At 61.3% G+C, this 57,510-nt stretch carries 52 protein-coding genes and 1 pseudogene (2 of these 53 running past the window's edge); 8 read left to right on the top strand and 45 right to left on the bottom strand.

What is annotated here, in order from left to right; genetic code table 11:
- The 3 genes in view from J8I82_RS28145 to J8I82_RS28135 are tightly spaced (at most 37 nt apart) and all read right to left on the bottom strand, a layout consistent with a single transcriptional unit that may run on beyond the window.
- Window positions 1–2,260, bottom strand: partial view of a 3-hydroxyacyl-CoA dehydrogenase/enoyl-CoA hydratase family protein gene (locus J8I82_RS28145; protein ID WP_209762166.1) — the 5' portion only. It extends 62 nt beyond the left edge of the window; only the first 2,260 of its 2,322 coding nucleotides appear in the window; its start codon is at window positions 2,258–2,260; its stop codon lies off the left edge, out of view.
- A 7-nt stretch (window positions 2,261–2,267) separates the two neighbouring features.
- Window positions 2,268–3,449: a beta-ketothiolase BktB gene (gene bktB / locus J8I82_RS28140; RefSeq protein WP_209762164.1), complete on the bottom strand. Its 1,182-nt coding sequence runs from the start codon at window positions 3,447–3,449 to the stop codon at window positions 2,268–2,270.
- Window positions 3,450–3,486: 37 nt separating this feature from the next.
- Window positions 3,487–5,328, bottom strand: a complete 1,842-nt coding sequence (locus J8I82_RS28135; RefSeq protein ID WP_209762162.1) for an AMP-binding protein — start codon at window positions 5,326–5,328, stop codon at window positions 3,487–3,489.
- A gap of 188 nt (window positions 5,329–5,516) precedes the next feature.
- Here J8I82_RS28135 and J8I82_RS28130 point away from each other — a divergent pair, with 188 nt between their 5' ends.
- Complete coding sequence (locus tag J8I82_RS28130; RefSeq protein ID WP_209762160.1) at window positions 5,517–5,849, top strand: hypothetical protein; 333 nt, start codon at window positions 5,517–5,519, stop codon at window positions 5,847–5,849.
- Between the two features lie 112 nt (window positions 5,850–5,961).
- Here the strand turns inward: J8I82_RS28130 and J8I82_RS39695 are convergent, their stop codons facing one another.
- The 27 genes from J8I82_RS39695 to J8I82_RS27995 form a co-directional block, all read right to left on the bottom strand.
- Entirely contained in the window at window positions 5,962–6,477 is a 516-nt protein-coding gene (locus tag J8I82_RS39695; protein WP_431831589.1) for a chorismate--pyruvate lyase family protein, read from the bottom strand.
- A gap of 66 nt (window positions 6,478–6,543) precedes the next feature.
- Window positions 6,544–7,068 carry a gamma carbonic anhydrase family protein gene (locus J8I82_RS28120; protein WP_209762156.1) on the bottom strand — a complete coding sequence of 175 codons (525 nt, stop codon included), beginning with the start codon at window positions 7,066–7,068 and terminating at the stop codon, window positions 6,544–6,546.
- Between the two features lie 81 nt (window positions 7,069–7,149).
- Complete coding sequence (gene gabD / locus J8I82_RS28115; protein WP_245180185.1) at window positions 7,150–8,631, bottom strand: NADP-dependent succinate-semialdehyde dehydrogenase; 1,482 nt, start codon at window positions 8,629–8,631, stop codon at window positions 7,150–7,152.
- 59 nt (window positions 8,632–8,690) lie between these two features.
- Entirely contained in the window at window positions 8,691–10,247 is a 1,557-nt protein-coding gene (locus J8I82_RS28110) for a class I adenylate-forming enzyme family protein (RefSeq protein ID WP_209762154.1), read from the bottom strand.
- 63 nt (window positions 10,248–10,310) lie between these two features.
- Window positions 10,311–11,063 (bottom strand): SDR family NAD(P)-dependent oxidoreductase, encoded by a 753-nt coding sequence (locus tag J8I82_RS28105; protein ID WP_209762152.1) that lies wholly within the window; start codon window positions 11,061–11,063, stop codon window positions 10,311–10,313.
- Window positions 11,047–13,491: a xanthine dehydrogenase family protein molybdopterin-binding subunit gene (locus J8I82_RS28100; protein WP_209762150.1), complete on the bottom strand. Its 2,445-nt coding sequence runs from the start codon at window positions 13,489–13,491 to the stop codon at window positions 11,047–11,049. Before J8I82_RS28100 ends, J8I82_RS28105 begins: the two co-directional genes overlap by 17 nt.
- A complete protein-coding gene (locus J8I82_RS28095) occupies window positions 13,484–14,245 on the bottom strand; it encodes an N-acyl homoserine lactonase family protein (protein WP_209762148.1) in 762 nt (253 codons plus the stop codon). The genes J8I82_RS28100 and J8I82_RS28095 overlap by 8 nt, the downstream gene beginning before the upstream one ends.
- Before the next feature lie 14 nt (window positions 14,246–14,259).
- The gene (locus tag J8I82_RS28090) at window positions 14,260–14,781 is read right to left on the bottom strand and encodes a (2Fe-2S)-binding protein (protein ID WP_209762146.1); all 522 of its coding nucleotides are present in this window, start codon (window positions 14,779–14,781) and stop codon (window positions 14,260–14,262) included.
- On the bottom strand, window positions 14,778–15,656 hold the full coding sequence (locus J8I82_RS28085) for an FAD binding domain-containing protein (RefSeq protein ID WP_209762144.1): 879 nt from the start codon (window positions 15,654–15,656) through the stop codon (window positions 14,778–14,780). The genes J8I82_RS28090 and J8I82_RS28085 overlap by 4 nt, the downstream gene beginning before the upstream one ends.
- A gap of 11 nt (window positions 15,657–15,667) precedes the next feature.
- A complete protein-coding gene (locus J8I82_RS28080; RefSeq protein WP_209762142.1) occupies window positions 15,668–17,212 on the bottom strand; it encodes an enoyl-CoA hydratase-related protein in 1,545 nt (514 codons plus the stop codon).
- Window positions 17,213–17,249: 37 nt separating this feature from the next.
- Window positions 17,250–17,687: an acyl-CoA thioesterase gene (locus tag J8I82_RS28075; protein WP_284183195.1), complete on the bottom strand. Its 438-nt coding sequence runs from the start codon at window positions 17,685–17,687 to the stop codon at window positions 17,250–17,252.
- Complete coding sequence (locus J8I82_RS28070) at window positions 17,684–18,835, bottom strand: iron-containing alcohol dehydrogenase (protein WP_209762140.1); 1,152 nt, start codon at window positions 18,833–18,835, stop codon at window positions 17,684–17,686. Before J8I82_RS28070 ends, J8I82_RS28075 begins: the two co-directional genes overlap by 4 nt.
- A gap of 374 nt (window positions 18,836–19,209) precedes the next feature.
- On the bottom strand, window positions 19,210–20,259 hold the full coding sequence (locus tag J8I82_RS28065) for a branched-chain amino acid ABC transporter permease (protein WP_209762138.1): 1,050 nt from the start codon (window positions 20,257–20,259) through the stop codon (window positions 19,210–19,212).
- Complete coding sequence (locus J8I82_RS28060) at window positions 20,259–21,146, bottom strand: branched-chain amino acid ABC transporter permease (protein ID WP_284183193.1); 888 nt, start codon at window positions 21,144–21,146, stop codon at window positions 20,259–20,261. Before J8I82_RS28060 ends, J8I82_RS28065 begins: the two co-directional genes overlap by 1 nt.
- Window positions 21,147–21,155: 9 nt before the next feature.
- Window positions 21,156–21,899, bottom strand: coding sequence for an ABC transporter ATP-binding protein (locus J8I82_RS28055; RefSeq protein WP_209762136.1), 744 nt, complete (start codon window positions 21,897–21,899; stop codon window positions 21,156–21,158).
- A gap of 2 nt (window positions 21,900–21,901) precedes the next feature.
- Window positions 21,902–22,678, bottom strand: coding sequence for an ABC transporter ATP-binding protein (locus tag J8I82_RS28050; RefSeq protein ID WP_284183199.1), 777 nt, complete (start codon window positions 22,676–22,678; stop codon window positions 21,902–21,904).
- Between the two features lie 107 nt (window positions 22,679–22,785).
- Window positions 22,786–24,000 (bottom strand): ABC transporter substrate-binding protein, encoded by a 1,215-nt coding sequence (locus tag J8I82_RS28045; RefSeq protein ID WP_209762132.1) that lies wholly within the window; start codon window positions 23,998–24,000, stop codon window positions 22,786–22,788.
- 626 nt (window positions 24,001–24,626) lie between these two features.
- Complete coding sequence (locus J8I82_RS28040) at window positions 24,627–26,213, bottom strand: AMP-binding protein (protein ID WP_209762130.1); 1,587 nt, start codon at window positions 26,211–26,213, stop codon at window positions 24,627–24,629.
- A gap of 66 nt (window positions 26,214–26,279) precedes the next feature.
- Window positions 26,280–27,863, bottom strand: a complete 1,584-nt coding sequence (locus J8I82_RS28035) for a class I adenylate-forming enzyme family protein (protein ID WP_209762128.1) — start codon at window positions 27,861–27,863, stop codon at window positions 26,280–26,282.
- A 42-nt stretch (window positions 27,864–27,905) separates the two neighbouring features.
- The gene (locus J8I82_RS28030) at window positions 27,906–28,727 is read right to left on the bottom strand and encodes an SDR family oxidoreductase (protein WP_209762126.1); all 822 of its coding nucleotides are present in this window, start codon (window positions 28,725–28,727) and stop codon (window positions 27,906–27,908) included.
- A 36-nt stretch (window positions 28,728–28,763) separates the two neighbouring features.
- Entirely contained in the window at window positions 28,764–29,951 is a 1,188-nt protein-coding gene (locus J8I82_RS39395; RefSeq protein ID WP_209762124.1) for an acyl-CoA dehydrogenase family protein, read from the bottom strand.
- 31 nt (window positions 29,952–29,982) lie between these two features.
- A complete protein-coding gene (locus J8I82_RS28020) occupies window positions 29,983–31,584 on the bottom strand; it encodes an acyl-CoA carboxylase subunit beta (RefSeq protein WP_209762122.1) in 1,602 nt (533 codons plus the stop codon).
- 2 nt (window positions 31,585–31,586) lie between these two features.
- Entirely contained in the window at window positions 31,587–32,084 is a 498-nt protein-coding gene (locus J8I82_RS28015) for an acyl-CoA carboxylase biotin carboxyl carrier protein subunit (RefSeq protein ID WP_209762120.1), read from the bottom strand.
- Window positions 32,081–33,571, bottom strand: a complete 1,491-nt coding sequence (locus J8I82_RS28010) for an acetyl-CoA carboxylase biotin carboxylase subunit (RefSeq protein WP_209762118.1) — start codon at window positions 33,569–33,571, stop codon at window positions 32,081–32,083. Before J8I82_RS28010 ends, J8I82_RS28015 begins: the two co-directional genes overlap by 4 nt.
- A complete protein-coding gene (locus tag J8I82_RS28005) occupies window positions 33,568–35,430 on the bottom strand; it encodes an acyclic terpene utilization AtuA family protein (RefSeq protein ID WP_209762116.1) in 1,863 nt (620 codons plus the stop codon). The genes J8I82_RS28010 and J8I82_RS28005 overlap by 4 nt, the downstream gene beginning before the upstream one ends.
- Window positions 35,423–36,214 carry an enoyl-CoA hydratase-related protein gene (locus J8I82_RS28000; RefSeq protein ID WP_209762115.1) on the bottom strand — a complete coding sequence of 264 codons (792 nt, stop codon included), beginning with the start codon at window positions 36,212–36,214 and terminating at the stop codon, window positions 35,423–35,425. The genes J8I82_RS28005 and J8I82_RS28000 overlap by 8 nt, the downstream gene beginning before the upstream one ends.
- A gap of 15 nt (window positions 36,215–36,229) precedes the next feature.
- A complete protein-coding gene (locus tag J8I82_RS27995) occupies window positions 36,230–37,006 on the bottom strand; it encodes an enoyl-CoA hydratase/isomerase family protein (RefSeq protein ID WP_209762112.1) in 777 nt (258 codons plus the stop codon).
- Window positions 37,007–37,215: 209 nt separating this feature from the next.
- Here J8I82_RS27995 and J8I82_RS27990 point away from each other — a divergent pair, with 209 nt between their 5' ends.
- Window positions 37,216–37,815, top strand: a complete 600-nt coding sequence (locus tag J8I82_RS27990) for a TetR/AcrR family transcriptional regulator (protein WP_209762110.1) — start codon at window positions 37,216–37,218, stop codon at window positions 37,813–37,815.
- Window positions 37,816–37,925: 110 nt separating this feature from the next.
- Here J8I82_RS27990 and J8I82_RS39150 read toward each other — a convergent pair whose 3' ends face one another.
- The 10 genes from J8I82_RS39150 to J8I82_RS27945 form a co-directional block, all read right to left on the bottom strand.
- Entirely contained in the window at window positions 37,926–38,051 is a 126-nt protein-coding gene (locus J8I82_RS39150) for a hypothetical protein (RefSeq protein ID WP_280908348.1), read from the bottom strand.
- 591 nt (window positions 38,052–38,642) lie between these two features.
- A complete protein-coding gene (locus tag J8I82_RS27985) occupies window positions 38,643–39,512 on the bottom strand; it encodes an alpha/beta fold hydrolase (RefSeq protein ID WP_209762108.1) in 870 nt (289 codons plus the stop codon).
- A 17-nt stretch (window positions 39,513–39,529) separates the two neighbouring features.
- Window positions 39,530–40,564, bottom strand: coding sequence for a 4-hydroxy-2-oxovalerate aldolase (gene dmpG, locus J8I82_RS27980; RefSeq protein WP_209762106.1), 1,035 nt, complete (start codon window positions 40,562–40,564; stop codon window positions 39,530–39,532).
- Window positions 40,561–41,529, bottom strand: coding sequence for an acetaldehyde dehydrogenase (acetylating) (locus J8I82_RS27975; RefSeq protein ID WP_209762104.1), 969 nt, complete (start codon window positions 41,527–41,529; stop codon window positions 40,561–40,563). The genes dmpG and J8I82_RS27975 overlap by 4 nt, the downstream gene beginning before the upstream one ends.
- 13 nt (window positions 41,530–41,542) lie before the next feature.
- Window positions 41,543–42,334, bottom strand: coding sequence for a 2-keto-4-pentenoate hydratase (gene mhpD, locus J8I82_RS27970; RefSeq protein WP_209762102.1), 792 nt, complete (start codon window positions 42,332–42,334; stop codon window positions 41,543–41,545).
- Between the two features lie 29 nt (window positions 42,335–42,363).
- A complete protein-coding gene (locus J8I82_RS27965; RefSeq protein ID WP_209762100.1) occupies window positions 42,364–43,305 on the bottom strand; it encodes a 3-carboxyethylcatechol 2,3-dioxygenase in 942 nt (313 codons plus the stop codon).
- 2 nt (window positions 43,306–43,307) lie between these two features.
- Window positions 43,308–43,814, bottom strand: coding sequence for a bacteriohemerythrin (locus J8I82_RS27960; RefSeq protein WP_209762098.1), 507 nt, complete (start codon window positions 43,812–43,814; stop codon window positions 43,308–43,310).
- Between the two features lie 62 nt (window positions 43,815–43,876).
- Window positions 43,877–44,407 carry a cupin domain-containing protein gene (locus J8I82_RS27955; RefSeq protein WP_209762096.1) on the bottom strand — a complete coding sequence of 177 codons (531 nt, stop codon included), beginning with the start codon at window positions 44,405–44,407 and terminating at the stop codon, window positions 43,877–43,879.
- Between the two features lie 37 nt (window positions 44,408–44,444).
- Window positions 44,445–45,566 (bottom strand): alcohol dehydrogenase catalytic domain-containing protein, encoded by a 1,122-nt coding sequence (locus J8I82_RS27950; protein WP_209762095.1) that lies wholly within the window; start codon window positions 45,564–45,566, stop codon window positions 44,445–44,447.
- An 86-nt stretch (window positions 45,567–45,652) separates the two neighbouring features.
- Window positions 45,653–46,726, bottom strand: a complete 1,074-nt coding sequence (locus J8I82_RS27945) for a porin (RefSeq protein WP_209762093.1) — start codon at window positions 46,724–46,726, stop codon at window positions 45,653–45,655.
- A 254-nt stretch (window positions 46,727–46,980) separates the two neighbouring features.
- Between J8I82_RS27945 and J8I82_RS27940 the strand changes: the two genes are divergently transcribed.
- The 4 genes from J8I82_RS27940 to J8I82_RS27925 are packed head-to-tail and all read left to right on the top strand — an operon-like array spanning window position 46,981 to window position 52,187.
- Window positions 46,981–48,330, top strand: a complete 1,350-nt coding sequence (locus tag J8I82_RS27940) for an aromatic ring-hydroxylating dioxygenase subunit alpha (protein ID WP_209762090.1) — start codon at window positions 46,981–46,983, stop codon at window positions 48,328–48,330.
- 25 nt (window positions 48,331–48,355) lie between these two features.
- Window positions 48,356–49,378, top strand: coding sequence for a ring-hydroxylating dioxygenase ferredoxin reductase family protein (locus J8I82_RS27935; RefSeq protein WP_209762088.1), 1,023 nt, complete (start codon window positions 48,356–48,358; stop codon window positions 49,376–49,378).
- A 37-nt stretch (window positions 49,379–49,415) separates the two neighbouring features.
- Entirely contained in the window at window positions 49,416–50,744 is a 1,329-nt protein-coding gene (locus J8I82_RS27930; protein ID WP_209762086.1) for a zinc-binding metallopeptidase family protein, read from the top strand.
- Window positions 50,745–50,777: 33 nt separating this feature from the next.
- Window positions 50,778–52,187, top strand: coding sequence for an amidase (locus tag J8I82_RS27925; protein WP_209762084.1), 1,410 nt, complete (start codon window positions 50,778–50,780; stop codon window positions 52,185–52,187).
- Window positions 52,188–52,229: 42 nt separating this feature from the next.
- Here the strand turns inward: J8I82_RS27925 and J8I82_RS27920 are convergent, their stop codons facing one another.
- Window positions 52,230–52,775, bottom strand: a complete 546-nt coding sequence (locus J8I82_RS27920) for a winged helix DNA-binding protein (protein ID WP_022539927.1) — start codon at window positions 52,773–52,775, stop codon at window positions 52,230–52,232.
- A gap of 466 nt (window positions 52,776–53,241) precedes the next feature.
- On the opposite strand from J8I82_RS27920, the gene J8I82_RS38560 reads away from it, so the two are divergent.
- Window positions 53,242–53,856, top strand: coding sequence for a hypothetical protein (locus tag J8I82_RS38560; protein WP_245180184.1), 615 nt, complete (start codon window positions 53,242–53,244; stop codon window positions 53,854–53,856).
- A gap of 414 nt (window positions 53,857–54,270) precedes the next feature.
- On the opposite strand, the gene J8I82_RS27905 is transcribed toward J8I82_RS38560, so the two are convergent.
- From J8I82_RS27905 to hpaC, 3 genes and pseudogenes are all read right to left on the bottom strand, one after another.
- Window positions 54,271–55,188: a Bug family tripartite tricarboxylate transporter substrate binding protein gene (locus tag J8I82_RS27905; protein WP_245180196.1), complete on the bottom strand. Its 918-nt coding sequence runs from the start codon at window positions 55,186–55,188 to the stop codon at window positions 54,271–54,273.
- A 271-nt stretch (window positions 55,189–55,459) separates the two neighbouring features.
- Window positions 55,460–55,657: pseudogene (locus J8I82_RS27900) on the bottom strand (tautomerase family protein); the annotation flags it as partial.
- 209 nt (window positions 55,658–55,866) lie between these two features.
- Window positions 55,867–56,364 (bottom strand): 4-hydroxyphenylacetate 3-monooxygenase, reductase component, encoded by a 498-nt coding sequence (hpaC, locus tag J8I82_RS27895; RefSeq protein WP_209762080.1) that lies wholly within the window; start codon window positions 56,362–56,364, stop codon window positions 55,867–55,869.
- Window positions 56,365–56,607: 243 nt separating this feature from the next.
- Between hpaC and J8I82_RS27890 the strand changes: the two genes are divergently transcribed.
- Window positions 56,608–57,243, top strand: a complete 636-nt coding sequence (locus tag J8I82_RS27890; protein WP_209762078.1) for a response regulator transcription factor — start codon at window positions 56,608–56,610, stop codon at window positions 57,241–57,243.
- Here the strand turns inward: J8I82_RS27890 and J8I82_RS27885 are convergent.
- On the bottom strand, window positions 57,240–57,510 hold the 3' portion of the coding sequence (locus tag J8I82_RS27885) for a sensor histidine kinase (RefSeq protein WP_209762076.1). 1,250 nt of this gene lie beyond the right edge of the window; only the last 271 of its 1,521 coding nucleotides appear in the window; the start codon falls outside the window, past its right edge; it ends in the stop codon at window positions 57,240–57,242. The genes J8I82_RS27890 and J8I82_RS27885 overlap by 4 nt on opposite strands.

The following is a 57,510-nucleotide window of genomic DNA, read 5'->3' as shown; positions in this document are numbered from 1 at the left end:
CTTCACCCAGAGCGAGAATGGCCTCTCGCTCAAGCACCAGGATGTCCAGGTCCGACAGGAGCGTCCCATGGGTGACATCCCCGCCGGTGACGATGCGAACCAGCTCTCGCGCTACGCGTGCGTCATGTTCGGATTGCTGACCAGCCTCAACCGCCTCGTCAATGGCCGAGAGCAAACTGCCTGCCGCTTCCCTTCCAGCGACTGGTATGCGTGCATTCGCCGCGGGGATGTATTCTCCGGAGGCAACGACTGCTCTTTCCTTTGCTTCCATCATTAGCCGATCACGGTTCATGCAGATTGCGTCCTGCTTACATAAGAGCCCCATGGAAGCTGCGTCCAATGCAGACGTCGACGGCACTGCTGCCAAAATGGCTTCCAATGTCCGCTTTGCAGCCCGGACTGAGTCCGCGGTGTACTCTTCTGTGAAGCGCTCCAACAGTCGCGTGCATCCACCCCATCCGGGGACAATCCCGACGCGTAGTTCAGGCAAACCGGCATTCAGCTCGGCATGCGCCACAACGTAGTTCGCATGCAGTTGCATCTCACAGCCGCCTCCCAGCGCTAAGCCAAATGGCGCTGCCACGACAGGAAATGGCCCATGCAGCACGGCCCGAAGCGCATTCTGGCCTCGTACGACGAACTCCTCGAGCCCCGCCCAGTTTCGGCGCCGAATCAAGTCTACAAAATGACCGATGTCCGCACCGGCAGAGAAAGCTCGTGGATGGTCGTTACCGATGACAAGCGAGCGGAATCCAGACTGCACCACGCTCGGCACTGCCTCAAGCACATCAAGCACATCAAGGTTGCCGGCATTCATCTTGGTATGCACCTCAATGGCCAGCACGCCGTCACCGATGTCCCACAGGGACGCTGCCTTGTTGCCGTACACTGGTGAGGCCGACGTCTTGAGGTCCGCCAGTGTCCCGATACCTTCGGCACGGGTGGGAGCGATGAGTGTCCCTTTAGTATTGAGCAACTTACCGCTCTGGTAGAAGCCTCCACGGTCGGTTGCCATTGCGAGCAAGCGAGGAACTGCCCTGCCTTCCGCTACGAGACGCTTTGTTAACCATGACAACCCCACGCGGTCAGCCAGCTCGAATGGTCCGTATCGCCAGTTGTAGCCAAGCCGCATCGCGGTATCGATTGCGCCGACGTCAGCGGCGATTTCTGGACCAACTTCGCTTGCATAGCAAACCAGTTCCGACAATACCCGCCATGCGTAGTTGGCGGCTGTATCCGACCCTTCGCATAATTTTCGCAGGTCGCCCTTTGCCTCTCTTAGGCTAACGAAGTCGATGTTTCTCAACCCTCTGTAGCTTCCAATGACGAAGTCAATCACTTGGCGCGATCGCACGCCATCAACCAGGTGTGTGCGGTAGAACCCTTGGCCCGCAATGCGGCCGGTTTGCCCACGCTCCAGCATTCGATGGATAAACGCGTCAGCAGTGAGGTCATAGCGACGGTGCGCGTCGTGGGCATCAAGCGTACGCATGAAGCTTCCCCACACCAACGGCACAAGGTTCACTCCTACGTAGTCAAACAATCCGAAGATGCCGGTGCGAGGGATGCCGAACGGCGCACTCATAACCGCATCGGCCTCCTCGACACCCAGCCCGCACCGCATCGCTTCAAGCGTCGCAACCGACATCCAGAAGTTTCCGATGCGGTTGGCAATGAAGCCAGGGGTATCGCGACACTCAATCACCGTCTTTCCAAGCAGCCGATCACAGATGTCGGCGATATCGGCAGTCAGTCCCTCCCTGGCATCGCTGCTCGCGACGAGTTCCATCAGCTTCATTGCCCGAGGCGGGTTGAAGAAATGGGTGATTGCAAAGTCGGAGGCAAAGCTGGCTGGCAGCGATTCCGTTAGCTGTGCAAGAGGGATGGTGGACGTGTTCGAGGAAACGACTGAGCCCGGCTTACGTACCTCGTCAATGCGACGGTAGAGGTCTCGCTTGACCTCAGGGTCCTCCACGACGGCTTCCACAATCCAGTCCGCGTCACCGATATTCTTCAGGTGGTCTTCGATATTGCCTACCGTGACGAGGTCCGCAAGCTCTTTCCGCATGAAGCCACCGCCGGCCAACTGGCGCTGCAATGCGCGTTCGGCTACTGCATTTCTGGCGTTAGGGTCTGTCACGATATCGAGAAGAAGTACCGGAACGCCGGCATTTGCCAGATGGGCTGCGATGCCCGCACCCATATTGCCTGCCCCGATGACCGCGGCCTTCAAGAGCTTGGTTCGTGTTTTTGTTAGCATGGTCGTATCAGTTCAAACGTTCGACGATCAGCGCGATACCCTGGCCGCCGCCAATGCACATGGTGATAAGGCCATAGCGCCCTTCGATACGCTTGAGTTCGTACAGTGTCTTCACAGTCAGGATCGTGCCGGTCGCACCCAACGGATGGCCCAAAGCAATCGCTCCGCCGTTTGGATTGACCTTGGCCGTATCAAGCCCCAACCCATCGATAACCGAGATTGCCTGAGCAGCGAATGCCTCGTTAGACTCAATGACATCGATGTCGGCGATCGTCAGATTGGCACGCTTCAGCGCGACGGGAACAGCGTGTACGGGGCCGACGCCCATAATCTCCGGAGGCACGCCGGCGAGTCCCCACGAAACAATCCGCCCGATGGGTGTCAACTTCTTTCGATCGACCTCGTCGCCGCTTGCCAGCAGCACTGCCGCAGCGCCGTCATTGATGCCGGAAGCGTTTCCTGCGGTTACCGTGCCGCCTTCCCGGAACGCGGGTCGCAGCTTGGCAAGGCCATCCAAGCTCGTGTCCGCTCGCACGTGCTCATCGGTGGCGAACAGTTCCACGCCTTTGCGCGTCTTCAGAGTGACTGGAACGATTTGCTCGGCAAAGCGTCCGGCTTCGATAGCGCGCGCAGCACGGCTATGGCTCTCTAGCGCATAGGTGTCCTGGCGCTCGCGGCTGATGCCAAACTTTTCGGCGACGTTTTCGGCTGTGCAGCCCATGTGACCGTGGCCGAAGGGGTCGGACAACGTATTGGTCAGCCAGTCATACAGCCTGCCATCGCCCATACGCTGCCCGTAGCGCATTCCCTCGACGGCGTACGGAGCGCGGCTCATAGACTCCGCACCGCCGGCAACTGCGATACCGGACTCGCCTAGCTGGATTTGCTGTGCGGCTGTCACGATAGCTTGGGCGCCAGACCCGCACAACCGATTGAGCGTCAGCCCAAGCGTAGTGTCCGGAGCACCCGCCTCGATGGCAACGGTTCTACCGAGGAACAGGTCGGCTGCCTCGGTGGGAATGACGGTGCCGAAGACGGAATGGTCGATCTCACAGAGCTCGACGCCAGCACGCCGTGCCGCTTCGCGGACGACGATTGCGCCGAGTTTCGTAGGTGACAAGCCCTTGAGGCTGCCGCCGAACGTGCCGATGGCGGTGCGGGCGCCGCTTACAATGAATACGTCCTTCATAGTCTTGTTCCTCTTATGCTGTTTTAGATAACTGGGCCTATTTGCGCTCCGCGGCTTGCCGCGCACTGCCAACGATGACGTGGGAGGGGCGCGGATTTGTGTACAGCGCCTCTACCTCATTAGCGCGACGCTTAAGCGCAGCCCGCTGGTTGAGGTATCCCTTATCCGTCATCTCGCCGGCCTCGATCGAAGGCGAGCAGTCGAGCACAATGGCTCGCGTCACTCTCGTGGAGGCGCCTGCATTGGCACAGAGCGTGTCTATTGCACGCGTTACTGCAGCATGCAGAACGTCATGTCCAACCAAATCCCGCAAGGTTGCTTGCTCCATTCCCGTTGCATCTCGGCAAGCTGCCAGGTTTGGGAACAAAAGGACACCGAGCTCATCACGGTCATGACCAGTCACCACGCACTCGTCGAACAGAGGCGCAGTGCTTGCAAGGACGGCCAGACGCAGCTGCGCAGCATTGACCCACGTACCGTTGGACAGCTTGAAGTTCTCGGCGACGCGGCCGTCGAACCGGATGCCATCGCGTCTCCATGACTCCGGGTCGAGATAGCCAGCATCTCCAATGATGTAAAAGCCGTCAGAGTCGAATGCCTTGCCGGTCGCCTCCGGCATACGCCAGTATCCGGGCATGACCATCGGTCCTCGGACACGCAACTCTTGCTTATCCTGGTTCGGAACGAGCAGGATTTCTGCGCCAGGCAGAGGCAGACCGATAGAGTCCTGACAGTTGCAATCCACCCGCGTAATGCTGACAACCGGCGCCGTCTCGGTCGCCCCCCATCCAATGAACAAGGGAAGTTCTTGTCCCGTGGCGCGTAGGCACGCCGCACGAAGAGCATGCCAAGTTGGCTCGGAGAGCGCTGCGCCAGCTGAGAACATCGCCTTCATCCGGCTGAAGAAGACTTTCTCAAACGACGGGTCACGCTCGAACTCGCGTACCAGCTCGTTCAATGCCTTGGGGACACCCAGATAGAAGTGCGGCGGATGGCTTCGCAGTGCTTCAACTGACCGTTGCATCTGACCTGGCAAAGGCCTGCCATCATCAATGACAAGGGTCCCGCCATTGCGAAGTACGCAGTTGAAAACCAGCGAGCCACCAAAAATGTGGTTCCACGGTAGCCAGTCGACAATGACTGGTGGCTCGTCCTCGAGCAACGGCCACACTTGCGCCATCGCATCCTGGTTTGAGCACATCATTTCCTGGGTTACTGCAACGCCCTTCGGACTTCCTGTTGAACCCGACGTAAATAGAATCTTTGCGATCGTCTGCGGCCCGACTTCCTGCCGGATCGCGGTCGCCACTCCAGACTGTCCTTTCGACATGAGAGCGTCGAGCGTCAATTCCCCTGCCGCTGCACCAGTGGACACAAAGGTCGAGTAGCCGAACTGCGCAGCGACATCAAGCGCTCGCCGGTAGGCGTGTCCGTCGTCCGCATACACCAACCCCGGCGTCACCGTCTCCAGAATCGTACTCAGCCGCGAGAGATCATCGAACTGGGAGTAAGCCATAGAGATTGGCGCGGCGGGAGCGCCAATCGACATTGCCGCAAGGGACAGTAATGCGTGATTGATGCTGTTGCCGGAGAGGATGACAAGAGGACGCTCCGCCGAAAGCCCAAGCAATGCTAACGCGTGACCCAATGTGGTCACGATTGCCGCCGCCTCTCCGTAGCGCACTTCGCGCCAGCCATCGAGACTTCTCTCCTTCAGGAAGACCGCGTCGGGTCGCACTCCTACTTGGTACGACAGCATTTCCCTCAACGTCATAAACCGGCGACGTTCGGGCGTGGTGGCGCGCAAGACGATTGCCCCGTCCGCCCCCTCATGCACCAACTCAACCTCCACCGGCGGAAAATTGTTCTTTTCAAGCATGTCCGTCTCCTGTTCATTTTTTAGTAGCTTGCATAGATGTACTAAAAACAATAGGTAATGCTATTACCTTTGTCAAGGAGGGTTGCTCCCAGCCGCTAACCGACATGCGATCGAGTAGAGTTCTTCTAGTAGTTGATGATTGCCTTCGGCCGTCACGCCCCCATTCCTGTTACGAAGGGAGTTGGACTGTGAAGATTGTTCTGAACGCAGGTGATGGCGATTTCTCGCTAAGTGCGCAGGCGTTTGAGCTGTACTCCGCACTTCGGATGCAACAACAACTTCCCACGCAATGGGCGGAGAAATTGTTTGAAGGAGGGGTACGAAGCTTTCGGCCTCACTGCCTACGAGAACTTGACAGGGCCGATTCAGACCTCGTTACGGTGGTCGAGAAGCTTGGTCTGGACGCCGGGGGGCCGGGCGTACAGTTTCATGTGTTGGACGTCCCGGATGGAGCAGCTTGGAACATTCGGGACGTCTGCGGCATTGAGTACGCCGAAATCAACGGAAAGCCAATGATGTAAGCCGTCGCTGAAGCAGCCTCGCCCCTCACAGCGGTGGCATCTGCTTAGCCAAGACCGGGCAGCGCCGAGAAAGTCCAGAATCTTAGGATGTGGCCACTGAGGCCTGGTAAGGCTATGGCTTGTACAGCCACGGTAGGAAGCACTCGGCCACTGCAAGGCGCGCGCCACGACGTTCGAACACCGATCGTCGCGCCCACAACCGCTGGTGCCCGTTGATTGGTTCAATGCGGCGTGCTAGGCGATATAGCCGGTGTTCCGAGCCCAACAGACAATACTCGAATGGCGACCGACGCACCGCTGAGTCGTCGTATAGGATCGTTGCCAATGGCTTGTCCTGGAGACCTTTGATAGCTCGCCATGCTGCTTCACTATCTGCAGCTTCCACCAAGGTTCTCGCCACAATTGCAGGTCGTCCTTCAACGCGCAACGTGACATCGCGAGTCCACATTGCAGTTGAACGTCGGCGGGCAATGGCACTTGCGTTTGCTCCGACAACTATGAGATGTTCGTACAGAACATCGACTTGGACGTCACCCAGCTGGCGCAGGTGTGCGGTCAATGAACCGGACTTGCGCAGCCATTCCCAAGGCGCTCGCCGCCTGGACCATTCTCGCTCTTCGCGCCACACATTCGGACGCTCCCTACGGACCTCCAGCACTCTGACGTCTCCTCACTACTCAGATACCATGAACCGTCACACAACACTCCGCAGTGAGTGGTGACAATCCACCGCCAATTCTTGATAACGCCCCGTCGCCGCGAGCTTCTGCGCGATCTCCGCATCTGTCAGTTCGCGAACCACTGCCGCAGGTAGCCCCGCCACCAATGACCTAGGCGGCACCACGAGACCCGCCTTCAAGAACGCCGAAGCAGCAACTATCGACTTCTCACCGATACGCACGTCGTCCATGACGACAGCATTCATGCCAATCAGGCAATCTGGTTCAAGATATGCACCATGAACTATTGCACCATGGCCGACATGGGAGTTCCGGCCAAGTTCGCACACTTCCCCATGCTTGACATGTAGCGTACAGGAATCCTGGATATTGCTCCCCTCACCTACCTTGATGAGGCCGAAATCGCCTCTCAGCGAGGCAAATGGTGCAATGAAGCAGTACGCCTCGACGACAACCTGGCCGATGAGGCAAGCGAGTGGATGAATGAATGCGGTCGGGTGGACTTGAGGCGCCACACCGTTGAACTCATAAATTGCCATACCAAGCCCTCCATAGCAGCCCATGCCACGGCCCCAAGTACCAGACGCGGACAGGTAAAAACCTGCCCGCATGCTGGCCACTCAGACGATTCCGCCCATGCAAACGTACTTCACCTCGAGGTAATCCTCAATCCCGTACTTGGAGCCTTCACGCCCAAGCCCGCTCTCCTTGACACCACCGAACGGCGCAACCTCTGTCGAGATGAGCCCTTCGTTCACGCCGACAATCCCATACTCCAGCGCTTCGGCAACACGCCAGACTCGACCGATATCCCGACCATAGAAATAGGAGGCGAGGCCAAACGGCGTGTCATTCGCCATCTCGATAGCCTCCTCCTCAGTCTTGAAGCGAAACACCGGCGCTACCGGACCAAACGTCTCTTCCGAGAAGATGCGCATCTCCCGTTTGGCGTTCGCCAGAACAGTCGGCGTGAAAAAGTTAGCGCCAGCGGGGTCACGCCTTCCGCCCACTATCAACTCTGCTCCGCGCTCAACGGCATCCGCGACATGCTCTGCCGCCTTTGCCACTGCAGCCGCGTCGATCAGAGGGCCAATAACTGTTCCCGCCCGTCGTCCGTCGCCAACCTCCATGCGGCTCACCTCCTCGGCCAGACGCGCTACAAAGCGGTCATAGATGCCATCTTGAACGAGCAGGCGGTTTGCACAAACACAGGTCTGACCAGCGTTTCGGAACTTGGATGTCAAAGCCCCCTTCACTGCCGCCTCAATGTCCGCATCGTCGAAAACAATGAAGGGGGCGTTGCCGCCAAGTTCCATCGAAGCCTTTTTCACCGTCGCCGCACACTGCGTCAGGAGTACCTTGCCGATCTCGGTCGAACCGGTAAAAGACAGCTTTCGGACAATCGGATTTGCGGTGAGCTCTCCCCCGATGGCAGTCGCTGAACCGGTCACGCACGAGAACACCCCAGCCGGCACGCCCGCCCGCTCGGCAAGCACACAGAGTGCGAGCGCCGAATACGGTGTCTGACTGGCGGGCTTTAGCACCATGGTGCAACCCGCTGCCAGGGCGGGACCAACCTTGCGTGTAATCATTGCGGCCGGGAAATTCCAGGGCGTGATTGCCGCGCAGACCCCGATGGGCTGCTTGATGACAACAATGCGCTTGTCGGGTTGGTGTCCAGGGATGGTATCGCCATATACCCGCTTCGCCTCCTCGGCAAACCACTCCAGGAAGCTGGCTGCATATGCAATCTCGCCACGACTTTCCACCAACGGCTTCCCCTGCTCGAGGGTCATCAGGAGTGCGAGGTCCTCCTGATGAACGAGCATGAGCTCATACCAACGTCGCAGAATCTGCGACCGGGCCTTGGCTGTCATCGCAGACCACTGTTTCAGCGCCAGCCTGGCACCTTCAATGGCTCGCCGCGTTTCGGCCTTCCCCATCCGCGGCACCGTACCGATAGTCTCATTGGTGGCCGGATTGTCCACGGAAAGCACCGCACCATCATCGGCGTCCACCCATTCGCCATTGACAAAGCTTTGCTGTCGGAAGAGTTCCGCATCCTTCAAGCCCAGCGATGTGCCCAAGGCAGTCTGTTGCATTCATGACTCCAATCAGTAGCCGCCGGAAAGCTCGGTGGCGGACGAAAAATGTACGGACCTTAAGCGCCGGATTTGCTGAACAGTTCGGCCAGCTTGAAGCGCATAATCTTGCCGGACCCGGTACGCGGAATGTCTTCCGTAATCCTGACGGTATGCGGCACCTTGTATGCCGACAGCCGATTGGCGCAGTGTTTCAGCAAGTCCTCGATATCGACACATTCACCAGCCCGTACAACCACAAATGCGACGGGCACCTCTCCGAGTGAGGCGTGCGGTACGCCGACGACAGCGCAATCCGCTATACCAGGGAACGTCATCACCGACTCTTCGACCTCCGCGGGCGCAATATTCTGGCCACCCCGGATGATGACCTCCTTAAGCCGCCCGGTGATGGTTAGATAGCCAGCCGAATCCTGCTTCGCCAAATCTCCAGTGTGATACCAGCCATTCTTCAAGGCGGACGCTGTCTCCTCAGGCTTGTTCAGGTAGCCCTTCATGACATTCGGGCCCCGTACGATGAGTTCACCCTCCTTTCCGGGATCCACATCGTAGCCCTCGATAGGATCAACGATTCGAGTCTCCACACCCGGTATGGGAAGTCCACAGGAGCCCATTACTCGGGTCCCTGAGTTCCAGTTCATGGTGACCATCGTCGATGTTTCGGTGATACCGTATCCGTCAAGCAACGGAACACCGAAGCGAGTTTCGAACTGCTCATTCACTGCCGCGGGCATGATGGCGCCTGCGGACAAACACACTCGCAAGCCAGGGAATCGCAGCGACTGCATGTCCCGCGTTGCGTCCAGAACGTAATGGAACATCGTAGGCACGCCCGGGAATACTGTGTACTCACCTGTCTGCAGTAGACGCAACACCTCCGCGGTCGAGTATTTCTCTCCGATATATTCGGTCGCACCGACAGCAAGGACGGCCAGAACGCTTAAGTTCAGCGCGTAGGAATGGAAGAGCGGCAGGAAGGACAGAAGCCTGTCATTCTCATTGAGGCCCGCAATCGGAACCCAGCAAGCCCCAACTACCCAGAGCATGCTCCGGGTGGATAGAAGCACCCCCTTTGCCTTGCCAGTAGTTCCCGACGTGTAGATCACGAATGTCGGCCGGTCAATATCGAGCGGGTCACGCGGCCTGCTTCCGGTTCCTTCCTCTGTCAGTTTCTCGAAGGAATGCCCTGTCGGCAGTGCATCATTACCTTGAACAATCAACATAGGCACGCGGCCGGAGAGGTCTCGGTGCACCCGCTCTAGCTGTTCAAGCTTAGATGACGTCGTGATAGTCAATACACACTGTGCATCGGCAAGACGGTAGGAAATTTCGGCATCAGTGGCCTCAATGCTAATGGGCACCGCTACCGCTCCGGCTCGGCAGACGGCGAGCACGCTAATCACCCAATTGACGGAGTTTGGCAGAAGAATGGCAACGCGGTCCCCTTCCACTACGCCAAGCTGTTCGAGATGACCAGCAAGATTCGCGGTGTTCGCGTTCAACTCTGCATACGTCACCGATTTCACAGCATCCTGAAATGCGACCTTTTGCGCGCGTTGCTTGGCGTGCCGCTCCAATAGTTCCGACACCGGAACAATCAAATCCGTGTGAATCATGGTTGTCTCCTTATATCAGCGGCAGCCGCTCTGTCTCGTGGTCAGAGGGCTGCGACCCTGCGCTTAGACCATGCTGAAGCCGCCGCTCACACTGATTACTTGGCCCGTCACCCAACTACCGCGCGCGGATGCGAGCAGTACCACCATCGGCGCTACATCCTCAGGTTGGCCGAGACGACGCAGCGGATAGAGCCGCGTAAGCTTTTCTCGGCTTGCCTCGATGAACTCGGGGTCGTGGGCGGTCTCGATAAGGCCTAGCGCAATCGAGTTTGCCGTGGTGCCCGACCGAGTCTCGCGTGCCACGGACTTCATCAGCGCGATGTTCGCCGCACGTGCCGCCGCGCCAATCGCCAGGCCGGACTCGCCCACACGCGAGGAATCGCCCATGATACTAATAATGCGCCCGGTACCCTTTTGGGCTTCCAGATGGGGAAGGGCTGCATGCGTGCAATTCAGAGTCCCATACAGGCAAACGTCGATTTGCTTACGCCATTCTTCTGGGGTGGTCTCGACAAAGCGCTTCCGGATAACGAGTCCCGCGTTGTTGACGAGAATATTGAGACCCCCATAGGTCTCCACCGTCTGAGCGACCATGGCGTCCACTTGCGCACGATCGGAAATATCGCACCGGATCGCCAGTGCTCGGCCACCGCGCCCCTCAATCTCTGCAACTACTGCTTCAGCGCCTGCCTTCGATCCGTGATAGTTCACGACGACACTTGCACCCTCAGCGGCCAGTCCCAAGGCAATCTCGCGGCCGACATCCCGTGCGCCGCCCGTGACCAGCGCAACCTTCCCTTCAAGTGCGAATTCCATTCCCAAACTCCTCCATAGATTCAAGCTTAGATTGGCGGACCAGCTGAAACAGCCGCTCCGGTGTAGCGGGTAGTTCTACAATTTCGATACCAAGCGGTGACAGGGCGTCAGCGATCGCGTTCGCAATGGCCGCCGGCGACCCGATGGTTCCGCCCTCCCCCATGCCACGGAAGCCACCCAGCGTGTTCGGAGCCTCGGTATTCAGGTGGACCATCTCGAGCTCTGGCACCTCAGGCGCAGAAGGTAAGAGGTAATCAACGAAACTTGCGGTTAAGAGCTGGCCGTCGCTGTCGTAGACGACTTCCTCAAGGAGTGCCGCACCTACTCCCTGTGCAAGCGCTCCACGGGTCTGTCCGGTGACAATCAATGGGTTGATGATGCGTCCGCAGTCCTCCGCAATGACATATCGCTGAATGTGAACCGCGTAGGTTTGAGGGTCGACTTCGACTTGCACTATGTGAGTCGCTGAGCTGGTCGTACCTACTACGGGGTCATAGGCGCGGCTGACGCACATTTCCTCGCGCACCTCTGGTGGCACACGGCCCATCTGCGAATACAGCGCTCGCGCCAGGTCCACAAATGTCAATTTGCCCTCGCCCAATCGGACGCGGATAACGCTGTCGACAATCTCGAGCTCTTCAGCGGTAGCATTCAGCAGATGCGCGGCGACGCGCAACATGCGCTGACGCAGTTCCCTTGCCGCCAGCATGCCCGCGCCACCGCTAATCACTGCTGTTCGACTTGCGTAGCTTCCTGTGCTGTGTGGGACGGCAGCACTGTTTCCTGTCACAACGCGAAGGTCCTCTAGCCTAGCCCCCAACTCATCAGCAAGCACCTGCGCCAATGTTGTCTCATGTCCTTGCCCATGAGATGCGCAGCCGAAGGAGGCGGTAATGGCGCCGGTTGAGTCGAGCTGAATGACACAGGTGTCCGTCCCTGTGTTAATCGGCATGCCCGGTGAAGCCGAAATTCGAGAGCCAATGCCAGAGAGTTCGGCGTAGCACGCCACCCCAATGCCAACCCAACGACCTTCCTCACGCGCTTCGGCCTGTTCCAACCTGGCCTTTGAGTACTCAAACCGCTCCTTCGCGGCTTCCAGGCCCTCGGTGAACGCCGATTGGTCCCATACGATGCCGACGGCAGTCTTGTAAGGAAACTGGTCCGGCTGCACCAGATTGCGGCGCCTCAGCTCGGTCGGGTCCATACCCAGCCGCTTGGCGGCCATGTCCATCAGCCGTTCCATGGCAAACGTAGAAGTCGGTCGGCCAACGCCACGGTACGGCCCAGTGGGCGATTTCGGTGTTGCCACGCCACGGACGTGTCCGTGGTAGCAAGGCACGCGATAGGGCCCTGGAAGGAAGCTGATAACCTGGACCGGTTCAATGCCAGCGGTCCAAGGGTAAATCGAGTACGCGCCTACATCTCCGATGACATTTGCGCGCAAACCGAGGACTTCTCCGTCCGCCGAAAGGGCCAGCTCCGCTTCAACACGCTCATCGAAAGCCTGGCTTGTCGAAAGCAGGTCCTCAAGCCGGTCACCTGTCCACTTGACCGTGCGACCGACTTTCCGCGCCAACGTGCAAACCAGCATCTCTTCCTGATAAAGCGAGGTCTTCCCACCAAATCCGCCACCAACGTCCGGTGCGATGACAGTCAGGCGATTCCCTGGCATATCGAGCAAGTCGGCGATTGCGTCTCGTACGATGCCTGGTACCTGACTTGACGTATATAACGTCAACGAATCTCGGCCTGAATCGACCTCTGCCATGTAGCAACGAGGCTCCATCGCTGCGGAGGTCTTGCGATGAAAGCGGAACTTTCCCGAGACGACCAAAGGAGCGTCAGCGAATGCCTTGTCGACTTCGCCGCGCACAAAGGCACGTTCTACGAGGACATTGCTTTCAAAGCCTTCATGGAGAATCGGAGCTTCTGGTTGTGCAGCCGTTTCGGCGTCTGTTGCAATCGGAAGCGCTTCATAGATGACCTCAACGCCATCCATGGCATCTTCCGCTTCATAACGAGACCGCGCGAGGATTGCCACGACGGGTTCGCCAACAAAATGCACGACGCCATTAGCCAATGCATGAATTGGCGTCGGCTGGTAGCCGCTCATTCGCGAAGTGGCGATCGCAGGCTTAATCAGACCTGCGATATCGGACCACGTGTAGACGCCAAACACTCCAGGCATGGCGCGAGCAGCATCTGCGCGAACGTCGACGACACGCGCGTGCGGCTGGTCGCTGCGCACAATGGCCATATGAAGAGCGTGTCCGGCGGGGCGATCATCGACATACCGTCCCAAGCCCGTCAGCAGTCTGGCATCTTCGACGCGACGTACAGGTTGTCCGACCAGCTTTCGCCCGACCTGCGCGTCGACATCGACATCAGGTGCATCCGACTGGTCCACGCGGCTGCCTCGGTTACTCATACGCATCAAGTCCTTTTCGGACTTCCTCCCATTGACGGGCGTCATGGCCAAACAAAACCTTCGTCCCGGCACGTGCGAGTCGCTGGATTTCGCGAAGGGAACCCATCGCCTTATCCGGGTCCCACGTATTGCGCGGCATGATTTCGCGCTCGAGGTTTTCACGCAGAGCAACTGCGTCAGCCGCCATCAGGAAGCTGCCATCGCGCGCCAGGTTGACTACCGCACCAAGTGTGCCGGGTGTATGACCCGGGAGAGGCAGTAGCGTGAGCTTGCCATCGCCAAAGAAGTCGCGCTCACTATCGATTGCAACGACAGGCATTGGATGCTGCCAGTCGGCGGGGATATATCCCTTTTGGACAGCGTCGCTACTCTGCGCTGCACGTAGCTCTTCCTGATGACAGAAGATCGTTGCACGCTTGAAGAACTCGTTGCAGCCGCAATGGTCCGAATGAAAATGCGAGTTGACCACAACGTCGATATCTTCTGGAACCAGTCCGACATTGGCGAGTTCCGAAACAACGTTCTCCTGCGGCCCTCCGATGGGCGTCATGGCCTTTGCCATCGTGCCCCAGCGACCAACACTGTCCTGGACCGTGCTGGGGTGACAGCCGGTGTCAAAAAGGACATTTCCTTGACTATGCCGCAGCAGAACGCAGGAAACGGGAAGATCAATAGTTTCGCTCCGATCTGCCTCGGGCAGATAAACGCTCTTGCGCATGCGCAACCGGCCGCCACTCAAAATATGCATCTTCATGGGAGTAGATTCCTTCACACCTTCTTGGAGTCGGCTGCCGCGTCACGCAGAGCATCTCGGCTCGCCACGCATACGCGAACCGCGTTCACGATTCCCTGGTAGCCGGTACAGCGGCACAGATTTCCCGACAGGACATCGCGAATCTCCTCGTCGGTTACCAGTGGGTACTTTTGAAGAGCGTCCGAGCAGGTCGCGAGCATTCCTGGAGTACAGAAGCCACACTGCAGACCGTGCTGCTCCCGGAAAGCTTCCTGAAGCGGGCTAAGTGCGTCGATGCTCCCCATGCTTTCAACCGTCTTGACGTCGCAGCCGTTTGCCCGCACGGCCAGCATCAGACAGGACCGCACACTGTCACCATCGACGATTACAGTGCAGGCTCCGCAAACGCCGTGCTCACACCCAACATGGGTACCTGTCAGTCCTAGGGTGTGACGCAAAAAGTCCGACAACAGCAGCCGTGGTTCAACCTCCCGCTCGCAAACCTCGCCATTGACCACCATCCAGACAGGCTTCAGGGGAATTTTTGATTCGCTCATGCTTTCACTCCTGCAGAACGCTGCCACGCCTTTCGCAGTACACGCTCCATCAGCACGCCAGCCAGATGACGGCGAAATTCGGGCGAAGCATGTAGGTCAACATTCGGCTCAAGGGAGACACACGCTGCCTGTACCGCCTCGGCAACGACAGCGTCGGATAGCGCACTCCCCGTAAGCACGGCCTCAGACTCCGGGCGCCGCAAGGGCGTATCCCCCACCCCCATCATCGCCACCCTGGCTTCGTGGATGATCCCGTCGCGAACATCGAGTAACACTCCGACGGCAGCGAGCGCAAAATCACCGGCGCGGCGTGCGAACTCTTGAAAACACCAGCCCATGCCAGTCGCCAGGCCAGGAAATTCCACGCGGACGACTATCTCGTCCTCTTCCAGTGCACTAGTAAGAGGGGCGACGAAGAAATCTTCGGACGCAATCACCCTTTCACCGCGCGTGGAGCGCACCACAATCTCTGCGTCGAGCAGTCGAGTGAGCATCGGAAGTTCGGCGGCCGGGTCGGCATGGGACAGACTGCCGCCGATGGTCCCGCGATTCCTTATCGCGAGATGCGCCACGTTCACCATCGTCTCGGGAATCACCGGAAACCGGCTAGCAACTAACGAGGACGTTTCCAGTTCCCGATGACGCGTGAGCGCGCCGACCGTCAGTCCGCCTTGACCGCTACTCCGCACATAGTCGAGTTCAATCAGCCTGCTGATATCGACAATGAGGTTCGGTCGCACCACGCGAAAGTTCAGCATGGGCGTCAGACTTTGCCCGCCGGCCATCACCTTGGCATCCCCACCGTGGGTGGCAAGAATGTCCAGTGCTTCCTCAACTGAATCCGGAGCGCAATAGTCAAAGGGAGCGGGTTTCATGTCTACTCTCCTCAGCGGCCGTGGAACTTCGGCTCTCGCCGAACCGCAAATGCTTCGCGCCCCTCACGATAATCATCGCTGCCAGCCGCAGCGGCAATCAGCGCCTCAGCGCGCGCCAAATCCAAGCTTCCGGTGCCCATGGCCATGCCGTTGAGCAAATACTTTGCCCCTGCGATGCTAAGCGGAGCATTCCCGGCGAGGGAGGTAGCAAACGCCCGGGCCTCAGCCATCGGGTCCCCTGGGGCTTGGCGAGCTTTGGCACCCAGTAGCCGTTCCCAGATGGATAGGCTTGGGTTCTCGGCCTTCATTCCCGCAACTTGGTCTACGAAGCCAATGCGGTGCGCCGTCTCAGCGTCGAATCGTTGCGCACCAAAAAGAATCCTCTTGGCTTCCGACAGGCCGACCAGTGAGAGAAGCTTGCGCGTTCCCCTCACACCATAGATGATTGACAGTCGCGCAGCCGGGATGCCGAACATGGCGTCCGCGGCAGCAAATCGGAAATCGCACGACATCGCGAGATGAGCCCCGCCTCCCAAGCAATACCCGCGGAGTACTGCAATCGTTGGCTTAGAAAGCTTGGCAATCGCGTCGCAGCATGCATCTACGGCAACCTCATAAGCGGTCGCCTGCGCGATGTCCGCGCGCACCTTTTCAAATTCTGGGATGTCTGCTCCCGCGCAGAAATCCTGCTCCGCCCCGGTAAGTAGCACCGCCCGCACATCCGGATTTCGATCCAAAGCGCTCATGATTGCGGGAATTGCAAGCCACATTGCATACGTCATGGCATTGCGGCTTTTCGGACGGTTCAGGGTGACCACAGCGATTTGGTCGGAAATCCAAACCTTGACCATCTCGCTTATCAGGACATCCATGACCTCAGCCTGCGTTGCAATGCCGGGGGTCGGCGCAGTCGACTCCTTTTGCGATTTGGCTGCAGCCTTGTCAGTACGTGCCGTCTGACCTTGCTCGACCGGCTCGACGAATGTGGCGTGTGTGGTGGTCTGGCGACCAGCAACTTCAGTCGGCGCGACAACAGCTTCTTCGGGAACGTTGCCCGCCAGCGCCCGAATGTCGAATGTCACACCATTCGTTACAGTCGACGCGCTCTTGGCCCGCTCATTCACTTCCTGGCCGAACAGTTCGAAGAAATCGTCGGCCGACTTTCGCGCTGCGGCGTCAATCATCCGCGAACCAAGCTGGGCCAGCTTGCCACCGACATTGGCCTTGACGCCATATCGCAGAAGCGTGACCGTAGGCTCAAGAGCGTCCAGCGAAACTTCAATATCCGCCTTGGCGAAACCTGCGGCTCCGCCAGACCCTTCTCCGGTCAACGTATAGCTCTTGGGCGGACTGATGTTCGACAAAGACACCTTGCCGGCAAAGCGCGCTTTGATTGGGCCGACCTTCGAAACCACCGTCGCGGTAAATTCATTCTCGGCAGTCCTCTCTAGTGTTTCACATCCAGGAATGCTCGCCTGCAAGACCTGCGGGTCGTTCAACGCTTCCCAGACCAACTCACGCGACGCTTCGAGCCGGGCTTCACCCACCATTTCCATCTTTTGTCCCTCCTAACACCTATTCTTTCTGATGCGATCAATCGGCCAGTGACTGGAGTACCGACCGCACTGTGTCGGGAATCGGAACAGGGCGATTCGTGGCGCGGTCTACGTAGACATGCACGAACTGCCCGAGAGCTGAGCACTCTTCAGAATCGTTGCGGAACAACGCAATCTCATATCGAACACTGCTCTTTCCCAGATGCACGACCTTCAGGCCTACATTGACAATGTCCGGGAAGCCCATCGACGAAAAGAAGGTGCAGCGAGTTTCGATGACCAATCCGATGACTTCGCTCTTTGCGATGTCAAGAACGCCGTTCTCAATAAGGTGCTTATTGACCGCGCTGTCGAAGAATGCGTAATACACAACGTTGTTGACATGCCCGTATGAATCGTTGTCACCCCAGCGTGTGGGAATGGCGCAGAAGTACCGGTACGCGCCGCGGCGAGTTGGGACAGCCTTATCGTTCACAGTGCCTCCTCGTAGATTGCCAGCGCATCATTCAGGCCGAGCTCACGCGGATTGTTCACAAGCAATCGCGTCTGTTTCATCGCATCCTCCGCCAGTGCAGGCAAATCCGATGCTGCAATCCCAACGTCGCGCAAGCGGGTGGGCAATCCCAAATCGCCGCTAAGCGCTTCCAGGTACTTTGCGAACGCAAGAGCCTTCTCCTGGTCATCGCCCGTGACATCAGGCACTACAATGGCCGCGAGTTCGGCGTACATACTCGCAGCATCGAGTAGGTTGAACCGCATAACGGGCCCGAGAACGAGTGCGTTCGACAAGCCGTGTGGCACGTGGAATCTTGCACCGATTGGATATGCCAGCGCATGCACCGCAGCAACCGGAGCATTTGCGAATGCCATACCGGCCAGACAGGCTCCAATGAGCATGTTTTCGCGCGCAGCCAGGTCCGAGCCCTCAGCACATGCGCGGTGAAGGGAACCGGAGAGCAAGTGAAGGGCTTCGCGTGCGAGGCAATCGGAAATCGGGTTCTTCAATCGCTTGCTCGTGAACGCTTCCACCGCGTGCACCATCGCATCGATGCCGGTTGCGGCTGTGATATGCGAGGGAAGTCCCAACGTCAATTCAGCATCAAGCAGCGCCACATCAGGCAGCAGAACCGGGGAAACCACCCCCTTCTTTTCCCCCACACCCGTCGTCACGATGGAGATGGGAGTAACTTCTGAGCCCGTTCCAGCGGTCGTTGGAACGAGAATAAGCGGCAGGCGCGGCCCCTTTACTTGATTGACCCCATAAATCTCATCAAGCCGCTCATCACTACAAGCCAGCAACGCAGCCAACTTGGCCGCGTCCATCGAGCTTCCCCCACCGACGCCCACCACGCAGTCTGCAAGGCAAGCACGGGCGGCAGCCACGGCGGACTGAATCACGGCTTCCGGCGGATCCGCCTGGACATCCGAAAAGACCGTGGCGCGCAGACCATGCTGTGCAAATCCCGCAAGAGTACTTTCGAGGATTCCCGTAGCAAGCAAGCCGGCATCAGTGACGATGAGCGCACTCCGGTAGCCCATTGCGGCAACGCGCTCGTGCAGCTTCGCCGCGCCGCCACGTTCGACAACCATTGACCGGGTATTGTGAAATTCGAAGTTCTTCATGGCGAGATTCAAGTGCGTTTGTCACTTGCATTATTAGACTATTAAGAGCGTGATGCAAGGAGAATTTGCAGACGCATGGGTAGTGATGACCGAAAAGCCACTTGCGTTACTGGCGCGAGCGCCGCCCTTCTAGAAGAGCCGTATGCGTAGCTCAGCAGTGCTTAGCCCAACCAAGATACGTCTATTGCATCGCATTCATTCGGGCGCTAGGCGTCGGGACTGCGCCGACGGTACGAACGAAAAAAGCGCCGCCAGAAACATCCTGGCGGCAGCAAGACCCCGACTAAAAAACGCCCCGTCGTCAGGACGTCTGCGATCAGTTCGCAACCGCGGCAGTTACGATTCCGGGGGAGCCCCCGGAAGAAGCTGAAGTCTTACCTCGGCGGTCGACTCGCGAACGTCTTCCACCAACCCTCCAGCCCACCAACGATGCCGCTTCGGAACGTCAGCACACAGACAACAAAGACCCCGCCGACCACCATGGAAACGGATTCGCCGAGGGAGCCGAACCAGGCTATGCCAGTGGCACTAGCCAGGAAGTCACCAATGTCGCCAAGCTTGTTCTCGAGCGCGACGATTACAAACGCGCCGACGATTGGTCCTGCCATGGTCCCGAGACCGCCCACGAGTGTCATCAAGATGACAGTGCCAGACATCGACCAGTGGACATCAGTCAGGGTTTCGAAGCCAAGTACTAACGCCTTGAGGGCGCCCGCGAGTCCGGAGAGCGCAGCAGATAGAACGAAGGCGAAAAGTTTGAAGCGTGCGGTGTCGTAGCCTAGTGAGATGGTGCGCGGTTCATTTTCCTTAATCGCCCGAAGGATTTGTCCAAATGGCGAATGCACAATGCGCGCAATCAATGCAAACGCCGCGACGATGATCACTAGTCCGACGTAGTAGAGGGTCGTGTCGTCGGATAGCGGTAGCAGACCGAAGAGCTTTCCACGAGGAATACCCTGCAGGCCATCCTCACCACCTGTAAACGGAGTCTGCAGGAAGAAGAAAAATAGCATCTGTGCAAGTGCCAGCGTAATCATGGCGAAGTAGATACCCTGGCGACGAATTGCGAGCGAGCCAACGACGTAGCCAAGTCCCGCGCCAGCAGCAAGGCCGATGAGTAAGCCGAGTTCCGGTGTGACGCCCCAGGCCTTCATAGCGTAGCCGCCAACATATCCGGCGGCGCCGAAGAAGGCCGCATGCCCAAACGAAAGCAGCCCCGTGTATCCAATCAATAGATTGAAGGCACATGCGAACAGCGCAAAGCACAGAACTTTCAGCAAGAACACAGGGTAAGCGCCAATCCACGGGGCCACCAGCAGTGCCCCCAAGAGCCCCGCGTAAAGCACGGCCGGCAGCCTCGCACCAAAGAGCCATGGCGCGCGCTGAAGCTCTGCATTCGTATCGACTACGGATTGACCGTTCATCACTTATCCCTCCCGAAGAGCCCCGCCGGGCGCAGCAACAGCACAATGACCATAATGAAAAACACGACCGTGGAGGACGCCTCTGGATAGATGACCTTGGTAATTCCCTCAACTACTCCAAGCCCGAGCCCGGTGACGATTGAGCCAAGAATTGAGCCCATACCGCCAATCACCACCACAGCAAACACAACAATGATGAGGTTCTGCCCCATTAGCGGCGACACTTGGACGACAGGCGCCGCCAAGACACCGGCAAGCGCTGCCAAACCGACACCACAGGCATAGGTCAGAGTAATCATGCGTGGAACATTCACGCCAAACGACTCGACAATCTTTGGGTTCTCCGTGCCGGCCCGCAGGTATGCACCCAGCTTTGTGCGTTCAATGACGAACCAGGTGGCAAGACATACGCTGATGGATGCACCCACGACCCAGGCGCGGTAGTTCGGGAGAATCATGAAGCCGATGTCAGTGGCGCCAGTCAATAGGTCAGGCGTCGAGTATGGGAGTCCGGACACCCCGTATGCGGAGCGAAAGATGCCCTCGATGACCAACGTAATGCCCAGTGTCAGGAGTAGACCGTAGATGTGATCGAGCTTGTATATCCAGCGAAGCATCGACCGCTCAATAGCTACGCCGATGGCAGCCACGATGAGCGGTGCCAACAGCAGCATCACCCAATAGCTTAGTCCGGCATACTGCATGCCCATCCAAGCCAACACAGCGCCCAGCATGAACAAGGCACCATGCGCAAAGTTGATAACGTTTAGCAAGCCAAAGATAACCGCCAGGCCCAGGCTGAGCATGGCGTAGAAGGCGCCGTTCACGAACCCCAACAGCAACTGCGACAGAATGGCGGGCAACGGAATTCCAAAAATTTCAGGCACGACAACTCCTTACACGCCAAGCAGCTCATGGAGCTTCGGCAATTTCTGCTCAAGTTCCTTCGATTCAAAATGCTCGACGATGCCGCCGTGTTCCATCACATAGAACCGGTCAGCCAGTGGCGCTGCAAACCGGAAGTTCTGCTCGACCATGACGACGGTGTAACCTTTCTTCTTGAGCATCAGAATCATGCGTGCGAGCGCTTGTACAATCACTGGCGCCAGGCCTTCGGAAATTTCATCAAGCAGCAGCAGATTCGCACCAGTTCGCAAGATGCGCCCCACCGCCAGCATTTGCTGCTCCCCACCGGACAAACGTGTGCCCTGACTCTGCCGACGCTCCTTCAGGTTGGGGAACATCTCGTATATCTCGTCCTCCCCCATGCCAGTCCCGGCGGTCTTCAGTTGCGGTGGCAGCAGCAGGTTCTCCTCACACGAAAGGCTGGCAAAGATGCCACGCTCTTCGGGGCAGTAGCCAATGCCACAATGGGCAATCTTGTGCGTCGGAAAGTGTGTGGTTTCGGTGCCGTTGACCTTAATCGAACCGCGGCGGGCACCGGTCATCCCCATGATGGCGCGAAGCGTCGTGGTACGGCCCGCTCCATTGCGACCGAGTAGCGTCACCACCTCGCCAGAGCGAACTGTCAGGTCTACGCCATGAAGGATGTGGGATTCGCCGTACCAGGCGTGCAGGTCGCGGATTTCCAGCACAGGCGAACCACCCGTACCACTGGATTTGGGTGTTGTAGCGGCCATGATTAGTGCGCTCCCTCCAAGCCGGCCTCGGTCGAACCCATGTAGGCTTCAATTACCCGTGGGTCGCTCGAAACATCCGCATATGCACCCTCAGCCAGAATTGCTCCCCGCTGCAGAACCGTAATTCTGTCCGCAATGGACGAAACCACGTTCATGTTGTGCTCGACCATCAGGACCGTACGCCCGGTAGAGACCTTTTTGATGAGCCGCGCGACTCGGTCGACGTCTTCATGCCCCATTCCCTGGGTTGGCTCATCCAGCAGCATCAATTGCGGCTCCATGGCGAGCGTCGTGGCAATCTCAAGTGCGCGCTTACGCCCGTATGCAAGGTTGACAGTTATCGTGTCGGCCATTTCTGCAAGCCCCACTTCATCCAGTAACTCCATCGCTGCGTTATCGAGCATCTTGAGAGATTTGTCCGATCGCCAAAACTGAAACGCGGTACCTAGCCTGCGCTGCAGCCCCACACGTACGTTTTCCAGCACGGTAAGGTGAGGAAAGACTGCAGATATTTGGAAGGACCGGATGACACCCCGGCGGGCAACTCTGGCGGGAGCCTCGTGGGTGATGTCAATGTCGTTGAAGTGAATGGTTCCCGCAGAGGGCTCCAGGAATTTTGTGAGCAGATTGAAGCAGGTGGTCTTCCCTGCTCCGTTGGGTCCAATCAATGCGTGAATCGAACCGCGCTGCACGGAGAAGCTGACGTCATTGACAGCGGTAAATCCTTTGAAGGATTTGCTTAGGTTTCGAACTACCAGGATGGAGGATGACATCGCAATTCGTCATGTTTGAAGGTGCGCCTCGCCCCGCCAGAATGCGCTATGCATTCAGCGTCTTTATCCGCAGCGGCAGGCCTGCCGCCGAGGAGAAAGTTATTAAGGGGTGGTTACTTCCGGACTAGCGGGCACTTGCTCTCGGCAAGCGGGCGGAAGGCTTGGTCAGCGGGGATCGTCTTCAGTAACGTCATGTAGTCCCAAGCGTACTTGGACTCGCTAGGTTTCTTCACCTTATAGACGTACATGTCGTGCACCATTCTTCCGTCGGCACGGATGCGACCGTTTGTCGCGAAGAAGTCATTGATTGGCATCTCTCTCATCTTGGCCATCACAGCGCCGGCCTCGTCAGTACCTGCTGCTTGCACCGCCTTGAGGTAGTGCATGGTCGATGAGTAGTCGCCAGCGTCTCCCATATGAGGCATGCGCTTCATCTTTTCATTAAAGCGCTTCGACCATGCGCGCGTCGCGTCATCGCGATCCCAGTAGAACGCCGTCGTGAGGACGAGCCCCTGTGCCTCCTTCAAGCCAAGCGCGTGGATGTCGGTATCCCATACCAGCAGACCGGCAATGGTTTGCTTTCCTTGAGTCAAACCAAACTCTGAAGCTGCCTTCATCGCATTGACGAAGCCCTTGCCGGAACCGGCCATGGCCACCACCTTCGCCTTGGAAGCCTGCGCCTGAAGCAGGAATGACGAGTGATCGCTTGCGTCGACGGGATAGCGAAGCGAGCCGACAACGTTTCCGCCGTCAGCCTTAACCACCTGAACCGCATCCGCCTCAAGCGAATGGCCGAAAGCGTAATCAGCGGTGAGGAAGTACCAGGTATCGAGCTTCTGCCCGATTAGCGCTTTCGCCGTGCCGGTGGCGAGAGCATAGGTGTCATATGCATAGTGAATGCTATTTGGGGTACAGCCTTCGCCGGTCAGGCGGGATGAACCAGAGCCGTTCACGATAGCAATGCGATTCTTCTCTTTCGCAACGTTCACGACCGACAGTGCTACGGCGGAATTGATCAGGTTCGTCACCATGTCCACGCCGCGTGTGTCAAACCATTCGCGCGCACGGGTAGCCGCAACGTCTGGCTTGTTCTGGTGGTCGGCAACGATGACCTCAATCGGCTTCCCGAGAACCTTCCCGCCGAAATCCTGGACCGCCATCTTTACGGCCGTCACCGAGCCCTCTCCCGACTCGTGAGAAAACTGGCCTGACATATCAGTCAACACACCAATCCGCACAACGTCGTCCGATACCTTGGACTGAGCAAGCACGTTACCGCCGCTGACACACAGCGCCATAAACGAGCCCAATACAGCACTTCTGTTCATCTTTGTCTCCTTCACTGAAATCCCTCGATGCAACCGCCAACGTTGGCGCCGACGGCCCGTGAATTCATATTTATTGGACGCAGCGTAGCCAACTACATCCACTTATGCAAGTAACTTTTTTCATAGCGGGCAACTTGAGCAAGGCACGGGGCCTTCGAGGGAGGATGAGGAGTATGGGCACTCCGCTGTCTAGGTGCTCTATGAAGCAGGTCGGAAGGATCAGCAGCGGTGGAAGACGATCATTCAGAACGGAAGCAACGAAAAGCTGCCATCTTCGGAACACAAGGCAACTGCCGCCGGCACGGATAATTGTGTTATGCAAGCGACAATTCTGCCTGAAGGCCGGCCCAAGGCTCTCCTGAAGGAGAGCGCGCAAATGTTGGGGAGGCCGATTTCGTCAGGCGCTCCAACTTTCCGCGAGCATGTCGCGGTTTATGCGGTTCGATGGCCAGTGCCAGTTCGGTGATGCTGGCTCGATGGGGATTGGCTGTGACGCTAGGCCGTGAGCTCAAGCGCCGAAACGCGATGGGGTGAGAGTTCACCGTTCAAAGCCGCGACCCTGACCTGCTCCCGCGTCGCTGATCGCTAAGACGCTGCCATGATAGGACTGGCTGAGCGCCCCAACTTCACGTCCTGACGTTCGCGGCCGGCGGCTCTTCCAGAAGCCTGGCCTTCATGATCTTGCCCGCAGGTGTCAATGGTAGAGAATCGCAGAACAAGATTTGGCGTGGCACCTTGTAATCGGCCAGCAGCGTATGGCAGTAATCGATAAGCGATTGCGCCGTTGGTTGCGTGCCGGCCTTGGGAACTACGTAGTAACGCCCCACTTCCCCAAGCACCGGATCCGGAACGCCAATGCCGGCAACCATCAGCACGTCCGAATGACGCAACAGCACATTCTCAACTTCGATCGGGTAGACATTGAAGCCTCCCTGCACGAACATCTCTTTGCTTCGGCCCATTAGGGTGACGAGACCCGCGTTATCGCGATAACCGAGATCCCCGGTATGTAACCACCCATCCGAGAAGGCCGCTGCCGATTCGACAGGCATATCCAGATATCCGGCAACGACTAATTCACCACGGATCCACAGTTCTCCCGTTTCCCCTTCCATCGCGTCGCGCCCATCTGGAGTCGTAATCCGCAGCTTGACGCCGGGCAACGGCATGCCGACAGAGCGAACCGTCGCTTCAAAATCGCTATCCCATGGCGACATCAGCGCCGCTCCCGACGTCTCCGACAAGCCGTAGAGATTCATCACCCTCGCCTGTGGAAACGTGTGCTGAAGCTGCTGCAGGAGGGTCGGGTCCGCGTTCGCCCCACCTGTTATCACCAGCCTGACGCGCTGCCGGTCGAGCCGGCCGATCGCCTCCTCTCGCAACAGCAGCGTATGCATGGTTGGCACGCCGGCGATGATGGTGGGCGGAAATGCCAGCATGTCCGAGATGACCTGCCTGGGACTGAAGGCAGGAATCAGCAGACTTGTGCCCCCGCCTAACAGCATGGCAAGAAAGCCGCACGTGAGGCCACCGACGTGGTTGAGCGGCAAGGCAAGCAACATCAGGTCGTCTGGCCCCAGGCGCAAGTGTCTGCATTGTGCTGCTGCCGAGGCAAGCTGACTGCGATGCGTAATCAATGCCCCCTTTGGTCTGCCTGTGGTTCCCGACGTGTAGATCAGGACCAGTGGATCGTCCGGGGCGGTGTTTGCCTGGGCTTGCTCAAGCTTCGCCTTGTCGACCGCGGTGGCATGCAATATGTCCAGGCACTGCCCCGCCGGAAGGTCGGGATTTCCCGTGAAGAAGTAGCGCTGCACGGTAGGCAGCCGGTCACTCATGCCCGCGAAGTAAGCGACGTAATTCATATCGCCCGCCACAGCAGGTGCAATGATCGCCCTCACCTTCGCATGGTTGACGATGTATTCGATCTCGCTTTCACGGTAGCGCACACTGAGACCGACCAGAATTGCCCCGATCTTGGCCGCTGCCAGATACGCCAGTAGCCATTCGGGTCGGTTAAGGCCAAGTATTCCCAGTCGGTCACCCTTACTGAAGCCCAGATCCAGCAGGCCGCATGCAAGATGATCCGAATCCCGGTCGAGTTCAGCAAAGGTGATTGGGCGGCCCTGGTAAATCAGTGCTGCCCGGTCCGGTTGCTGGGCCACATTTCTTTTGAGTGCCGTCCAGACGCGATCGATGTTGACTGGTTCATTCATGCTCTGTTCCCAATGTATGTGGTATGTACCTGAATGAAACTGCGCCCTGCCTGAGGCGCCGGGTGTTCACAGCGTCTGTGCAGCGAAACAGTCTTCGTGCTGCTTGCGCAAAACATGCTTCTGGATTTTTCCGGTGGCAGTCAGAGGAAGTGAGTCGATAAACTTCACGGCCTTTGGGACCTCGAACTTGCCGAGATTGGCGCGGCAATGGTCAATCAACTCCCGCTCAGTGCAGGTGGCATCTGCCTTCAGCACGACGAATGCACAGATGGCCTCGCTCCAGTGAGGATGCGCGAGGCCCACCACGGCGACGCCTGCCACAGCCGGATGACCGAGGATCGTGGACTCGACCTTGATGCTGGCAACGTTCTCTCCGCCGGTCTTGATCATGTCCTTCTTGCGATCAAGAAAGAGCAACTGGCCGCCGTCATCGACCAATCCCAGATCACCGGTGTGGTGCCATCCATACTTCTGCACAGCTTGGGTGGCCGCAGGATCCCTGAAGTAGCCAAGCATCACGTTGGGCCCGCGATGCACGATTTCGCCCACCTCTCCCGGCGCGAGCAGCTTGCCGTCATCATCCATGATCGCGGTTTCGCATGCCGCGGTAGATACGCCCCAGTAATTGGCATCGCGCTGCGGATGCTCAACCGGGCGGAAGTTCATGGTGACCGGATATATTTCCGTCTGCCCAGTCACCAGCATGATGTTGGAACTCATCGTCTCGGCGATCTTGTTGACGAGCGGGCGCGGCATGGGTGCCATGGCATAGATGCAAAGCCGCAGCGATGAAAAATCCGCCATCGGCGCCTGAGGATCGGCCAGCATCGCGCCGTACATCATGGGCAGGCCAACAAGTACAGAAATCTTTTCCCGCGCGATGGCAGCGATCACCGCTGGGGCGCTGAAGCCGCGCGCGACTACCAGGCATGAACCTGCCGAAAAGGCCGTGGCCGCGACCACATGCTGGCCACAATGAAACAGCGGCAATATCCCGCTCACGACGTCCTTTTCCGTAAAGGCAAACGTCGATAGGTTGGCGAGCATCGCGCAGTACACGGACGCGTGCGAATGCACGGCGCCCTTGGGATTGCCCGTGGTGCCGCTCGTGTACATGATGAGCGCGGGCTGCTGGCTGTCGATGTCGACTTCCGGCAAGGCCGTCGGGCGCCCGCGCGTCACGCTCTCGAGCGTCGCACCGCTGGCACTTCCCCCGCCGACGCTGGCCATAACGACCGGCAGGCCAAGGTCGTCGAGCAATGCCGCCATCTGCGGCTGCAGGCAGAATGCTTCATCGGCCACGATGCAAGAGACCTCCGCATGGCGCAGGATGTAGCGAATCTGGACCGGATCGAGCTGGATATTGACTGGCACCCAGATATGGCCCGCCTTGTGGATGCCATGAATGGCCGCCAGCATATCGGCTGAGTTCGCACACAGCGTAGCCACCTGAACGCGCCTCGGGTGTGCTTCAAGCAAGTAGTTGGCAAATTGGGAGCTGAGATCATCCAGTTCCCGGTAGGACAGGCGGCGATCGCCATCCACGATGGCCAGCCGCGCGCCGAACTTGGCGGCCGTCCGATACAGCACGTCGCCGAGGGCAATACGGCGGATACGCCGGCTCTCGGCCGACACGAGCAAGTTTTCCATCATTGTCTCCTCTTATTTTCGCGTCGCTCATACCTCGCAAGCTCAGCCTGCCGGGTACGCCATCTGTTCCTTTGCCGCCGCCTCGATCATCGGCTTGACGCTTTCGATGGCGCCGCCGCCGTCGCATGGAATGATGGCCCCCGAGACATAAGACGCGGCAGGTGAAGCCAGGAACATGGCCAGGTTGGCGATATCTCCGGCGGTGCCAAGCCGGCCGAGCGGGACCAGGCGCTCTACCGGGGAACCGCTCCCATCGTCCTGAGGCGCAAGGCGGCGCATCCCCTCGGTATCGGCAATCGGTCCCGGGGAGATGGCATTGACACGGATGCCGGTGCTACCCCATTCGATCGCAAGCACTCGCGTGAGTTGGTCGACCCCTGCCTTGGCGGCACAGACATGTGCCTGATAGCGAATCGGAACGACCGACTGCGGTGCCGTGATGTTGATGACCGAAGCGCCCGGGCTGGCGAGGTGAGCAAACGCCTGGCGCATCACGTGAAATGTGCCGTTGAGATCGATATCGACCACCACCTTGAAGCCATTGGAAGAAAGCTGATTGACCTCGGCAAGAAAATTTCCAGCGGCGCCGGAAACCAGCGCGTCGATCTTGCCGAAGCGCTCGCTGGCCGTCGCGAAGGCGCGTCCCACGGCATCGAAGTCGCGCACGTCGGCCGTCACCCCCAGCACTTGCGCGCCATGCTTGCTGAGCGCCGCCACTGCGGCGTCCACGTTCTCTTGCTTGCGGCTGGCCACGGTCACGTTGGCACCGTGTTGCGCAAAGGCGTGGGCGATGCCCAGATTGATACCGGTGGTGCCGCCGAAAACAAAGACGTGCCGACCAGTGAAGTCGAAAGATACGCTCATGGAAAGGGCTCCTGTTGTAGTGGCTTTCGCCCGCCGTCAGCGCACCGCGCGCAGCAGTTCCTCGGCAATGATCATGCGCCGCACCTCGCTGGTGCCGCCGCCGATCGTGGCGAGCTTGGCATTGCGGTAATGGCGGTTGACCTCCGTCTCCCAGATAAAGCCGGAGCCGCCATGGATCTGCACGGCCTTGTCGGTAACCGAGAGCAGCATCTCGCCAACCCGCAGGATGGAGGCCGCGCATAGCTTATGGAGATCGCCGCGGCCACCACCGCCTCGCTCCAGGTCGTTGCAGGCCGTCAGCGCACGGTAGGCCAGCGCACGCGCGGCCTCAAGTTCGACATACATGTCCGCCAGCATCGCTTGCACCATCTGGAACGAGCCGATTGGCTTGCCGAACTGCTGGCGGGTATTGGCATACTCGAGCGACAAGTCCAGGCAGCGCTGGGCCGAGCCAATACACGGCAAGGCCAGGAAGGCTCGCTCGATGTCGAGCCCGCTCATCACGACGGCTACACCGCGGTTCTCGCCGCCAATCAGGTTGCGCGCCGGCACGCGGCACTCGTCGAACACCAGCTCGCCCGTGGGAGCGCCGCGCCAGCCCATCTTGACCAGCTTCTGCGCCACGCTGAAGCCGGGAAATCCCTTTTCCACGATGAAGGCCGAGATCCCCTTGGCGCCCAGCGCCGGATCGGTCTTGGCATAGACCAGGATGACGTCGGCCACCGGACCGTTGGAGATGAACATCTTGCGGCCGTTGAGCACATAGTCGTCGCCATCACGCCTTGCCGTCGTGCGCATGCTGCCCAGCGCGTCCGAACCAGCGTCCGGCTCTGTCAGCGCCAGCGCACCCACCCACTCGCCGGAGCACAGACCTGGCAGGTAGCGCTGTTTCTGCGCGTCGGTGCCATTGCGCAGGATGTTGTTCAGGCACAGGTTCTCGTGCGGGCCCCAGATGAAGGCGGCATTGGCGTTCCAGTAGCCGAAGGCTTCCGCTACCATGCCGGCGGCGAACAGGTCCATGCCGGACCCGCCAAACTCAGGCGGTGCGGTAATGCCAAGATAGCCAGCGGCACCAAGCGCGGGCATCAGATGCTCGGGATACCAGTCATCATTGTCCATGCGGGACAAGAGCGGCGCCAGCTCAGCCCTGGCGAAGCGGAAGGCCTGATCGTAGACCTCGCGTTGCTCCGGCGAGAGGTCGAACTGGGAAGAGGATGTCGTCACAGCGTCTCCTGATAATCTTTTCTACGTTCGCTCAGATGCGCAGAATGCCCTGCTGCCGTTCGGCGAATGACGCGTTGAGCGCAGCGGAAAGCGCCACCCCCAGCGCATTGCGCGTATCGACCATATCGAGCACGCCGTCATCGCGAAGCTCCGAGGTCTGGTAGTACACACTGTTGCTGCGGTTGTAGTCGTGCTGGATCTGGTCGTGAATGGCCTGGATTTCTGCCGGGTCCGGCTGCTTCCCCTCGCGCGCCAGGGCCGCGATCTTTATCTGCGATAACGTACGGGCTGCCTGCTCGGCACCCATGGTGGCGCACTGCGAATGCGGCCACGCGAACAGGAAGCGCGGCTCGTAGCCGCGACCGGCCATGCCGTAGTTGCCGGCACCGAACGAGGCATGGCAGAGCACGCTGAACTTGGGCACGCGCACGTTGCTCTGCACCATGATCATCTTGGCGCCATCCTTGGTAATGCCGCGATGCTCGTAGTCGCGCCCGATCATGAAGCCGGTGATGTTGTGCAGGAACAGCAACGGCACGCCGTCGCGATCGCACAGTTCCATGAAATTCGTGGCCTTCTCCGCCGCCTCGCTGAAGAGCACGCCGTTATTGGCCAGGATGCCAATCTTGTAGCCCCACAGGTAGGCGTAGCCGCACACCAGCGTGGTGCCATAGTCGGGCTTGTACTCGTGGAACAGGCTGCCATCGACAAGACGCGCAATGACCTCCCGCATGTCGAATTGCTTCTTGATGTCGTCGGGGATGATTCCGTAGAGCTCTTCCGGATCATAGTAGGGCGCCTCCGGCTCGCGCGTGTCCAACGCCTGCTTGGGACGGCGGCGCAACGTGCCGACGATCTCGCGCGCGAGCGCGATGCCCTGGCTCTCCGAGTCCACTGCGTAGTCGGCGGTGCCGGAAATCCGCGTGTGAACATCGGCGCCGCCCAGTTCGGCTGCGCTGATGTCCTCCCCTGTCGCAGCCTTGACCAGCGGCGGCCCGCCCAGGAAGACGCCGCTGGAGCCACGGACCATGATCGAGTAGTCGGAGAGCGTCGGCACATAAGCACCGCCCGCCGTGCAATGGCCCATGGCGACCGCGACCTGCTCGACGCCGGCGGCCGACAGACGGCATTGGCTGTAGAACATGTGACCGCCCTCATGGAAAATATCCATCTGCATGGGCAGGTAAGCGCCTGCGCTGTCGACCAGGTGGACGATGGGCAGGCGGTTTTCCAGCGCGATCCTGAGGGCGCGAATCGATTTCCTGGCTCCCAGGGGATAGACAGCGCCACCCTTGATGGCGCTGTCATTGGCGAGCACCATGACCTCGCGGCCATTGACCACGCCGATTCCGGAGACGATACCCGCGCCCTTGATGTGCGCGTCATACTTGGCATGATTGGCTGCCAGTGGCGACAGCTCGAGGAATGGCGTTCCCGGATCGAGCAACAGGTCCAGGCGCTCGCGCACCAGCAGCTTGCCCTGGTCGCGCAAGCGCTTGACGTCGCGCTCCGGGCGCACATGGCGCACGTCGTGCATCATCGCCAGGAATTCCTCGCGCACGCGCAGGTTATGCGTGCGGTTGGCCTTGTAGCTCTCGGAGCGGGTGTTGATGCGGGACTCGATGCGGCGCATGCTCATTCCTCCCTTGCTTCAAGCCGCACCAGCAGTGCGTCGCGGTCGAACACGTCCCCTTTCGCAAAGGGCAGCTCCGCGACCACGCCGTCGCGGGCCGCTTCGAGGTTGAGTTGCATTTTCATACTCTCGATGACAATCATGGTTTGGCCCGCACTCACGCGATCGCCGGCAGCGACCGCCAGTTCGACCACGGTGCCCGGCATCGGCGCCAGGCAGACGTCGCCCTCTTCCGCGTCGGCGTCGCCGCCGCGCACCGGATCGCGAAGCGTGACCGTCCACGCGCGCCCGAAGGCGTGGACATAAGCGGTCTCACCGTGCTGGGCGACCCAGACGACGTGGGTGCAGCTGCACAGCGTGAGTGCAAGACTGCCGTCCGGCTTGTCTTCCTTCACCACATCGGACGCCACGCCGTCGATATCGACCCGCCCGCCACGTGCATGGCGCACAAGCGCTACCTGATGGCGCCCGCCGGTGCCCAGTTCCGCTGTCAGCTTCATTCGTTTCTCCAGTCTTGCATCGCGCCATGGATCGCTGGTGGTGCAAAGCGCGCATCGGCTAGCGTGCGGTTGCTCAGCAATGCCGCTGCCAGCACCACTGCAGCCTGTTCCGGCGTCGGCGCCGGTATCTGCAGCGCAGCCTTGTGTTCTTCCAGAAAGCTGGTGTAAGTGTTGCCGGCGGCGAACTCGGCATGTGCCAGGACACGTTCGAGGTAAGCGGCGTTGGTGGTCACGCCAAGCACTACCGTGCGCGCGAGCACGGCACGCATGCGTTCGATGGCTTCGGCACGCGTCGCGCCGCGCACGATCAGCTTGGCCAGCATCGGGTCGAACGCCGAGGTCACGTTGTCGCCCTCTTGCACGCCCGCATCCAGGCGGAAGCCGTCCACCTCCGGCGGGTGAAACACCCGCAGCTTTCCGGTCGCCGGCATGAAATCGCGCTCGGCATCCTCGGCGCACAGGCGGCACTCGATCGCATGGCCCTTGAGTTGAATCGCGTCCTGGTTGAAGCCCAGCGACTCGCCCTCTGCAATGCGGATCTGCTCGGCGACGATATCCAGGCCGGTAATCATTTCCGTGACGGGATGCTCCACCTGAATGCGCGTGTTCATTTCGAGAAAGTAGAACGCCCCGGAAGGATCAACCACGAATTCCACGGTGCCTGCCGAGGCATAGCCCACCTCCCTCGCCAGGGCCACCGCCTGGGCGCCCATTGCCTCGCGTAGCGACGCATTAACGAACGACGATGGCGCTTCCTCGATCACCTTCTGGTGGCGGCGCTGGATCGAGCATTCGCGCTCACCCAGATGCACCACGTTGCCGTGCTGATCGCCCAATACCTGGATCTCGATATGACGCGGGCGTTCGATGTACTTCTCGAGGAATACCCGCGCATCGCCAAATGCGGCCTGTGCCTCGCTGGTGGTGCGCTCGAATGCCGCGCGACAGGCGTCCGGATTGGCATCGTGGATCACCCGCATACCCTTGCCGCCACCACCCGCACTGGCTTTCAGGATGACCGGGAAGCCGATCGAGCACGCCACGTCGAGCGCGTGGTCGGCATTGCGGATTTCGCCATCGTAGCCGGGAATCGTGTTGACGCCCGCTTCCTGCGCGATCCGTTTCGAACGGATCTTGTCGCCCATCGCATCGATCGCGTCAGCGCCAGGGCCGATGAAGCGGATGCCCGCCTCATCGAGGGCGCGGGCGAACTCGGCGTTCTCCGAAAGGAATCCAAAGCCCGGATGCACCGCATCCGCACCTGTCGCCCGGCAGGCCGCAAGTATGTTGTCGATCGACAGGTAGGTAGCCACTGGCGTGGCCCCGTCGATCCGGTAGGCCTCATCGGCCAGACGTACCGCCAGCGAGTCCTGGTCCGCTTCGTGATAGACGACGACAGCGCGCTTGCCCAGGCGCCGGCAGGTGCGGACGATGCGCGCCGCGATTTCACCGCGGTTCGCAATCAACACCGTATGGATGGGAGTCATGGCAGTGAGTCTCCGGATTGCTCGTGCTTGATGTTCGATGGCTGAATGCTTGCCGCGTACCGCTCCAGGGGGCCGTCCTGTGCCAGCCACGAATCAGGCACACGAATCGGCAGGTCCATCAGCATCTGCGCGTAGCTCTTGCCCTGCGGGTCATAGCGCAACGACGCAATGCCGCCCCCGCCGAGGACACCGCGCAGCAGGAAATTCAGTGCGTGGAAGCCGGGCAGTTCCCAGCGGTGCACGGTCCCGGTGAGGTAATGCCCGAAGAAAGCGCCGACCCGTTCGGTCGTCAGTTCCCGACGCAGAACCGGCAGGAACTCCGCGCGTCGCGCGATGATGCCGATGTTGGCGTCGTTACCCTTGTCGCCGCTGCGGCCCCAGGCCAGGGCGATCAGGGGGACTTCAGCGCAGTGCGAAACATCGGGTTCTACGACTGAAGCGGCCGGCTCCGCCGGCGCCTGCGGCTGGAGGGGCGTGCCGGGTTGCACCGCCACCGGAATCTCGGCACCACCCAGCTCCACCTGGACGGGCACGCGGCACTTGTCGAGCAGGAACGAGAACAGCCGGACCACTGGCGAGGGCGACGGCCGGCCGCCGAACAGGCCGGTGGTGCCTTGCGCCATGGCGACCCCGGCCTGGGTCATCTCCCGGCCGAACAGATCGAGCGCGCTCTTGTCGTCATGGCGTAGACCGATCTTGAGTACCACCTCGCGCGCGTCGTCGGCATGACAACCTGTAGCGCCGTAGGTGTCTTCGGCGCCAATCACCTCAACCGAGGTTTCCCGATAGTCGCCACGCCCCGCCGACAGGTTCAGCCGGCGCGTACGTTCGATGATCGCCAGCCCCATGCGGCGGGCCTTGGCGGCGGCATCTCGCCCGGCCACCATCATCGTGGCGATCACGCGCCAGCCGTCGGCATAGGTGGCGCTCACCTTGTAGGTGGGCGTCGGTGCGCGGCCGAGCGCGCCGCGCACAAGCACGCGCTCCGGGCCTTGCTGCGTCAGCGTGACCTCGGTGAAGTCGCACACTACATCCGGCAGGATATAGGCGGCAGGATCACCGATCTCATACACGATCTGTTCGGCTACGGTGGCGGTGGTCACCATGCCGCCAGTGCCGTCGGGCTTGGTCACCGTAAAGCTGCCGTCGGCCGCGCACTCGACGATGGGATAGCCCATGTCCTCCCAGCCCGGAACCGCGGCCCAGTCGGTGAACAATCCGCCCGTGCATTGCGGGCCGCACTCGATCACATGGCCGGCGAGGCTGCCCGCCGCCAGCAGGTCATAGTCGGTGTCGCGCCAGCCAAACTCATGCATGAGGATGCCGAGCGTGACCGCCGAGTCCACGCAGCGGCCGGTCAGCACGATGTCGGCGCCGAGATCCAGCGCCGTGGCAATGGCACGCGCGCCGAGATAGGCGTTGCAGCTCTGCAGTCGACGGGGAAACGGTGCTCCCGTGAACATCTCCGTTGGAGCGAGCGCAGCGATCTCCTCAACCCGCGACATCAGGTCGTCGCCTTCGATGACGGCGATGCGCAACGTCACGCCAGCGGCTTCGGCTGCCATGGCCAGCGCCTGCCGGCATGCCCGCGGGTTGATACCCCCGGCATTCGACACCACGCGTATGCCGCGTTCGGCAATCGCGGGCATGAGCGGAGCCAGGGTCTCGACGAAGTCGGGGGGGTAACCCAGGTCGGGGTTTTTTGCCCTCGCCCGAGCAAGCAGCGACATCGTGATCTCTGCAAGATAGTCAGACACCAGATAGTCGATCCTGCCGCTATGGACGAGCTGGGCGGCGGCTTCTGCGCTGTCTCCCCAGAAGCCGGACGAGCAGCCGATAGCAATCCTGCGCTCAGTCATGGCGCGCCCCTTCGATGCTCGGCCAGCGCGGCTTGCGCTTTTCGGCGAAAGCGGCCATGCCCTCGCGGGCTTCGTCGCTGCCGGCCAGCCGCTCGATCATCAGTTCGGCATAGGCAAGGGTCTGGTCCACGGACATGTCCTGCATCAAATCGAGCGCTTGCTTGCCCAGTCGCAGCGCATTGGGCGAGTTGGCTTCGAGCCGGGCGATGACGTCTGCGACTTGGCGGTCCAGTTCCTCGGCCGGCACGGCGCGATTGATCAGGTGGTAACGCTCGGCCTCTGCCGCGCTCAGGGGCTCACCCAAGAAGGCCATCTCCCAATAGCGGCGCCGCGGCAACTGGCGGATCAGGTAGGTAGTAATCATCATGGGGAACACACCGACCTTCACTTCGGGCGTGCCAAAGCGCGCATGTTCGGCGGCAAGCGCAAGGTCGCAGGCCGAGACGAGGCCCAGCCCGCCGCCAAGGGCGCTGCCGTTGATGCGCCCGATGATCGGCTTGTGGCAGGCGCGCATGGTCCGGTACACCTGTACCAGCGGATTCTCCGCGCGCCCCGTGGCGAACGTGCTCGCGGCGTCGCCCTTCAGGTCGGCCCCTGCGCAGAAGGTACGATCCCCCGCCGCGGTGAGTACCACCGCGCGAATCGCATCATCGTCAGTTGCGATACGGAACGCGTCGCCCAGTCCCGCAGTCATGGCGCGATTGAGCGCGTTGTGGGCGTCGGGCCGGTTCAGGGTGAGCCAGAGCGCGTTGCCCCTGCGCTCGACAAGGATGGGTTCAGACATCGACTCTCTCTTCGATCAGGAAAAGCGCGAAAAATCAGGCTGGCGCCGCGCGAAAAAGGCGGAGATGGCTTCTTGCATCTCCTCGGAGGCAAAACAGGTCTCAAGCGCTTTACCCTCGGCCGCGGTCGCGGCGGCCAGGCCTGCGCGGTGGCCCATCCTGAGCAGGCGCTTGCTGGCCCGCATCGAGGCGGGCGGAAGCGCCGCCAGTGCGGCCGCGGTTGCATCGGCCCGTGCCATCAACGCTTCTGACGGCAGCACTTCATTCACGATGCCGGCGCGCAAGGCCTTCTCGGCATCAAATGTCTGGGCCAGCAGGACCAGTTCGTTCGCGAGCCTTAGTCCGGCATGCAGCGGCAGCAGGTAGCTGGAGCCAAATTCCGGCACGAGGCCAAGTCTGGTGAATGGCAACTGGAACGTCGTTCCTGCGGCCACGAAAACGAAGTCGCAATGAAGAAGGAGCGTCGTGCCCCCACCGATCGCGCTGCCGTGCACGGCGGCAACGATGGGCTTGTCGAAGTCCTCCAGACGCATCAGCAGCCGGGCGAAGGCCGAGCGGACGTAGCCCTCCGGCAACGGGCCGGCCTGAAAGCCACGCAGGTCGCCGCCAGCACAAAAGGCTTCGCCCCGCGCACGGAGCAGCACCACCCGGGTCCGCTCGTCTCGCTGTGCTTCATAGAGGCGTTGCTCCAGCTCGCCAAACCACGCCTCGTTCATCACGTTTCGTGAGTCGTGCAATCCAAACGTCACTGTCAGCACGTGTCCACTACGTTCAACGTCGAAATTCTCGTTCACTTGTCTCCTCCCTCTTGGGCATTCCAGGTCACAACTGACGACTGCCCGACCGCGGTGTGAGGAAGTGTAGGAACGTCGAATTAAAAAAGCAAGTGATTGGTTTATTTATGAGCTACACTCAATCCGCAAATCGGGGGCGGTGACTTCAGGCAGCGCGTCTAGCGTCTAGAATGACGCCCGCCCCGAACAGAGTGAATTGAGCAAGAGATATGGCGCGACCGAAACGCGAAGAAATCAATGACGTCAATCGCCGCAATGACCTCGTCATCGCAGCGGCGTTGCTGTTCAAGGAGAAGGGCTACCACGGCACGACCATGCGCGACATCGCGCGGGCCATCAATATGCAGGCAGGCAGCCCTTTCTATCATTTCGCCAGCAAGCAGGATCTGCTGTTCGCCGGCGTGGAAGAAGGACTGCTGGGCTGTTTGGCTGACCTGGAGGCAATCGATGCCCAGACGATGCCGGCGCTGGATTATTTCCGCGCGCTGGCGCGCGCGCATCTGCGACGCTTGCTCGAGGCGTCAGGCGGTATGGTTCCCATGGTGGTGGATGAATGGCGCTATCTGGAAGGTCCGCAACTCGAAGCCGTGCTGGCGATTCGCCGCCGCTTCGAGGCATTGTGGCAAGCCGCGTTCGCTCGCCTCAAGGACGGTGGCCACATCAGACGCGCGGACGCAATGGCTTGCCGCTTCTTTCTTAGCGCCTTGCATGGCACGGTGCGCTGGTACAAGGCGGACGGTCCTTTGTCGCCTGAAGCACTAGCCGACGAACTGGTGGATTGCACGCTCTGTAGTGCCACAGATTACTGAGTCGGCAAATGTTGCACTGGCTGTGATTATCAAGCGCATGGTTCGCTGCCACCCTTGCAATACCATCGGCTGTCGAACTGCCGCGGACTCGGTGTTGGTTCAGGAGTGCATCAGGAGCCGGTCGTCCGACGTTGATCGACAGTCACGCCGTCCTCTTCGCGCGCGGCCAGCGCATTGCGCGCGCCGCAGATCGGGCAGTGGAGCAGCGGGCCTTGGCCCTGGTTGGCGACGACCACTTCGGTGGACTCCCAGCGGGTTGCGCAGGATGGGTTCAGGCCGGCGTCGTTGGGGCTTTTTCATTGGCGCGGTTCGTAGCACGAGATAACGCGAGCTTGCCGGGATTTGGAGCCAAGGCCGATCCAGCCCATCCAGCACGGCGTCGACTTGCCGATTTCGCAGCGTGTCCCCACGCATTTAGAGCGGGGGACTGATATGCATCACTTGCCGCTGCGGTAGTTAGTCGCCGGCCTGCCCCGTCCGCCCCGCCATCCGCCGGCCGGCGCTGGCGGTGTCACCCAGCGATGGCCCCAGGTTCCGGGATTGGGTGGAACGCGCGGAGGCCCGCGGCCGGCTATATTGGCAGGGTGTTCGGGCGTCTTGCAGTCGGCGGTGTCGCGGGTTGGAGTGGGGGCGCCAGCAATTGGCGCGAAAACAAATGGGACGATGTAATGTTTACCCGAGGGCATTCAGAGTTACCTGATAATCCCCATTATCAGGTTTGAATCGCGCCCCATGTCCAGCGAGGTAGAACTTCCAACTTACCGGCCAATATGCCCTGTTGGCTGCGGACGGTGCGCCGTCACGCACCGCCTCGCTCGCCCCAACCATCAGCGCGACAGAAAATCGATCACCATTCGGTTGAACGCTTCAGCATGTTCCCACTGCGCCCAATGCCCGCACCGGTTGAAGATATGCATTTGCGCATCCGGAATGCCGGCGAGCAGACGCAGGCCCACGTCCATCGGCACAAAGCGGTCGTCCCTTCCCCAGATGACAAGCGTGGGCGCGGCGATTTCGCCCAGGCGCGCCCCGTAATCGTTGAACTGCCGGGGATTTGCCGCCAGGCTTTTGACAAAATTTTCCAGGTGCTCGCGCCGCGCCAGCATATTGTCCAGGCGGGCCTGCATCAGCTCCTCGGTGAGGGCGCTCGCGTCATAGACGAAGACGCTCATCATCCGCTTGAGATTGTCGATGGTCGGCTCGCGATAGAGGCCGTTGAGCAGCTTGATGCCTTCGGTCGGCATCGGCACGAACTGGCTCGGGCCGCCGGTGCCGCCGCCCATCAGAACGAGCTTGCCCACGCGCTGCGGATTGGCCAGCGCGAAGGCCACGGCGCTGTGGCCGCCCATCGAGTTGCCGATGACATGGACCCGCTCGATTGACAGCGCGTCCAGCACTGCCTTGAGCACCTGGCCGTTCAGTTCTGAGCGTGAACCGGTGTTGACCACGGGGTCGCTCTTGCTCCAGCCCGGGCAGTCCACCAGCAGCACACGGTAGCCTGCCGCCACCAGCGGCTCGACATTGCGGCTGAAGTTCGCCCAGCCGCTGGCGCCGGGGCCCGAGCCATGCAGCATGACGACTGTCTCCGCGCCCGTGCCGGCATCGTTGTAGTGGATGCGGAAGGCGGTCTCTCCGACCTGCACGGAGACGAAGCGGCTCGTCGAGGCCTCCGTGATGACTTGTTCTGTCGCATTCATGATGATCTTCCTTCCAATCACTGCTGCGCCGCGGACTTGCGCTTGATGAGGTCCAATGCGACGTCAACGATCATGTCTTCCTGGCCGCCTACCATCCGGCGCCGGCCCAGCTCGACGAGGATGTCGACTGTCTTCAGGCCATACTTTTTCGCTGCCACTTCGGAGTGGCGCAGGAAGCTCGAGTAGACGCCCGCATAGCCGAGCGCCAGCGTTTCGCGGTCGACGCGCACCGGGCGGTCCTGCAGCGGACGCACGATGTCGTCGGCGGCATCCATCAGCGTGTACAGATCGGTGCCGTGGTTCCAGCCCATGCGCTCCGCAGCGGCGATGAACACCTCCAGCGGCGCATTGCCCGCGCCGGCACCCATGCCGGCCAGCGAGGCGTCGATGCGGTCACAGCCTTCCTCGACCGCGACGATCGAGTTGGCCACTCCAAGCGACAGGTTGTGGTGAGCATGCATGCCGGTCTGCGTATCGACGTTCAGCACAGCCTTGATCGCGCGGAAACGGTCGCGTACATCGTTCATCGTCAGCGCGCCGCCGGAATCGACCACATAGATGCAGGTCGCGCCGTAGCTTTCCATCTTCTTCGCTTCGGCCGCGAGATGCTCCGGCGTGGTCATGTGGCTCATCATCAGGAAGCCAACCGTATCCATGCCGAGTTCGCGTGCGTACTCGATGTGCTGCTTCGAGATATCGGCCTCGGTGCAGTGCGTGGCCACGCGCACGACACGTGCGCCAGCGTCATAGGCGGCCTTCAGGTCGTGTGTGGTGCCGATGCCCGGCAGCAGCAACGTGGCGATCTTCGCGTGTTCCACCACGTCGGCCACGGCGGAGATCCATTCAAGATCGCTGTGCGCGCCGAAGCCGTAGTTGAAGCTCGACCCCTGCAGGCCGTCGCCGTGCGCGACCTCGATGCTGTCGACCTTCGCCCGGTCGAGCGCGCGGGCGATGTCCTGCACGTTCTGGATCGAGTACTGGTGGCGCACCGCATGGCTGCCGTCGCGCAGCGTCACGTCGGAGATATAGAGTTTCTTGGCCGAGGTGTTCATGCGCAGGCTCCTTCAATGGTGGCAGTGGCGCCCAGCATCGCTTGCGCCACGCGCTCGGCCGTGGTCAGCGCGGCCGAAGTCATGATGTCGAGATTGCCTGCGTAGGCAGGCAGGTAATGGGCAGCGCCCTCCACTTCGATGAACACCGAGGTCTTCAGCCCGCTGAAGTGGCCCAGGCCCGGCACATTGAGCGGCGCGCTGCTCGGGATTTCGTCGAACTGCACGGTCTGCTTGAGGCGATAGCCGGGCACGTAGGCATGCACCGCGCGCGCCATGGCCTCGATCGATGCCTCGACCTGCGCGCGGTCGGCCAGTTCGGACAGCGTGTAGACGGTGTCGCGCATCATCACCGGCGGCTCGGCCGGGTTGAGCACGATGATGGCCTTTCCCTTCACGGCGCCGCCGACAACTTCAATTGCCTTTGAGGTGGTCTCGGTGAACTCGTCGATATTGGCGCGGGTGCCGGGGCCCGCCGACTTGCTGCTGATCGACGCGACGATCTCGGCGTAGTGGACCTTCGCCACGCGTGACACGGCAGCGACCATGGGGATGGTCGCCTGGCCGCCGCAGGTGACCATGTTGACGTTGGGAGCATCCAGGTGCGCATCGAGGTTGACCACCGGCACGCAATACGGCCCGATCGCTGCGGGAGTCAGGTCGATCATGCGCAGGCCTGGCTTGTTCCGGCGCAGCAGCGCATCGTTCTTCACGTGCGCGCCGGCCGAGGTGGCATCGAACACGAAGTCGATATCGTCGAAGACCGGCAGGCGGGTCAGCCCTTCGGCACCCTCATGCGTGGTGGCCACGCCGAGGCGTGCGGCCCGTGCGAGCCCGTCCGAGGCCGGATCGATGCCGACCATTGCCGCGATCTCCAGATGCCTGCCGTTGCGCAGGATCTTGATCATCAGGTCGGTACCGATATTGCCCGAGCCGATGATTGCTGCTTTGAGTTTCTTGGAAGCCATGTCTTTCTCTCTTTCACTCTGCGGCGAACGCCGCAAGGACGCTGCCGATACCGCTGATGCGCGCTTCGTAGCACTGGCCCGGTTCCACCGGGACCATTGGCCCGAGCGCACCGGTCAGCACCAGGTCACCGGCGCGCAGGGGATCGCCCAGCGATGCCAGCTTGCGCGCCAGCCATACCGCGGCGTTCAGCGGATGCCCCAGGCAGGCGGCGCCTTTGCCAATTGAGACCCGCTGCTCGCCCCGAAACATCTCCATCTGCACGCCCTTCAGGTCCAGACCGGCCAGCGGCACCGGCACCGCACCCAGCACCACCAGGCCGCTGGAGGCGTTGTCGGCCACGGTGTCGACAAAGGAGATGTTCCAGTTCTCGATGCGGCTGCCGACGACTTCGATGGCCGGCAGCACGTAGTCGACCGCATTGATCAGGTCTACCAGCGTGGCATCGGGGGCGGTGACGTCGCGCTTGAGCACGAGTGCCACTTCGGCCTCGGCCTTGGGCTGCAGCGTGCGCGCAACTGGAATGGGTTCGTCGTCGCCGTACACCATGTCGGCAAACAACGTGCCAAAGTCAGGCTGGTCCACGCCAAGCTGGCGCTGCACCGCTAGCGAGGTCAGCCCGATCTTGCGGCCGACTACGCGACGGCCCTGGGCGCGCCACGCCTGCACGTTGGCACTCTGCACGGCGTAAGCCGTGGCGGCGTCGCCGGCGGCGATTTCCCCGCGCAGCGGCGCGACGGGAGTGCGGCTTTGCTCGGCGCGGCGCAGGCGTTCGGCCAGCGCTTGCACGATATGTGGATTGGTCATGTCGTTGTCCTTGTCTTTCAGGTCGGGCCTCAGACTGCCGGCTGCGCGTGCATGACGGCAAAGCCGGCAATCCATTCGGGGATGGCCCGGTAGTAATCGAGTTCGGCCTGGTACGGCCCGTTGGCGGCAAGCGCGGCAAAGGCGGTGATCCAGGTCCGGATCTCGTGGCCGGACTTTCCGCCCTCGCGGGTGATGGCCTGGTTGGTCAGGCCATCCACTGCGGTCAGGTCCCCGCTCGCCATGGTCTTGAGGAAGGCGCGGTCCCACTCGGGATTGAGCGCGCGCAGGTCGCTTTCGCCGGCGGCAAACGCCTGCGCGGCAGCCAGGGTGCGGGCCTGCCGCGCGGCCCGCGATTCCGGACTGGGATTGCGCCCTGCAATCAGCCGCTCAACGTTCTCCGGCGCGGCCGTGGCAATTTCCGGCACGGGCGGTTCATGGGATATACCGCCCGAACCCACCACCAGCACGCGCTTGTCCAGGCGTCCGGCAAAGCGCCCGATGGCGTCGCCCAGCAGCCGCGCGCGCCGGCAGCTTGCCATCGGGGGCGCCACCGAATTGATGAAGACCGGTATCACCGGATAGCGCTCGAGGCTGCCTGTCAGTATTTCCAGCGCCTGCGCGCAGCCGTGGTCGACCTGCATGCGGTACGACACCGCTACGTCGATATCGGCATCCAGCACGGCCTGCGCCAGCCCCTGTGCGGTATCGGACGGGACCGACAGCGGGCCAGCCAGGCTCTTGAAGTCTCCCACCGCGCTGGCGGCCACGCCGACGCAAAATTGCGGCATCAGGTCATAGAAGAAGCCGTTGTAATGGTCCGGCACAAAGGCGATCACGAGTTCGGGATCGAAGGCTTCGACGCGCGCGCGGGCGGCAGCCTGCGCGCGCTCGACTTCGGCAAGGATCTGCGGGGCCGGGTCGAAGTAGCCGTGCAACGGCGTGTGCGAGAGGCATTCAAGATGAAGCGGCATGCTTATGCTCCTGCCTCGGCGTGACGCTGGTCCGCGCGGAGATCGCGCCGGAGCACGACCGGCGCACCGCCGTAGGTCTTCTTGTTGATCCAGGCAGACAGTGCTGAATCCATATAGGCCGCATGTGCGGGAAACCAGTCCGTCAAGGCTTTTGCCAGCCGTTTGAGGTCCTGCAGCCCGAGTTCGCCGAGCAGCAGTTTTGCGTTGACCTTCTGCACGGCGTCGATGACGCGTTCGTGCTCGTCGATATGGCAATCGGCGGCCGGGAAATCCGTCTTCTCCATCCACGCCTTCTCGACGGCGAAATGCGTGTGTACATGCGCCTCGAGCTCCTGCAGGCGCGCTGCCGCCGTCTCTGGCGTGCAGCGTGCCAAGGCGTTCACCACTTCAACGAATTCCTGGTGCGCGTCATCGATCGGCCCATGGCCCAGCAACATGGCATCCGTCCACGTTAGCTCCGGGCACGCATCCGCGGCGGGCGGCGTGCCGATATCCGATGTGTCTTTCATTCGAATACTCTCCTGGCAAGTTCGCCAGCGGCAGTGGGTGCCGCTGGCGCCTGCCCCAAACTTTACCTGTCGGCGCCGATCAGCACCGCCACCATCACGGCGGGCTGCTCGCCGCGGTTGCGCCAGGCATGCCGCGTGCCGTTCTGGATGACGATGTCGCCAGCCTTGAGATGGCGGACTTCGCCGCCATCGACTTCCAGCCAGAGTTCGCCCGAAACGATGATGTCGTAGTCGACCGACGCGGTCCGGTGCATGCCGGAGCCATCCGCCTCGAAGGCTTCGGCCAGCCCGGGCAGGTGGCGCGCATACTCTTCGCCTGCCGCCGCGGGATCGAACTGCGGCGATGCCATCACGCTGTCGGGCGGGAACTGGACCACAAGCAGGCGCGTGCCGTGTGGGTCGGGGGTGACGGATCTGGCCGTCACGACCGGATCGGTGCCGTCCTGAGGCAGCGACGGAACGGCTTGCGTGGCCCATGCCAGCGTGGTCTGGAAGCCGGGGACCGCGGCATAGTCATGCGTGGTGGATACGGGGCCGTCCGAGACAATCACGGAACGCCCATTGCGCTCGCCGGTAACGATGCGTCTTAGCATTGCTTGCTCCTTTATCCGTTAGGGATCGGTTGCCGTGTCACTGCACGACAACCACGTTGACGAACCCGCCAGCGCGCTTTTCGGCGGTGGCGAGGGCTTCATTGACCTGATGCAGGCCGAAGCGGTGGTGCTCGAAGACACTGAGGTCGAGCGTGCCCGCCGCTGCCATGGCGGCAAGCTCCTGGCCTTCGGCCACCGAGAACCAGAGCGATCCGACCAGGCTGACCTGCGCGCACATCAGCTGATGCAGGTTGACGGGCAACGGATCCGACATCGCCCCGATCTCCACCATGCGGCCACCGCGCCGCAGCGCGGTGATGCAGTCCAGCGTGATCTGGTGCGAGGCACCTGGTCCGATCGCATCGACAAAGGCATCGGCGCCAAGGCCGTCGGTCTCGGCGCGGACCCACTCGGCCAGCGGCTGCGTCCCGTAGGAAAGGGTGCGGATACGCTGCGGGTCGAGCGCGCGCACGCGCTCCAGCAAATCGACGTTGCGCGCCACGCACAGGATCCGGGTCGCGCCCATGGCGCGTGCTATCTGTACGGCGCCGAGCCCGAGCGTGCCGGTGGCGCCGCTGATCAGCACCGTGCGTCCAGCCGCGACGCCGGCTTTGCGCAAGCCGGAATACGCCGTGCCGAGGTAGCCGAAACGCGCGGCCTGCTCGAAGGTGACCGCGTCGGGCAGCTTGATCAGGCCATCCGCCGGCGCGGTGGCAATTTCGCTGAAGCCGCCATACGGATACTGCTGGTACATGCGCCTGGACTCCGGCCCGAAGCCGAAATAGCCCTGGAAGGTGTAAGCCGTGCAGTTGATGGGTTCGCCGGTCCGGCATGCATGGCACGAGCCGCACGAACGCCCCGGGTTGATATACACACGGTCGCCTGGAACGATGCCGGTGACCTGGCTGCCCACTTCGGCAACGACGCCGGCGGTGTCCAAGCCGTAGATCGCGGGCAGGTCCGGCACCGTCAGATAGGCGCGTTCGCCATAGTTGCTCATCACGTTGCGAAGGTTGGGCACGACGCCCGACGCCCTCACGTCGATCAGCACATCGGTGGGGCGCAGCAGGGCCGGGCGCGGAATCGTGTCGAGCCGGAAGCGGCCGCCGGGTTCATGGGCGCGGGCTGCCTGGATAGTTGGCTGGGTAAGGGCGCTCATTTGCTCGTCTCCTGCGGTTTTGTTGAGTTTTATCCATCAAATATCAATTGATGTTCGATGGATTGGGTCAAAAAAATTTTTGTCGGCTAGAACGTGTGCAGCACGCCAATGTTGGCCGCCACCTGGTTGGCACCCGACGACGGTCCCGGCGCCAGGCTGATCCACGCTTTCCCGGCCCCGGAAGCCTTCTGGTAGACCAGATCCGCATAAACACTGGTGCGCTTGGAGAACGAATAAAGCAGCGTCAAGGTGCCCTGCATGGCGCTCTGCCGGTCCAGCGTTTCGTTGCCCTGCATGTACTGGTAGGCAGCGTTCAGGTGCCAGGCCGGGGCGAAGGCCCAGGTCACATCGCCTTCATAGACCGCGACCCTTGCACCGGTCGCGGTGTTTTCCGTGTTGGTGTACATCAGCGCGGCCACCGCGGGCCCGATCGCGTAGGACGCCCCCAGGCCGAAGTTGCGGATGCCATCGTTGCCGGCATTCAGTTGCGGATACTTGACATAGGTATAGGCGCCGTTCAGTCGCAGGTTGCCGACGTGGTAGTTGATGCCGGCGCTCTGGCCACTGCTGTTGCCGAATGAACCGGCCTGCCCGCCAAGGCTGTATTGAGCGCCGAACGAGAGTCCGCCGAAGTCCGGGCTCTGGTACTTGACGGAGTTCGGCATGGAAAGGCCCGCGACCCGGTCGAAGTCGAACGAGCCGCCGGGCGTATTGGGCACGCCCAGACCCGAGAATGGGCCCTGGCGCAGGCTGATGCAGCTGATGAACGGGAACACCGGGCCCCAGTGATCAAGTGCCAGCGAATAAAACATGTAATCGATCTGATTACCGAACGTGAGCGTGCCGAACTGGTCGTCGCGAATGCCGACGTAGCTCTCGTGGCCAAACAGGTTGCCGATGGAACGGCCGTCCTTCATTGAGAACTGGCCCTGCAGCTTGAACACGGCGTGCATGCCGCCGCCCAGGTCTTCGGTACCGCGCAAGCCGAACAGGTTTGGCGCCTGGGTGCCCGGATCCGCCACCAGGTTGCTGCTGCCGCCCTGGTTGGACACGTACATCACTCCGGTATTGATGATGCCGTACACCTGCACATTGCTCTGTGCATGCACCGTGCCCGCCAGGCCAGCCGCACAGGCGGCAATGACCTTCAGTCTCCTCATTGGATGTCTCCCCGATTTCTTGATTAGGAAGCCCGCGGATGGCACATCTAGAGGTTAACCCTAGGCGCGCGCTGCTCCACCAGGCGTCAAAGCGTCCTACCCTACACAATCAATCATTTATCGATTTATTGTCATGCGAAGTTTGATTGAACTTCGATTGACAGTCAATTCATGATTTCGTAATCTTCGGTCATCGATGGCCAACGGCCATGGATTGCCCCCAGCACCAAGCCCCATACGAGGAGAACCTGAAAATGAGCGACAAGCCCGTCATCCGCCGGCGCAGCGGTGAAACGAAAAACGAAATCAGCAACGCACGTGTCAATGACGCCAAGGTGCAAAGCCAGTACCAGCCGTATAAGGACGCAGCCTGGGGGTTCATCAATCACTGGTATCCGGCCCTGTTCAGCAAGGAACTGCCGGAAGACGGTGTGGAAGGCATCCAGATCTGCGGCATCCCGATCGTGCTGCGCCGCGTGGACGGCAAGATCTTTGCCCTGAAGGACCAGTGCGTTCATCGTGGCGTGCGCCTGTCCGCCAAGCCGATGTGCCTGACCAAGGACACCATCAGCTGCTGGTATCACGGCTTTACCTTCGACCTGGAGAGCGGCAACCTGGCGACCATCGCCGGCAACCCCGATGACAAGCTGATCGGCACCACCGGCCTGACCACCTACCCGGTGCAGGAAGTCGCCGGCATGATCTTTGTCTTCGTGCGCGAGGACGACTATCCGGACGAAGACGTGCCCCCGCTGTCGCATGACCTGCCGTTCCGCTTCCCCGAGAACAGCGAGAAATTCCCGCACCCGCTGTGGCCGTCCGCGCCTAGCCTGCTGGACGAGAACGTGGTCGCCTACGGCATGCACCGCACCGGCTATGCCAACTGGCGCATCGCCTGCGAGAACGGTTTCGACAATGCCCACATCCTGGTGCACAAGGACAACGCCATCATCCACGCCAAGGACTGGGTGCTGCCGTTGGGCATCGTGCCGACCGCCGACGACTGCATCGCCGTGGTCGAAGACGACAATGGTCCCAAGGGCCTGGTGCAGTGGCTCTTCACCGAGAAGTGGAAGCCGATCCTGGAGAACGAAAAGGTAGGCCTCAAGGTGGACAACCTGAACGCGCGTCCGTACCGCACCTCCGTGGTCCTGCCCGGCGTGCTGATGGTGGAAAACTGGCCGGAAGAACACGTAGTCCAGTACGAGTGGTATGTGCCCGTCACCGATGACACCTATGAATACTGGGAAGTGCTGGTCAAGGTCTGCAACACCGAGCAGGAACGCAAGGACTACAAGTACCGCTTCGACTATCTGTACAAGCCCCTGTGCCTGCACGGCTTCAACGACTGCGATCTCTATGCGCGCGAAGCGATGCAGGACTTCTACGCGGACGGCACCGGCTGGGACAACGAGCAGCTGATGGCAACGGACATCTCGCCGATCACCTGGCGCAAGCTGGCATCGCGCTGGAACCGGGGCATCGCCAAGCCGGGCCGCGGCGTGGATGGCGCGGTCAAGGCGTCGGCCATGCGGCTGAAGAAGGCGTCGGAAGGCAAGCAGGCCACGGCGTACTTCGTCACCAAGATCGAAGAAGACGAGTAATCCAGGCGGCAACCGAGGTATCTGTATGTCCACTGCAAAGAACGTCGCATTGCGCTTTCGCGACGGAACGACCCGATCGGTTGCCGTGCCGCACGGCGAGAGCGTGCTTGACGCCGCTCTCGCCGCCGGCGTGCCGCTGATCCACCAGTGCCGCTCCGGCAGCTGCTCGAGCTGCACGGCGCGCTTGTCCGAAGGCCAGGCAGGCATGCGTGCCGGCGCAAGCTCGACCCTGCTGCGCAGCGAATACGAGGCGGGCGAGCGCCTGCTGTGCCTGACCGAGCCCGAGACCGACTGCACGTTTGACCTGAACTATGAGAGCAACGCCGGCGCCGGCCGCGCCGTCAAGGTCAACGCGTTTGTCGACAGCGTCGAGAAAGTGGCGCCCAATGTCGTGCGCCTGACGCTGGAGTTGGCCGAAGGCGAGTCCTTCGACTTCAAGCCGGGCCAGTTCGTCCAGGTGCGCGTTCCCGGCACCGACATCGTGCGCAGCTATTCGCCGGCCAGCACGGCCGCCGACCTGCCGAAGATCGAACTGCTGATCCGGCTGCTGCATGACGGCGTCATGTCCGGCTACCTGGAACAGCGCGCCACCCGCGACGACGTGCTGGAGCTGGAGGGCCCGTATGGCAGCTTCTTCCTGCGGGAAAAAGTGCGCGCGCCACACATCATGGTGGCGGGTGGCACCGGGCTGGCGCCGATCCTGTCCATGATCGACACCATCCGCAACACGTCGGGCCGCAAGCCGCCGGTGATGCTCAGCTTTGGCTGCGCCACGCCCGATGCGCTGTTCTGCCTGGATGACATCGCGCTGCGCCAGCAATGGCTGCCCAGCCTTGCGGCGCGAATCTCGGTGGACCGGGGCGCGACCGGCGACCTGCTTACCGGCAACCCGGTTGATGCGATCCGGGAAGGCGATGCCACGCACGCCGACACCGTCGCCTATCTGTGCGGCCCCCCGGCCATGATCGAAGCGGCCACCCGCCGCCTTGCACAGATCGGGGTCCGTCCGGAAAACATCTACGCCGAGCAGTTCGCACCGTCGAACTGATTGCGGATCAACACAGGAAGCGCCGGAGACAGCCATCGTGGAGCCCACCATTTCCCTACCCTTTTCGCCAGAACAGCAAGGCTGGTATGAAAAGGCCTGCGCCAGAATCGATGCCCGGCGCCTGCAGCAACTTCTGTCCGACCTGACGGACATCCATAGCCCGACCGGCGCCGTACGCGATGTCAACCAGTTCATGGCTGGCTATATGTCCAGGGTCGGGCTGACATCGTCATACCGCCCGATGAACGCCCGCACGGGCAACGCCGTCGGCGAGAAACGCGGCAGCGGCGGCGGCGCCACGCTGATGCTGTACGCGCCGATCGACACGCACCTGGAAGCCGATGCCACGGATCGTCCATGGGCCGGCACCACCGACCATGTCGATCTGCTGCCTGCCGCGCGAATGGTAGGAGACTGGGTCTATGGCCTGGGCTCGTCCAACCCCAAAGCGATGGTGGCGACGCTGACCGAGGTCGCGACGGCGCTGCTTGAGGCCGAGGTGCCGCTGGTCGGCGACCTGATCCTGGCGACGGCCGATGGCGGCATGCCCGTCAATGTCGCCGAGCGCGATCACGCCGGCATGTCCGGCGGCGTCGTGCATCTGCTGTCGCGCGGTGTCGCGCCGGACTTCGCCATCATCATGAAGCCGTGGAACTGGGTCTACCACGAAGAGCCTGGGATGGGATGGTTCAAGCTCAGCGTGAACGGGACGCTCGGCTACGCCGGCGTTCCGCGCGGCACGCCGGGCTTTCGCAGCTCGGTGGTGCCGGCCGCGCAGGTGATCCTGGAACTGGAGCAGTGGCTCATTGAATACGCGGAGCGCAATACTTCCGGCGTGGTCAAGCCGCACGGCTGGATCGCCGGCGTGCGCGCCGGCTGGCCGGAGCGGCCGGCGTTTCCATCGGCGGTCACCGAGATCTTCTTCGACGTGCGCATCAATCCGCGCACCAGCCCGGCCGAGGTCAAGGCCCAGTTCGCGCAGTTTGTCGCAGACCTGCGCGCGCGGCATCCGGCATTGGATCTTGATTGGGAGATGTATGGCTCCGTGCCCGGCGGCACCACCGCGCCGTCCAACTGGATCATCCAGTCAGCCAGGCGGGGCTGGGAGGATGTCGAGGCGCGCCCGCACGGCGCTCCCGACCTGCTTGGCGGACAGACCGACGGTGCGGCGTTGCGCCGCTTCGGCATTCCGACCGCACGCATCGGCTGGCCCTGGCCGGCGCAAGGGTCGCCCGAAAGCGTGGCCGAGGGCCTGGGCGGCATGGGTGCCACCTATATCCCGGACTTGCTGCCTTGCGCGCGCAAGATCCTGTACGCCGTGATCGATACGCTGACGCGCAATCGCGCGGAACTCGGCCTGAGCTGAGGACACCGGACAACACTCCCCGACCAATTGCTTATGCCGAACGAAGATATTCACTACTGGGAAGCCGCGGAGCTTGCGCGCAAGATCCGCGCGCGCGAGATCTCGCCGGTAGCCGTCACCGAAGCGATCCTCACCCGGATCGCCGAACTCGATCCGGCCCTGCACAGTTACGCCCTGGTCCTGCCTGAACAGGCGCTGGAACAGGCCCGCGCAGCCGAACTTGCGCTGATGCAGGGCGGTCCGCTGGGCCCGCTGCACGGCGTGCCGGTGGCAGTCAAGGACCTCTGCTGGCTGGCCGGTTCCCCGACCGCCGCTGGCACCACGATCCACAAGGACTTTATCCCGGCGGAGGATGCCACCGTCGTGCGCAAGCTGCGCCAGGCCGGCGCCATCGTGCTGGGCAAGTTGCAGCTGACCGAGGGCGCCTTCGCCACCCACCACCCGAGCGTGGCGGAGCCGGTCAATCCGTGGCACCCGAACCATTGGGCCGGTGCGTCGTCCAGCGGCTCCGGTGTGGCCACCGCCGCCGGGCTATGCTACGCATCGATCGGCACGGACACCGGCGGCTCGATCCGCTTCCCGGCGGCGGCCAATGGCCTGACCGGCATCAAGCCGACGTGGGGCCGGGTCAGCCGCCAGGGCGTTTTCGAGCTCGGCGCGAGCCTTGACCACGTGGGCCCGATCGCACGCAGCGCCGCCGATGCCGCGCTGATGCTCGGAGCCATTGCCGGCCACGATCCGCTCGACCCGACTTCGCTGCCGCCATCGGATCTGGATTTGCCCGCCGAGGGGCGTAGCCTGGGTGGCCTGCGCATCGGTGTCGATGCGCGATGGAATCAAGAAGGCACCGATGACGTCATCAGCCAGGCTATCGACCGGGCCATCGCCGTACTCAAGGCGCTGGACGGGGAGATCCGTGACGTTCGCTTTCCCGCCGTGCGCACCGTGGTCGACGAATGGGAAATCAACTGTGGCGTCGAAGTCGCCGTGGCGCATGCGGACACGTTCCCGCGCCTGTCGGCGCAATACGGGCCCGCGCTGACCCGGCTGATCGAGATCGGCCGCAATACCAGCGGCATGCGCTATCAGCAAGCACTGCTGAACCGTGCTGCCTTCCGTGGCAAGGTCAACAAGCTGATGCAGGACATCGACCTCCTGGTCGTGCCGGTGCAGCCATTCGCCGCCCCCACGCATGAACAGCTGGGCGCACTCGCGCAAGACCCGGAGCTGAACAGCCGCCTGATCCAGTTCACGGCACCGTTCAATTCCACCGGACATCCCGCGATCACGCTGCCGTGTGGATTCACCGCGGACGGCATGCCGATCGCATTTCAGCTGGTGGCGCGCCATGGCGAAGAAGCGCTGCTGTGCCGTGCCGGCATGGCATTCCAGCAGGTCACCGACTGGCACCGCCACCATCCGGGAGTCACGGTCACGCGCTGAGGCCGATTGACGAAACCAGGCGCTCAACGCCCGGCCCTGGTTTCACTCCTGTTCGTCTTCCCGCAACGGTGTGATCGTCGCTGAATCCCGCGCAGCTTCCTCGTAGATGCCTGTCAGCAGCGACAGGAAGCGCGATGCCTTTTCAAATTTCTCCGACACCTCGCTGATTTCTTCCAGCCGTTTCACCAGAATCTCAGCCCTGACCTTGTAATATTCGTCCGTCAGCTTGACTCCCAGCTCGCTGACGTTGTACGCAAAGGTCTTGCTGTTCTTTTCTCGCTGCTTCTCGATCAGACCGGCCGCTTCCAGCTTGCGCAAGCTGTACTGGATATTGGGGATATCATCGCGGTTCATCAGGCGCGCAATGGTGGCACTGTTCTTCGGCCGGTCCTGCATCCTGATGACGTGAAGAATGACGTGCTCCTCGTACTTGATATCCACGTCGGCGGCAATCGTCACCATCCCGGTGGACAGCACGAAGCGGGAAAATGACTCATGGAACCGGATCAACGCCCACTCGAACTCTGTGGCCCTCTGCTCGAGGTCAGTTTTTGCGAGATGCCACCCGCGTTGAAATTTCGGTTCCATGAGTTGACTACGCCTAATATTTGATTTCAGAGCCGACTCGCCAATGATCTTCGAAGGCAGCGGGAAAGCAAGACTGATTATCCCACAACGCTGGGGGCGTACCGGTCCATCCCGCCGTGAAGTCTTGAAGTGTAGTAACGATGAGTCTTCCGCAATTTGTGTGACGACGACGACCTCGCGCTGAAGGATGTTTTAGCGTGGAACGGGGTCGTCTCCGGCCCCCACCATCATTTTTCCTGGTGACCATGTGGGCGAGTCTGGTAGCCTTGTGCCGGCTGCACGGTCTCACCCGCCTGCGATGGCGATCGGACCAGCGTGTCCAGCAGGACAAGGCAGGTCGCACTTTCAGTTTGGCTTCATTACCCACAGCCGCAGAAGCTCGATGCTCGCGCGGCCACATATCTGACGCTTGAGGAACTTGAGCCGGTTGACGTGACCATCGGTATGGCCATTGCTCCATGGCAGTTTGAAGGCCGCCCGCACGGCCGGTAAGTCGGCGCGCAGGCTTTGCGCGAATCTGCGCATTTCCACCGCCCCCGAGCGCGCACCCAAGGCGCAGGGTCCGACGCCTTTGGATCCCTATCGCGACTATATCGAGGAACGAATCGTTCAGGGCTGTCGCTTTCCTGAACTGATCTGCCAAGAACTCAAGCAGCGAGGTTACTTGGGAAGTCGCGGCTCCGTGCAGAGTTGCGTGACCCGCCTCCTCTATCCGCTGGGCAAGAGGCCGCTTGTCCTGGAGCCCGTGCGAACGATGCCGATTCCGTCGGCCCCGCGCGTATTCGGAAGGCTTGTGGGATGGAGGAACCTCGCCGTCGAGGAGCCAAAAAGCGCGGACCACGAGCGGTTCGTGCAGGCGCTGTGCAAGATCGAACCCATGGTGGGCGAGGTCCGCAGTCTCGCGCGAGAGTTTCTGGGGCTCATGCACCGGCGTGTGCGACATTTCGATCGATGGTTGACACGTTTGTCGTGCTGCGACGCTGTGGAAATGCGTCGGTTCGCGCAAAGCCTGCGCGCCGACTTACCGGCTGTGCGGGCGGCCTTCAGGCTACCATGGAGCAATGGCCAGACCGAAGGTTAACAAAAAGAAGAGTGGCGGTGAGCGGTGGAGTTCTACGCTAAAACGTCTTCCACGCCAGGGCATCCTCGTCACACAAAGTTCGTCCTCACACAATTTGCGGAAGACCTCCATCAAGTACGCGTGAGCGAGCGTCGAAGCGGATGCTGCGCGATCACAACTCCAACTCGCCCCCCACATATTTCCGCGCCAGCGCCCTGCAGTACCCTGCTCGCAGTGGCCGAGCCTCGTTTGGCCGCCATCCATGCCGCCATAGTTTCACGGCACTGCGAGCAGCGGTATGGAGTTTCGAGAAGCTGCACGTTCACGCGATACTGCGCTTCATACCCACATTTTCGGCATGCCGATTCGCGCGCGCACGGCGTCGGGGTTGTTGCGGTACCTGCTCATGCCAAGGTCTCCTTGCTCGCGTGCGAATCAATCCAGCTTGATTCCGGCATCGCGGATCACGCGTCCCCACCGCTCACGCTCGCTGCGCGCATACGTGGCGAGTTCGGCTGGCGTGCTCGGCGTGGGCTCGATGCCGAGTGCCTGCATGCGCGCTTTGATGGCCGTCGTGCCGAGCGCCTCGACCAACGCCTTGTTGAGGGCGGCGACTGCCTCCCGCGGCGTGGCCGTCGGCACCACCAGCGCCTGCCACGCATAGGCCTCGAAGCCGGCCATGCCCTGCTCGCTCAAGGTTGCAACCTCGCCCATCGTCTTGAGCCGTGAGGCGCTGGCCACGCCGATCGGCTTGACCTTGCCCGACGTGATGTAGGCGCCTCCACTCGAGGTGTCGACGAACATGAACGGCACCCGGCCGCCGATCAGGTCCAGCAGCGCCGGCGCCGCGCCGCGGTACGGCACGTGCGTAAGCTTCAGTCCTGTTTGTTGGCGGAACAGTTCGGTCACCAGATGGTGCGGGCTGCCTGCTCCCGGCGAGGCGTAGGTCATGCCCTCCGGGTTGCGTTTGGCCCAGGCAAGAAACTCCTTCAGGTTAGTCGCCGGCACCTTCGGCGCCACCACCAGCACCAGCGGAAAGCGAGCGATCGATCCGACCGGCGCGAAGTCTTTCTCCGCGCTGTAGGTGAGTTTGCTGTAGAGCGATGGGTTGGCGGCCAACATCGCCGAATCGGCGGTCATCACGACGTTGCCGATGTCCTTGCTCTTGGCGACGTAGTCGGCTGCGATGTTGGAACCGGCCCCCGGCTTGTTGACGACGACGATGGTGCGGTCGAGCGTCTTGCCCATCGCTTCGGCCAGCATACGGGCGACAACGTCGGAGCCGCCGCCTGCGGCGTACCCGACAACCCATTCCATGGGTCGTCCATCAGCGGCGAGTCCCGTGAGCGGCATCAGCAGCGGAACGAGAAGGGCGAGCAACCAGCGGTAGATCCTTCGGACTCCGCGTTCGCCGGCCATGGCGTCTGCTTCGCGGAAGCTTTTCCCCGGCAACGGCATGGCAGCGGCGGGCATGGCATCGATCGTAAGATCGCTATCTGGTCGCATGACTTGTCTCCTTTGTAGATAGTGGCCGCGACAACCGTGGTGGGCGTACGCCTTTGTCAGGCCGTGTGCGATGCTGAGACGGCCCGGTGTCGCATTTCTTGCTTGAGTGACTGGAGGCTTACCGGCCAAGCGCCTTCGCGGTCTGGCCGCCGATGGCGTAGTCGGTCTTCGGGACGTCGAGGAACATCACCCTGACCGAAGAGCGGTCGACGCCAAGCGCATTGACTGCGGCATCAGTGACATTGGTGATGAATGCCTCCTTCTGCTCCTGCGATCGTCCTTCGATCAGGTAAACCTGCACGACTGGCATTGCCTCTCTCCTTTGATGAAATTCTCAGCGCAGCGTATGACGTACCGCGGGTGCGCGATATTGGGTCGCATTTGCGCTCGCATAGAGGGTTCTGGCAGGGCGCATAGGTAATTCCCTTAGGCCCGCGCCAAAGTGCTGCCGCCCAACGTGGCGACGATGGAACGGCGTTGCAGGAACGTGCGCCAGCGGTGCGCTTCGGCACAGGACGGCAGGCGCTATCTCGCACGCTGTACGCAGTGAAAATCGCGATTGAAGTAAACCAGGCTCCCACCTTGCTGGCTGACGGTGACACGATCGAGCGTGACGAAGATGACCGAGTGGGAACCCACCTCCTTGCAATCGCTGATGCTGCCTTGCAGCTTGACAATGGCATCGCGCAGGGCCGGTTGGTCGGCATCGCCTTCGTCCCAGATGTCCCAGGCAAAACGGTCTTCCATCGGCACCTGCGTCATGCCGGCGAAATGCCGGGCAAGTTGTTCCTGTTCGCTATTCAAAACATTGACGCAAAGGCGGCCATTGCGCTGGAAGACGGCGTGCGAGGCACTGGCCCGGTTCACGCAGACGAGGATGGTCGGCGGCGAGTCGGTTACCGAGCACACGGCGCTGGCAGTGATACCGCACCGGCCTGCCGAGCCCTGTGTCGTGATGATGTTGACCCCGGCGGGCAGGTGCGCCATGGCCTGGCGGAATTCTGTTTGGTTGACGGCATTCATCGGGGGGCCTCCCTTCGTTATCGGCTTCGCTGAAAGCGTAGGGCAATGCTAGGCGTGGCCGCTATTCATGCGAACCACCCGGATTGGCAGGCTAGAGAGAGGCCGTCTACGTGTTTTCTTTATCCTGGTACGCAGCAGGCTTGGTGTACCCTTGACACTTCAAGCACCCGGCCGGGCAGCCTACTCAGATGTGCATCCGCCGCCCCGTTGGTGCGGTACGTCATACACGAAAGCGCCCCCGACATGACTGCTTCCTCGGCTATCGTCTACATCGTCGACGATGACAAAGAACTCCGTACTTCCCTGGCATGGCTCCTCGAGACGGTGTCGGTCCAAGCCGAGTGCTTTGCCGGTGCGCGGGACTTCCTGGCCGCCTACGATCCCAGGCGTCCTGCGTGCCTGGTGCTGGACGTCCGCATGCCCGAGACCGGCGGATTCCAGCTACAGGAAATCCTCAACGCGCAAGGTGCAACGCTGCCGATCATCTTCGTCTCGGCGCACGGGGACATTCCGATGTCGGTGAAGGCGCTGCAGCACGGCGCGATCGACTTCGTCGAAAAGCCCTACAACCCGCAGCAGATGCTCGAGAAAATCCAGGGCGCCCTGAAGCGGGCGGTTCAGTTGCATGACTGCGCCGAGCAGCGCAGGAAGATCCGCGCGAAGCTGGACAAACTCACCGCGCGCGAACAGGAAATCCTGCGTCGCGTGCTGGACGGGAAGGCGAGCAAGGTGATTGCGGACGAACTGCACATCAGCGTGAAGACCGTCGATGTGCATCGCACCAAGATCCGCGAGAAACTCGGCGTGGTGAGCACGGCCACGCTGGTGCGTGAGGTGATGGAGGTCTGGGCGTCGGCTTCGGGCGGCACGTCGGGCTAGCTGGCGGGGCGGCCTGCGGCACGGCGTCCGCGGTCGGCAGGGCTCCCGCACAGTGGCACGGAGAAGGCGAATGACGTGCCGTAGGGCACGCGATTCTGCGCCCAGATGTCGCCGCGATGCCGCGACACGATGCTCTTGCAGAGCGCGAGCCCGATACCGTTCCCACCCGGCTTGCCGGAGAAGAATCCGTCGAAGATGCGCTGACTGTCGGAATGCGGCAGCCCGCGCCCCTGATCGTGCACCGTGAGGATCGCCTTGTCGTCGTCG

It is taken from the genome of Cupriavidus consociatus, from assembly GCF_017814975.1.
GTDB classification, from domain to species: domain Bacteria; phylum Pseudomonadota; class Gammaproteobacteria; order Burkholderiales; family Burkholderiaceae; genus Cupriavidus; species Cupriavidus consociatus.
The sequence above is the reverse complement of the archived record's forward strand: the minus strand, read 5'-3'. Positions and strand labels throughout refer to the sequence as shown.

Excerpts from the sequence above, each read along its gene's own strand:
- bktB (WP_209762164.1), bottom strand. The coding sequence starts at position 3,449 with ATGAAGGACGTATTCATTGTAAGCGGCGCCCGCACCGCCATCGGCACG.
- J8I82_RS28135 (WP_209762162.1), bottom strand. The coding sequence starts at position 5,328 with ATGCTTGAAAAGAACAATTTTCCGCCGGTGGAGGTTGAGTTGGTGCAT.
- J8I82_RS28120 (WP_209762156.1), bottom strand. The coding sequence starts at position 7,068 with ATGGCAATTTATGAGTTCAACGGTGTGGCGCCTCAAGTCCACCCGACC.
- gabD (WP_245180185.1), bottom strand. The coding sequence starts at position 8,631 with ATGCAACAGACTGCCTTGGGCACATCGCTGGGCTTGAAGGATGCGGAA.
- J8I82_RS28110 (WP_209762154.1), bottom strand. The coding sequence starts at position 10,247 with ATGATTCACACGGATTTGATTGTTCCGGTGTCGGAACTATTGGAGCGG.
- J8I82_RS28105 (WP_209762152.1), bottom strand. The coding sequence starts at position 11,063 with ATGGAATTCGCACTTGAAGGGAAGGTTGCGCTGGTCACGGGCGGCGCA.
- J8I82_RS28100 (WP_209762150.1), bottom strand. The coding sequence starts at position 13,491 with ATGAGTAACCGAGGCAGCCGCGTGGACCAGTCGGATGCACCTGATGTC.
- J8I82_RS28095 (WP_209762148.1), bottom strand. The coding sequence starts at position 14,245 with ATGAAGATGCATATTTTGAGTGGCGGCCGGTTGCGCATGCGCAAGAGC.
- J8I82_RS28090 (WP_209762146.1), bottom strand. The coding sequence starts at position 14,781 with ATGAGCGAATCAAAAATTCCCCTGAAGCCTGTCTGGATGGTGGTCAAT.
- J8I82_RS28085 (WP_209762144.1), bottom strand. The coding sequence starts at position 15,656 with ATGAAACCCGCTCCCTTTGACTATTGCGCTCCGGATTCAGTTGAGGAA.
- J8I82_RS28080 (WP_209762142.1), bottom strand. The coding sequence starts at position 17,212 with ATGGAAATGGTGGGTGAAGCCCGGCTCGAAGCGTCGCGTGAGTTGGTC.
- J8I82_RS28070 (WP_209762140.1), bottom strand. The coding sequence starts at position 18,835 with ATGAAGAACTTCGAATTTCACAATACCCGGTCAATGGTTGTCGAACGT.
- J8I82_RS28065 (WP_209762138.1), bottom strand. The coding sequence starts at position 20,259 with ATGAACGGTCAATCCGTAGTCGATACGAATGCAGAGCTTCAGCGCGCG.
- J8I82_RS28055 (WP_209762136.1), bottom strand. The coding sequence starts at position 21,899 with ATGGCCGCTACAACACCCAAATCCAGTGGTACGGGTGGTTCGCCTGTG.
- J8I82_RS28045 (WP_209762132.1), bottom strand. The coding sequence starts at position 24,000 with ATGAACAGAAGTGCTGTATTGGGCTCGTTTATGGCGCTGTGTGTCAGC.
- J8I82_RS28040 (WP_209762130.1), bottom strand. The coding sequence starts at position 26,213 with ATGAATGAACCAGTCAACATCGATCGCGTCTGGACGGCACTCAAAAGA.
- J8I82_RS28035 (WP_209762128.1), bottom strand. The coding sequence starts at position 27,863 with ATGGAAAACTTGCTCGTGTCGGCCGAGAGCCGGCGTATCCGCCGTATT.
- J8I82_RS28030 (WP_209762126.1), bottom strand. The coding sequence starts at position 28,727 with ATGAGCGTATCTTTCGACTTCACTGGTCGGCACGTCTTTGTTTTCGGC.
- J8I82_RS28020 (WP_209762122.1), bottom strand. The coding sequence starts at position 31,584 with ATGCGCCGCATCGAGTCCCGCATCAACACCCGCTCCGAGAGCTACAAG.
- J8I82_RS28015 (WP_209762120.1), bottom strand. The coding sequence starts at position 32,084 with ATGAAGCTGACAGCGGAACTGGGCACCGGCGGGCGCCATCAGGTAGCG.
- J8I82_RS28010 (WP_209762118.1), bottom strand. The coding sequence starts at position 33,571 with ATGACTCCCATCCATACGGTGTTGATTGCGAACCGCGGTGAAATCGCG.
- J8I82_RS28005 (WP_209762116.1), bottom strand. The coding sequence starts at position 35,430 with ATGACTGAGCGCAGGATTGCTATCGGCTGCTCGTCCGGCTTCTGGGGA.
- J8I82_RS28000 (WP_209762115.1), bottom strand. The coding sequence starts at position 36,214 with ATGTCTGAACCCATCCTTGTCGAGCGCAGGGGCAACGCGCTCTGGCTC.
- J8I82_RS27990 (WP_209762110.1), top strand. The coding sequence starts at position 37,216 with ATGGCGCGACCGAAACGCGAAGAAATCAATGACGTCAATCGCCGCAAT.
- J8I82_RS27985 (WP_209762108.1), bottom strand. The coding sequence starts at position 39,512 with ATGAATGCGACAGAACAAGTCATCACGGAGGCCTCGACGAGCCGCTTC.
- dmpG (WP_209762106.1), bottom strand. The coding sequence starts at position 40,564 with ATGAACACCTCGGCCAAGAAACTCTATATCTCCGACGTGACGCTGCGC.
- J8I82_RS27975 (WP_209762104.1), bottom strand. The coding sequence starts at position 41,529 with ATGGCTTCCAAGAAACTCAAAGCAGCAATCATCGGCTCGGGCAATATC.
- mhpD (WP_209762102.1), bottom strand. The coding sequence starts at position 42,334 with ATGACCAATCCACATATCGTGCAAGCGCTGGCCGAACGCCTGCGCCGC.
- J8I82_RS27965 (WP_209762100.1), bottom strand. The coding sequence starts at position 43,305 with ATGCCGCTTCATCTTGAATGCCTCTCGCACACGCCGTTGCACGGCTAC.
- J8I82_RS27960 (WP_209762098.1), bottom strand. The coding sequence starts at position 43,814 with ATGAAAGACACATCGGATATCGGCACGCCGCCCGCCGCGGATGCGTGC.
- J8I82_RS27955 (WP_209762096.1), bottom strand. The coding sequence starts at position 44,407 with ATGCTAAGACGCATCGTTACCGGCGAGCGCAATGGGCGTTCCGTGATT.
- J8I82_RS27950 (WP_209762095.1), bottom strand. The coding sequence starts at position 45,566 with ATGAGCGCCCTTACCCAGCCAACTATCCAGGCAGCCCGCGCCCATGAA.
- J8I82_RS27945 (WP_209762093.1), bottom strand. The coding sequence starts at position 46,726 with ATGAGGAGACTGAAGGTCATTGCCGCCTGTGCGGCTGGCCTGGCGGGC.
- J8I82_RS27940 (WP_209762090.1), top strand. The coding sequence starts at position 46,981 with ATGAGCGACAAGCCCGTCATCCGCCGGCGCAGCGGTGAAACGAAAAAC.
- J8I82_RS27935 (WP_209762088.1), top strand. The coding sequence starts at position 48,356 with ATGTCCACTGCAAAGAACGTCGCATTGCGCTTTCGCGACGGAACGACC.
- J8I82_RS27925 (WP_209762084.1), top strand. The coding sequence starts at position 50,778 with ATGCCGAACGAAGATATTCACTACTGGGAAGCCGCGGAGCTTGCGCGC.
- J8I82_RS27920 (WP_022539927.1), bottom strand. The coding sequence starts at position 52,775 with ATGGAACCGAAATTTCAACGCGGGTGGCATCTCGCAAAAACTGACCTC.
- J8I82_RS27905 (WP_245180196.1), bottom strand. The coding sequence starts at position 55,188 with ATGCCGCTCACGGGACTCGCCGCTGATGGACGACCCATGGAATGGGTT.
- hpaC (WP_209762080.1), bottom strand. The coding sequence starts at position 56,364 with ATGAATGCCGTCAACCAAACAGAATTCCGCCAGGCCATGGCGCACCTG.
- J8I82_RS27890 (WP_209762078.1), top strand. The coding sequence starts at position 56,608 with ATGACTGCTTCCTCGGCTATCGTCTACATCGTCGACGATGACAAAGAA.